This window comes from Streptomyces reniochalinae (genome assembly GCF_003323735.1).
Classification (GTDB): Bacteria; Actinomycetota; Actinomycetes; order Streptomycetales; family Streptomycetaceae; genus Streptomyces; species Streptomyces reniochalinae.
Window position 1 is genome coordinate 57,672 of record NZ_QOIM01000023.1, and the last position, 57,209, is coordinate 114,880.

Sequence of the window (57,209 nt, forward strand, 5' to 3'; positions counted from 1 at the left end):
CAGCTTGGCGGCAACCGTGTACTTCCCGTGAGCGCCGGAGGCCAGCTCGACGGGCAACTCGATTCGCGCCTTCTCGCCCGGGTCGACAGTGCCGCGCCACTGCTGGCGCTCCCACTCCGGGGCCAGGATACCGTGCGAGGTGCCCACCTCGAAGAGCGGGTCCCTGGCACGGTCGGAGCCCAGGTTGCCGACCGTCAGCACGAGCGTCCGTTCCTGCGGGGCGCCGAACCAGTTGAGCAGCCCGCCTTCCCCCTCCAGCCGCGCCGCGAGAACGGCCAGCCGCCCGCCGGTACGCCGTTCCGGGAGCGGTTCGACGGGATGCCCCGCGACCTCGAAGGCCGCGTCCGCCGCCGCGTACTCGCCCGTCACCGTCGCCGCCCGTACGACGCACGGACACGGTTTCGGCGGTTCCGCGACGGGGAGCTCCTCGCTGAAGCGGCCACTGCCGTCGGTCGTGACGGCCTGCCCCTCCGCGTTGGCGCAGGCGTTCGTGCCGCCGATCGCGTTCTGGCCGCACAGCAGGAGCGTGAGCAGGGTGTCGGGCCGCCAGCCGCTCCCCCGCACCGTGACGGTCGCCCCGGCGCCGGCCTCGTCCCTGGAGAGGGCGATCTCCGGCTCGTCCTTGTCGGCGGTCGCGTCCCCGGAAGAGGCCGTGACGTGAGCCGGGGCCTTGGCTCGGACCTGGGTCTTGGCCTGGGTCTGGGTCTGGGCCTGGACTGCTGGGGCAGGCGTGAGGGAGGGGAGGGCGAGGCACGCCAGGACCGCCGCCAGAAGTGCGGCTCTCTTGGCGCGGGTCGGCGTGCCGTTGCGGATGCCGGTCGTCCTCACGTCACCGCTCCCGTCAACTCGTGCTGCCCACCGCTGCCTTCACCCTCGGAACCGCCCCCGCGCACCCCGCCGGCTCCCCTCTGCGGAGTCCCGCCCCCCTGTGCTGTGGTGGTCACCGCCCGTCCGGGACCGTTCCCGCGCCGCCTGCCACGCAGGTACCAGCCCACGCCCCCCGCCACGGCCACCAGCAGCACTCCGCCGCCCCAGCCCCACGGAACGGCGGTGTAGGAGGCCGTGGACTGATCGCGGGCACCGCCGCCCGCCGTGACGGTGAGCCGCACGTGCGCCAGGTCGGCAACGGGCGGGTCCGACCACCGTTCGTGCCGGGTGACCCGCTGTCCCGGCAGCAGTTCGAGAGGCAGCCGACGCGCCCCCCGGTGCGTCAACTGCCCGAACAGTCCGTCGGCGCGGAACGCCAGACGCGGGCGCAACGCGGTGCTCCCGCGGTTGACCAGCGTGTAGGTGATCCCCGCCGCACCGTCGGCCCGCTCGTGGACGGAGACGTCCTCCACACTCAGCGCGGCCAGGGAAGGGCCGCTCACCCGCAGGTGCAGGCGGACCCCCGCGCTGCGCTCGCCGTCGCTGACGACGACAGCGGCGGGATGGTCCCCGGGCACGGCACTGTCGGGCACGGTCACGCGCAACGGGACTTCCGCCCGGGTGCGCGGCGGCACCTCGACGGTCTCCTGCGCGAGGTCGAGCCACTTCCCCGCTCCCTCGCCGCGCCCCTCGCCGCGTACGGCGGAGCCGCCGTCACGGGTGTTGTACGCGTCGGCGGCGCGCAGCCGGAAAGTGCGCGGCTCGCCGCTCTCGTTGGTCAGCGCGAGCGTGTCCTTCAGTACGGTGCCTGGCGGCCCCTCCAGGTAGAAGAACGGCCTGGCCTCGTCGGTGGCCGCGCCCTCGGGCGGCACCGGAGAAGCGGACCAGGACGGACCGTCGGCCGCCGGCGCGGCCACGGCCGCCCCGCCTCCGAGCAGACAACTCACGGCCAGCACGAGCCCCGACCCCGCCCGCACCCCCCACACGAGCGGACTTCCGCGTGAGCGGCCACGCGCCACACCCCCACCGCGCCCGCAGAACTCGGCCCCCGCCGGACCCTCGGCGCTCTCCCGCGGCACAGCACGCTCCACCCTCCCCCGACCCTCGCTCCAGCCGATCCACCCCGCCCTCCGCCCCGACCCGGCCCTCTTCCCCGTCCGGCCACGCCCGTCCTCCGAGACCTCACCGGACGACCGCGCTCCGGCACCCACAGGCACCTCGCGGGCGGATCCCGTCAGCGACCCGGTACCCGTCCCCCCGACGGTCCCGTGCCATACGCGGTCACGGACGCGGTCACGCACACGGACAGGCAGACGCAGACGGTCACTTACACGGAGACGAACGCGGTCACGCACACGCACACGGGCACGGGCACGAAAACGGTCACCGACACGGGCACGGGCAGGTCCACGGCCACGGCCGATGGCGGCGGCGTCGCCGGCTCGCCCGCCGGGGACCGGGGCGGACGACTCGCGGACGGACAGCACCGGGGCGACGGACTCCGGGGTGCACGGCTCCGGACCGCACGGCACCGGGCCGACCGGCCCCTCCCGTGCGGGGTCGACACGGCCCCGCACGGTCAGTGCCGAACCGCGGCCTTGCGCCGCGTGATCCACAGCGTGCCACCGATGCCGGCGAGCAGGACGGTGCCGCCGAGGGTGCCCAGGGCGACGGCGGAGTCGGCGGGTCCGGTCTTGGGCAGTTCTCCGCCACCGGAGGCGGACTGGCTGCCGCCGCTCGCCGCGCCGCCGGTCGCCGCGTCGCCCCCGCCGGAGGCCGCGCCGCCGGATGCGTCACCGCCACCCGAACCACCGTCGGAACCGCCGTCGGAGCCGCCACCCGAGGCGGTCACGTCCAGGGTGAGGGAGGGCTTGGGGTTGTTCTTGGGTTCGCAGGTGGTGGTGGTGCCCAGCGCCTTGATGGTGAGGGTTCCGGCGGTGAAGGTGACCTTCCCGCTCTTCTTGGGCGTGTAGGTGCCGGAGAGGTCGGGGATCTTGATTGGCGAGTTGGCGGGGATGGCCTTGTCGTTGGGCGGGCCCTTCACCGCGACGTCTCCGGTCTCGGCACCGCCCAGCTTGATCTTGGCGCTGGGGTTCATCGCCCCCTTGCCGAGCTCGACGGGGCTGGAGGAGACGCCCTTCTCGAACGACATGGTGAGCTTGTAACCGCTGCCGCTCTTGGCCGACTTGATGTCGATGGGCGAGACGGCGCCCTTGTTTCCGATGGGCGTCTTGCACTGGTAGTCGACGTCCACGGTGGTGGCGCTCGCGGCCGGTGCGCTCAGCAGTACGGCTGATCCGGCCAGGAGGGTGGCCACAGCCGTGGCGGCGGCTGTTCGGGCGGGGCGTTGCTTGCTGTGGGACACGGGGGTTCCCCCTTCATCCGGACTCGCAAGTTACTGACGACACATCAGATTTGGCGCCGACAGTAACCCCGCCCCCTTGACGATGGAAGAGCGTCGGCACGGGCGGGGCGAAAAGCGGACCGGGCGCACGGCGGCCGCGGCAGCCGGGGAAAGCGCGGAGGGCCCGGTGGCCGCCGTGGCCACCGGGCCCTCCGCGCGCGAGAACGCGGACGGCCCGCCCCAAGGGGCGGGCCGAGGGTTCCGGCCGGTCAGTTGGGAGCTGCCAGCTCCGCCCACACCGTCTTGCCCGGCCCCTCCGAGTTGCGCACCACGCCCCAGTCGAGGCACAGCCGCTGGACGATGAACATGCCGTGGCCGCCGGGGCGCCCCGCGCGGTGCGGGGTCCGCGGCGAGGGGGCCCCGCTGCCGAGGTCGACGATCTCCAGCCGCAGCACCTTCGCGGTGGCGCCGACCCGCAGTTCCTCGGGGCCGCTGGCGTGCAGGCAGGCGTTGGTGACCAGCTCGGAGACGACCAGCAGGACGTCCTCGGCGGCGGCGCGCTGATCGGCTGTGGCGGCGGGGAGCCAACCCCAGTCCTGGAGCGCCTGACGGGTGAAGTCCCGCGCCCTGGGTACGGCGCCGCTGGCGCCGACGAGCCGCAGCCTGCGTACCTGCCGCATCGGCCGCCCTGCCTGGCGTGTGGCCCCTGCGGCGGCCGAGCCCGCACTCTCCGCAGCGGTCTCCATGGCGCCACTCCCCCCTTCGGGTTCGGGTGCGGACGTGGAAGCAGCCGCGGAATCAGAAGTTCCGGATGTCGGCCCACGCCCAGTATCCGTTCCGGCCCGCACCTGCGCGTCGGCGCCCCCCGCCTGACCGGGCCCCGGCCGAGCGGCGCCCGGCCAGGAAGAGCCCGGCTGTGCGGCACCCCTCCCCCCGGAGTCCGGCCCCGCCGGATCCGGCTCCGCGCTCCCGGCCGCGCGGCATCCGGGGGCCGCGGTCGCCGGTGGGCCCTCGGGCTCCGGACCGCGGTCGCCCGCCGGTTGCGGCCGGGTGGTGCTCATCAGTGGTTCACCTCACCGATCACCGGTTACCGATTCGCCGTACTCCACACACCACACACCGCACACGGCGGGCTGACGCGCTGTACACGAATGTCTGACAGATTCCTGGAACTCCTGCCCGGACGCACCGCGAGAACACTTACGGATTCGGCCGGACCTGTGTGATGCGTGTAACGCCGTGGTCACGCATCGGGCTGCTGTGACGCGCCCGAGGGACGCCGCAGGGCCGAGGCGAGGTCGTCGTGCACGGTGAAGACCGCGTTGGCCCCCGTGATCTCGAACACCCGCGCCACCACGGGAAGCATCCCCGCCAGGTGGACGGCGCCGCCCTCGGCCTCCGCCTTCAGCCGGGCTCCGAGCAGCACGTTCAGCCCGGTCGAGTCGCAGAACTCCAGCCGGGAGCAGTCCACGACCAGGCGGCTGTACCCCTCGTCGACACTCCGCTCCAGCGGCTCGCGCAAGAGCTCCGCGGTGTGGTGATCGAGCTCACCCTCCGGGGTCACCACGGCACTGCCTTCCTCGTGCCGTAGGTCGACCGTCAGCCGGCCCTGGCTCGTGCTGCCAGGCATCCCGCGGTCCATGCACACCCCTTCTGATCGTGTGAGGGCCTTCACTGCTTCCCCCGTCAAGCGGTTCGAACCCTACGCCTTCGACCGCTCTACCGGTACCCGAACATTGGACAGAACACACCAAAACCAGACACAACGAACTTGCTCTGGCTGTGGGGAAACAGGTAGGTCTAGTAGGGATACCGAACCGACGTCGGCCCTGGAGGCGCCGCACCCCGTAGTGCACGTCACGGCTTCGGCAGCCATATGCCGAGAAAACCATGGAGGACAGCCATGTCACCCCGGCTCGACAACGGGATATCCGACCCCGCTGATATGCAGGTCGCGACAGCTCCCGCCGTTCCGGAGCAGCACAGCCCGGACCGGCTGCCGGATACCCACCCCCTGCCTACCGACGCCCTCACAGGCGACCAGGCGAGCCCGGAAGCAATCGCCGAGGCGGTCGAAGCCGACCTCTTCGAGCAGTTCCAGCTCCCTGAGATCCCACCCTATGACGAGGTCGGTCCGCTGGACGCGCGGGCCCTGTCCAAGACGCTCTTCCGGCGTCTGGAGACCCTCGAAGAGGGCACTCACGAATACGCGTACGTACGCAACACGCTGGTCGAACTCAACCTCGCCCTGGTGAAGTTCGCGGCCTCCAGGTTCCGCTCCCGCAGCGAGCCCATGGAGGACATCGTCCAGGTCGGCACCATCGGCCTCATCAAGGCGATCGACCGCTTCGAACTCGACCGCGGCGTGGAGTTCCCCACCTTCGCCATGCCGACCATCGTCGGCGAGATCAAGCGCTTCTTCCGCGACACGTCCTGGTCGGTACGCGTACCCCGCCGCCTCCAGGAGCTCCGGCTCGACCTGGCCAAGGCGGGCGACGAACTCGCCCAGAAGCTGGACCGGGCACCGACGGTCGAGGAGCTGGCCCAGCGGCTCAACATCTCCACCGAGGACGTCGTCGAGGGCATGGCGGCGAGCAACGCCTACACCGCCAGCTCGCTGGACGCGCAGCCCGAGGAGGACGACACCGAGGGCGCTCTGGCCGACCGCATCGGCTACGAGGACCACGGCCTCGAAGGCATCGAGTACGTCGAGTCACTCAAGCCGCTGATCGCCGAGCTCCCGGCCCGCGACCGCAAGATCCTCTCGCTGCGGTTCGTGGCGAACATGACCCAGTCGGAGATCGGTGAGGAACTCGGCATCTCGCAGATGCACGTCTCCCGTCTCCTCTCCCGCACCCTGGGCAAGCTCCGCAAGGGGCTGATGATCGAGGAGTGACGCGGGGCGCCCCACGCGGCGACGCGTGTGCGGCTCACTCCGTGTGCCGAGGGCCCGGCCGGACGGTGACCACACCAGTCCGGCCGGGCCCTCGGCCGTGCCGGGGCAGCACGGAGTCACTCCGTGCGCAGCGCGCTGTCCAGGATGCGTTCGAGCGTCGTCAGGTCCGCCTGCGAGAGGCCGCGCAGAGCGGGGGGCGGTGTGTCGGAGACCCGTGCCATCACAGCCGCGGCCCGTGCCCCCTGCTCGGTGACCTCGACCAGCTTGGACCGCCGGTCGGCCGGGTTCGGCTCGCGCGTGACGTGGCCGCGCTGCACCAGGTACTCGACCGTGAGCGTGGTGTGCGGCGCGTCCGCGAACAGGCCCGCCGCCAGCGCGCTCAGCGTCAGTGGACCCTCGGTGGCGATGTGGCGGAGCGCCTTGGCCCGGAAGTAGCTCATGCCCAACTCCTCGGTCACCCGCGTGCGGACGTCGGCCACTTCGAGCACGAGAGTGCGCAGGTCGCGCCAGACGCGCACGGCGGACGGCCCGGCGCCGGGGCCGGCCACCGGGCCGGACGGCGGGTCGGCCACCGGGCCGGACGGCGGGCCGCCCTGCGGCGCGGCCACCGGGCCGGCCTCCGGTGAGGTGGTCGGTCCGGGCGGTGGGGGGCGGTGGTTGAGCCGGTCGCCGGAGGGTGTCGCGGTCATGTCGCTGTGCCCTTTCCGCCCGTTCGGGTCGAGTGGGGTGCCGGGCGGGGGGCGGGGGCCGGCGGGGCTCCCGTCGGTTCCTCCAGCAGGTGGGCGGCGCGCCGTGCCGTCCCGCGGGCCCAGCGGCCCGTGGTCGCCGCGCCGAGGGCGAAGACCGCCACACCGCAGCCCGTGATGATCCACCAGGCGGTGCGCTGTGCGTCCTGGAACCCGGCCGCGTCCCGCAGGCCGCCGCCCGCTCCACCACCCGCCGTCGCACCGGCCATCACGGCACCGATCACGGCGACCCCCAGGGAGGAGCCGACCTGGCGGCTCGTCGAGGCGACCGCCGCCGCCACCCCCGCCTGGGCCCGCGGCATACCGGAGACAGCGGAGTTGGTGATGGGCGCGTTGACCAGGCCGAAGCCCACGCCGAAGAGGACGAAGCCCGCGAAGAGCACCCCGAGCGGCAGGTCGGCGGAGGCGGTCCGGGCGAGCAGCACCCCGCAGGCCGCCAGGCCCACCCCCGCCGCGAGCAGCGGCACTCTGGGACCCCGGTTGCCCACCAGGCGGCCGGAGAGCGGCGCGAACAGGAGCGTCATGACGGCCATCGGCAGCAGGCACAGGCCGGCATGCAGCGCGCTCATGCCGCGTACTTCCTGCAAGTACAGGGAGGTCAGGAACAGGAAGCCGCCCAGCGCGGCGAACGCGCACACCGCGGTGGCCGTGGCCCCGGCGAACGGGACACTGCGGAAGAAGCGCGGGTCGATCAGGGGTTCACTGCGGCGCGCCTCGTAAAGCGGCAGCGCCACCAGGGCGAGGAGGGCGACGGCGGCGCAGCCCAGCACCAGTGGGGAGAGCAGCCCCCGGTGCGGGCTCTCGATGATGCCGAAGGTCAGTCCGGCCAGCAGGACGACCATGAGTGCCTGCCCGCCCGGATCCGCCCTGCGGGCCCGCGGGGCGCGGGACTCGGGGATGTACCGCGTCGTCAGCAGCATGGCGGCCAGCCCCACCGGGACGTTGACCCAGAAGATCGCCTGCCATCCGCTCACCTGGACGAGCAGTCCGCCCAGCAGGGGGCCCGCCGCCATGCTGATGCCGACGACGCCGCCCCACACGCCTATCGCGCGGGCGCGTTCGCGCGGCTCGGTGAAGGTGTTGGTGATGATCGACATCGCGACGGGGTTGAGCATCGAACCGCCCACCGCCTGCAACGCTCTGGCCGCCACCAGCCACCCGAGCCCCGGCGCGAGACTGCACAGCAGCGAGCCCAGTACGAACAGCGCGAGTCCCCAGCGGAAGACCCGGCGGCGGCCGAGTCTGTCCGCCGTCGAGCCGGCGAGCATCAGCAGACCCGCGAGCACGAGGGTGTAGGCGTCCACCACCCACTGAAGCCCGGAGACGGACGCGTCCAGATCCGCTCTGATGTCGGGGAGCGCCACGTTGAGCGCCGTCGTGTCGACGCTGACGATCAGCAGCGACATGCAGCAGATCGCCAGGACGAGATACCGGCGGCGCGAGGCGAGTTCGGCGTCCGTCCCCGAGCCGGTGTGCGGCCGCGCGCCCGCGCCTGTGTCCGCGTCCGTCAAGTGACCCCCCTGTGTTGCTTGTACGGCTACAACGATTGTGACTCTACAACCAGTCGCCGACAACGCCCCGGGGGCCAGGACGGGATGTGCCGCGGCCTGCGGTTTCCTACCGTCGGTGGGACGACGAGGACGGCTCGGACCGACCGGGGGCGACACGTGCACACCTGCCGGAGGGACCACACGGAAACCAGCGGCGCCGGGGAAGCGGCCGCCTGCCGCCGTGCGCTCTTCGCCCGGACCTTCCGCGCGGCCTACGGCGTCGCCCCGCAGGACTTCCGCGCCGGTGCGCTCCGGGTCTCCTGAGCGGGGTCAGGAGACCCGAAGACCCGGGGAACCGTGGGCCGGTGCGGCTGGGGCTTTCCCTGCGGAGCGTGCTCCGGTCAGGGGGTGCCACTGGCCGTGGCGTGCGGTCCGCGGGTGGGTTGTGGCTTGGCGCGCAGTTCCCCGCGCCCCTTTCAGGGCGCCTAGGGAGTGTCTTCAAAGTAGCGGCGTCCGCCCGGAGGGCGGGCCTGGCGGTGTCTGGTGCGTGCGCTCGCAAGGCGGAGGAGGGAGCCCCTGCGTGGGGGCACCTCCCGGGGCGAGCGAAGCCGAGCCCTGGGGGAAGCGGCGACCGACGACAACGCCGCGAGCGTGCGTGCCAGACACCGCCAGGCAGGCGGGACTTTGAAGACACGACCTAGGCGACGCGGATTCCTCGGCGCCAGACCTCGGACACCAGCGGTACGCCCGGCCGGTAGGAGAGGTGGACGTGGGAGGGGGCGTCCAAGAGGGCCACGTCCGCCCGGCAGCCCGGCGTGAGGCGGCCGACGTCCGTGCGCCGCAGCGCCCGCGCGCCGCCGGCCGTCGCCGCCCAGAGGGCCTCGTCGGGCGTCATGTTCATCTCCCGTACGGCGATGGCGAGACAGAACGGCATCGACGAGGTGTACGAGGAACCCGGGTTGCAGTCGGTCGACAGGGCCACCGTGACGCCCGCGTCGAGGAGGCGGCGGGCGTCCGGGTAGACCGCGCGGGTGGAGAACTCGCAGCCGGGCAGCAGCGTGGCGACGGTGCCGCTGTGGGCGAGCGCGTCGACGTCCTCGTCCGTGAGGTGGGTGCAGTGGTCCGCCGAGGCGGCGTCCAGTTCGACGGCGAGCCGGATGCCGGGCCCGTAGGAGAGCTGGTTGGCGTGCACGCGCGGGATGAGACCCGCTTCCCTGCCCGCGGTGAGGATGGTGCGGCACTGGTCCTCGTCGAAGGCGCCCTCCTCGCAGAACACGTCCACCCAACGGGCGTGCGGGGCGCACTCGCGGAGCATCGGGCCGGCCACCAGCGCGGTGTAGGCGTCCGCGTCGTGTGCGTACTCGGGCGGTACGACGTGGGCCCCGAGGTAGGTGACCTCGTCCACGCCCGAGAGGGCCGCCACCCGCAGGGCGCGGGCCTCGTGCTCGGGGCTGAGCCCGTAGCCGGACTTCGTCTCCACCGTGGTCGTGCCCTGGGCGTACATCTCCCGCAGATGCGCGTCCAGGGTCGCCGCCAGCGCCTCGTCGCTCGCCTCGCGGGTCGCCTGGACGGTGGTGCGGATGCCGCCCGCCGTGTAGGGGCGGCCCGACATGCGGGCGTTGAACTCCTGGGTGCGGTCGCCCGCGTAGAGGAGGTGGGAGTGGCTGTCGACGAAACCGGGAACGGCGGCCCTGCCGCCCGCGTCGTGGGCCGTGTCGGCGGGCGGGGCCTTCTCGGTGGGGCCCACCCACGCGACCTGGTCGCCCTCGACGACGAGGGCGGCGTTCTCGATGATGCCGAGGGGGCTCCCGTCGCCCTGGGCGGGGTCGTTGGTGACCAGAGCGGCGATGTTGGTCAGGGCGGTTGTCTGGGGCATGGGGTTCCTTGGCGGTGCTGCGGTGTCGGGGCGGGGGCCCGGACCGGGCACCCGCCTGACGGGTGGTCAGGGGCGGAGGGCGCCGATCGCCTCGGTCAGCGCGTGGGGGACGGAGTCCACCAGCGTGTGGGCGCCGTCGCGCACCACGTGGCGGCCTGCCACCACGGTGTGCCGGACGTCGGCGGCGGTGGCGGCGAACACGGCCGTCTCCTCGGCGAGGCGGGCGACGGGGCCCGCGGTGCGTACGGAGTCGAGGGCGACGGTGGTGAAGTCGGCGAGGGCGCCGGTCTCCAGCCGGCTCGCCTCGGGCCAGCCGAGTGCCGCCTGTCCGCCTTCGGTGGCGGCGCGCAGCAGCTGCCCCGCGGTCCAGTGGCCGCGGGTGCGGCTGGCGAGCCGCTCGTCGAGCTCCAGGGCGCGGGCTTCCTCGAACATGTCGATGACGGCGTGGCTGTCGCTGCCCAGCGACAGTGCGGCTCCCGCGCGGTCGAGCGCGGGGGCCGGGCCGATGCCGTCGGCGAGGTCGCGTTCGGTGGTGGGGCACATGCACACGCCCGTGCCCGTGCGGCCCACCTGGCGGATGTCGTCGTCCGTCAGGTGGGTGGCGTGGACGGCGACGGTGCGCGGCGTGAGGACGCCGTGCTCGGCGAGCAGGGCGGTCGGCGTCATGCCGTGCACGCTCTCGCACGCCTCGTTCTCTGCGGTCTGTTCGGACAGGTGGACGTGCAGGGGGGCGCCGCGTTCCTCGGCCCACTGCGCGACGGTGCCCAGCTCCCGTGCGGGCACCGCGCGCACGGAGTGCACGGCGGCGCCCACCCGCGCGTGTGCGCCCTCGGGCCTGAAGGCCGTGGCGCGCTCGGCCCAGGTCTCGGCGCTGCCGTCGCTGAAGCGCAGCTGCTGCCGGTTCGGCGGCTCGCCGCGGCCCTTGGGGCCGATGCCGGAGGAGAGGTAGGCGGTGTCCAGCAGGGTGATGCGGATGCCGGCGTCGGCGGCGGCGGCCACCAGCGCGTGGCTCATCGCGTTGGGGTCGTCGTAGCGTGCGCCGCCGGGCGCGTGGTGCAGGTAGTGGAATTCACCCACGCAGGTGATGCCCGCCAGCGCCATCTCGGCGTACACCGCGCGGGCCAGCGTGTAGTAGGTGTCGGGGGTGAGCCGGGAGGCGGTCTGGTACATGGCGTCCCGCCAGGTCCAGAAGGTGCCCGAGCCGACCTGGACGGTGGAGCGCAGGGCCCGGTGGAACGCGTGCGAGTGCGCGTTCGCCAGGCCCGGCAGGGTGAGCCCGCGCAGCACGGCGGCGCCGGTCGGTGGCGCCTCGACGTCCCTGCGGACGGCGCCGAGCCGCCCCTGTGCGGTCACCTCCAGGGCGACGTGCGGCTCGACGGTGCCGTTGAGCCAGGCGAGCTCGCACCAGTAGACCTTCTCGGCAGGCGCCGCGCCGGTGTCCGGTGCGGCGCCGTCGCCCGTCGGGTTGTTTCGCGTGGTCGTCACACCAGGCCTTCCAGTACGTCGGCGAGCGCGGTGACGCCCGCCGCACAGTCGTCCTCCTCGGCGGACTCGGCGGGTGCGTGCGAGACGCCGGTCGGGTTGCGGACGTACAGCATCGCCGTGGGCACCGAAGCGGACAAAATACCCGCGTCGTGTCCGGCCCCCGTGGGCAGGACGGGGATGTCCTTCCCCAGCAGCGCGGCCATCCGATCGCGCAGCGCGTGGTCGAACTCGACCAGCGGTGTCGCCGACTCGCGTGTCACCCGTACGTCCACGCCGTCGCGGCCCCCGCGTTCGCCCGCCGCGCGTTCGATCTCGGCGACGAGGGAGGCCAGCGTCCCCTCGTCCGGCGCACGCGAGTCCAGCCAGCCCCTGACCAGGGAGGGGACGGCGTTGACGCCGTTGGGCTCCACCGCCACCTTGCCGAAGGTGGCCAGCGCGCCGGCCAGCCGTGCCTTCTTGCGGGCCGCGAGCACCGTGTTGGCGTAGGTGAGCATGGGGTCGCGGCGGTCCTCCAGGCGGGTGGTGCCCGCGTGGTTGGCCTCGCCGTGGAAGTCGAACCGCCAGCGGCCGTGCGGCCAGATCGCCGACGCGACCGCGAGCGGGTGGTCGGTCTCCGCCAGCGCGCGGCCCTGTTCGATGTGCAGTTCGACGAACGCGCCGATGCGGGCGAGCCGCTCGGGGTCGGGGCCGAGCGCGGCGGGGTCGTGCCCCGCCGCCTCCATCGCCCTGGGCAGGGTGGTCCCGTCCGCGTCGCGGAGGGCGTGGGCGCCCTCCGCCGTGAGGGACCCGGTCATCAGCCGCGAGCCCACGCAGGACAGGCCGAAGCGGGCGCCCTCCTCGTCGCAGAAGTTGACGATCGCGAAGGGGCGCGTGAAGGCGGTGCCGCGGCTGTGGAGTTCGTCGTAGGCGGCGAAGGCGGAGAGGACGCCCAGCGGTCCGTCGAAGGCGCCGCCGTCGGGCACGGAGTCGAGGTGCGAGCCCGTCACGACGGCGTTCTCGGCGCTCTTGTCGCCGAACCACGCCCACTGGTTCCCGTTGCCGTCGACCTCGTAGGCGAGGCCCCGGGACGCGGCCTGGGCGCGGAACCACTGACGGCACTCCTGGTCGGGCCCCGTCCACGCGAAGCGGCGGTACCCGCCCGATTCCGCCCTGCCGAGGGGCAGCAGTTCCTTCCACATCTGCTGGAAGGACGGCTGCGGTCCCGGCGGGTGAGGGCATCCCGGGTCGGAGGAGGCGGGGTCCATCAGGCGTCTCCCTCGCGCATCGGGACGCGGACGCCGCGCTCGGCGGCGACCGCCTCGGCCTCGGGGTACCCCGCGTCGACGTGGCGGATCACTCCGGTACCGGGGTCGTTGGTGAGGACCCGGCGCAGTTTCTCGCCGGCGAGGGCGGTGCCGTCGGCGACCGTGACCTGCCCCGCGTGCAGGGAGCGGCCCATGCCGACGCCGCCGCCGTGGTGGAGGGAGACCCAGGAGGCGCCGGAGGCCACGTTGAGCATGGCGTTGAGCATGGGCCAGTCCGCGATGGCGTCGGAGCCGTCGCGCATGGCCTCGGTCTCCCGGTAGGGGGAGGCGACGGAGCCGCAGTCGAGGTGGTCACGGCCCAGGACGAGGGGGGCCTGGAGCGCTCCGGAGGCGACCATGTCGTTGAAGCGTTCGCCGGCGGCGGCGCGCTCCCCGTAGCCGAGCCAGCAGATGCGCGCCGGCAGGCCCTGGTAGTGGACGCGCTCGCCGGCCAGGCGCAGCCAGCGGGCCAGCGACTCGTTCTCGGGGAAGAGGTCGAGCAGGGCACGGTCGGTGGCGGCGATGTCGGCCGGGTCGCCGGAGAGGGCCGCCCAGCGGAAGGGGCCCTTGCCCTCGCAGAAGAGGGGGCGGATGTAGGCGGGGACGAAGCCGGGGAAGTCGAACGCGCGGGTGTATCCGGCCAGCTGTGCCTCGCCGCGCAGCGAGTTGCCGTAGTCGAAGACCTCGGCTCCGGCGTCCTGGAACCCGACCATGGCCTCGACGTGGGCCGCCATGGACTCGCGCGCCCTGCGGGTGAAGTCGGCGGGCTTCTCGGCGGCGTAGGCGGCCATGTCGGCGAAGTCGACGCCGGTCGGCAGGTAGGAGAGCGGGTCGTGGGCGGAGGTCTGGTCGGTGACGATGTCGATGGGGGCGCCGTCGGCGAGCAGCTGCGGCAGCACCTCGGCGGCGTTGCCGAGCAGGCCGATGGACAGCGGGCGGCGGGCATCGCGGGCCTCGACGGCGAGGCGGAGCGCCTCGGCGGTGGTCTCGGCGGACACGTCCAGATACCCGTGTTCGATGCGGCGTTCGATGCGGGAGGGATCGCACTCGATGACGAGGGCGACGCCGCCGTTCATGGTGACGGCGAGCGGCTGGGCGCCGCCCATCCCGCCGAGCCCCGCGGTCAGCGTGATCGTCCCGGCCAGCGAGCCGCCGAACCGCTTCTGGGCGACGGCCGCGAACGTCTCGTAGGTGCCCTGGAGGATGCCCTGGGTGCCGATGTAGATCCAGGACCCCGCGGTCATCTGGCCGTACATGGTCAGGCCGAGCTGTTCCAGGCGGCGGAACTCCTCCCAGTTGGCCCAGTCGCCGACCAGGTTGGAGTTGGCGATCAGTACGCGCGGGGCCCACTCGTGGGTGGTCATCACGCCGACGGGGCGTCCCGACTGGACGAGCATCGTCTCGTCGCCGCGCAGGGTGCGCAGGGTGCGGACGATGGCGTCGTAGGAGGCCCAGTCGCGGGCGGCCTTGCCGGTGCCGCCGTAGACGACGAGCTTGTCGGGGTGCTCGGCGACCTCGGGGTCGAGGTTGTTCTGCAGCATCCGCAGTGCGGCCTCCTGCTGCCATCCGAGCGTGCTCAGCTCGCTGCCGCGCGACGCCCTGACCGGGCGTGGTCCTGCGGTGCTGGTCATGTGGCCCTGCCTCCTCGACTCCAGCCGAATCAGGTCTATTCACTAACCATACGCAGTGAATAGATCTAGTCAACGGGTGGTCGGGTACGAACCCGCTGGCGGACCGGACACGGCGGCCCCGGACCTCCGCCGAACACCCCGCGCCGCACCCCGTGCGGCCCGGCCGCAGTGAACCAGCGGTGGGACAGCCGGAGGGACACGCGGCGGGTAGGGCCGCGCAGGACGCCGCCCGGCGCGGGAGCGGCCTACCGTCGTCCAAGAGCACCCCGGCGGTCCGCATACGGAAGCCACGCTCCGGGTACGGCACGTCAGCGCGCTCCGCACAGTCCGCACCACCCGCCTCCCTGGCCCCACGCTCACCCCCACGCAGCCCCGGAGAACGACATGTCGCAGATCCTTTTCGTGCTGACCGGCGCTCAGCACTGGACCCTCGCCGACGGCACCCAGCACCCCACCGGCTTCTGGGCCGACGAGGCGGTCGCCCCCTACGAGGCCTTCAAGGCGTCGGGCCACCAGGTCGTCGTCGCCACCCCCGGCGGAGTGGTCCCCAGCGTCGACCAGACCAGCCTGTCCCCCGACGCGAACGGCGGACAGGACAACGCCGACCGGGTGGCCGCGGGACTCGAGACCTTCACCGAACTGGGACAGCCGCTGAGCATCGAGGACGTACGGATCGACAGCGGGGGCGGCCCGGCCGGCTTCGACGCGGTCTTCTACCCGGGCGGCCACGGCCCCATGGAGGACCTGGCCACGGACAGCGACTCCGGAACCCTGCTGGTGCGGACACTGGCGTCGGGCCGGCCGCTGGGCGTGGTCTGCCACGGCCCGGCGGCGCTGCTGGCCGCCCACACCCAGGAGGGTGCCAGCGCGGTGTACGGCTTCCGGCTGACCGGCTTCAGCAACGCCGAGGAGCAGCAGGCGGGCTTCGCGAACAAGGCGAAGTGGCTGCTCCAGGACCGGCTGGTCGAGGCGGGCGCCCACTTCGACGAGGGCGAGCCGTGGGCACCGCACGTGGTGGTGGACCGCAACCTGGTCAGCGGCCAGAACCCCGCCTCCGCGGGCCCCGTGGCGGCGGAGATCATCAAGATGCTGGGCTGAGCTGCCGTCAGCCGGCCGCCCGGAGGGCCGGATAGATGGGACCTCTGCCTCCGTACCGGAAGCTCAAAGCCGGTCGCCGCGCGCGCTCTTGACACTCCCGCACCTCTCTCGGACGCTTTCATCGGATGTCCGTGTCCGAGAGGGGGAGGGCCCGTGAGGTCTGGGCGCCGACGGACGCGGCACCGTCACCGCCGCGGACGTGGAGACCGGGCACAGCTACGCGGACGAGGGCTCCTACCGCTCGCAGCGGCGCACCACCGTCCGCGGCACCGCCTACGTCACCACGGCCCGAGGCGGCCGCACGGGCCTCAGCTTCACCGGTGAGGCCGATCCCGGCACCTCCTACCGGCTCACGGTCGGCTCGCGCTCGCGGACCGTGACCGGACGCGCGCTGATGTCGGGCGAGCCGCTGTCGTTCTCGCTGCCCCGCGGCCGTGTCGTACCGGTCACCCTCACCCGGGCCCATCCGGCCCATCCGGGTGAGGACCTAAAGGCGCGGGTGCGGCGCCTCACCCTGACGCCGTAGCCGGCGGGCCGTCCGCCCGGGCGCAGGCGGCGGAGGTCAGGGGGTCTCCGCGGCGCACGTCGCGGGGTCAGGACGCCTGCGGGGCGCGGCCGTGCCAGTCGACGCACATCAGGACGGCGTCGTCCTGGAGCGGCGCCTCGCCCCGGTAGGCGGCGAGTTCGCGCAGCAGGGCGACGGGTACCTGGGCCGCGGGCAGGAGCTTGTGCGCGGCCAGGGCGCGGGCCAGTGAGCGGTCGCCGTACTTCTCGCCGCCGCGTCCTGGGGTGTCGTAGACGCCGTCGCTGCCGAACAGCAGCCGGTCACCGGGCAGCGCCGTGAAGTGCTCCTCGGTGTAGACGGTGTCCTCGAACATGCCGAGCGGCAGCTGGCTGTCGAAGGAGAGGGTGTCCACCGTGCGGCCGCCGCGCAGCCGCCAGGTGCGCGGCGAGCCCGCGTCCACCACCGCGACGACTCCGGTGGCCAGCTCGACACGCAGCAGGAGCACCGAGACGTAGGCGGAGCCCTGGTACTGCGCGTAGACGGCCTGGTCCGCGAGCGTCGCCTGCCCTGCCAGGTCCAGTCCGGCGCGGCGCGCGTTGCGCAGCGCGTTGGTGGCGAGGTTGGTCAGCAGCGCGGCCTCCATGCCCTCGCCCATGCCGTTGGTGAGGGCGAGCGTCAGATAGCGCTCCGAGGCCTCCCAGTCGAACCCGTCACCGAAGATCGCGTACGCCGGCTCCAGGTGTGCGCCGACCTCGAACTCGGGGCGGACGCAGGCGCGCCCGGGCAGCAGCTGCCACTGCATCTCCGCCGCGAGTGTGAGCCGGGTGGCGCGGCGGGCCAGCAGGAACAGGTCGGTGTCCCGTCCGGCGACGAGGACCTCGTGCCCGAGGACCTCGCACAGCTCGCGCAGCTCCGGCAGCAGGTCGCGGGGGTCCTTCGAGCCGGGCAGCCCCACGGACAGCGTGCCGAGCCGGTCGCCGCGCGCCGTCAGGGGGAGGTGGACGACGATTCCGTCACCGGTCTGACTGGTGACGTACGGTTCCTGGGCACCGAACGCGCGCCCCTGCGGACTGTCGTGCACGGACACCGCGTCCTCGTCGGCCGGACATCCGTTCACTCGCCGCAGCGACGTCATGCTGTAGTCGATCATGCGGAGCTCGACGGAGTCGGCGCCGTACCCGGCCCGCAGCTCGTCGGCGAGGGCGGCGGCCAGGTCCTGCGGGGGCGCGGTGCGCAGCCTTTGCTGCACAGCGGCGAATCGGTCCACGACGGTCCTGATCTGTGCGGGGCTGGCGAGGACCCCGACGGGGATCGCGACCGCTCAGCCGAACTTCCGTGCCACGTTCCGTGAAGCCGTCACCGTATCGCAGTCAGGTGCCCGGCAGCCCGGCGTCCGCTCCGGCGTCGTGCCACCCCGCGCCGCCCGCCACCCCTACGGACAGCCACCCCTGCGGATGGCGTCGCGGAAGAGTGCCGCGCCGTCCGCGATGAGTTTTCCGCCTCCCTCCGGTCCCTCTTTCCGGCACCGGTGCACTGGGCCCGGCGGCCTGGGACGTGCGGGAGGCAGCACACCATGAGCGAGACGACGGAACCGGGCAGCCCCCGGGTGGGCGGGACCGTGCTGGGCAGCACCGACCCGAGGAGGCTGTGGGAGTGGTACCGGGACGTGTTCGCCCCCGGCCTGACACGGGACGGCGCCGAGGACGGGGGCCCGGTGCGGCATCTGCGACTGGGCGGCACATACGTCGTTTTCGAGGCCCGTGACGACGTGGGCCGCAAGTCCGTCGAACCGGGCCGCGTGCTGGTCAACTTCGAGGTCACCGACATCCGGGAGATGGAGCGGCGGCTCGACGCCCAGCTCAACCCGCGCTGGATCCGCCCGGTCGAGACGGTCGACGAGCACGTACTGCTGGGCACCCTGGAAGACCCGGACGGCAACTACGTCCAGCTCTGCGACACCACCGCCGACGGCACACCCGCCTAGCACCGCCGTGTTCCGTCAGGAGGAGGACGGCGGACCCGCAACGGATGCCGGGCGCCGCGGGGACGCCGCCGAACAGGCGGCCGAACTGCTGCGCCGCGCGGTCGGATACGCGCTGGCGACCGCCCAGTGCGTGACCCCCGCACTGCTGGGGCACCCCACCCCCTGCGCCGCCTGGGACCTGGGCGCCCTGCTGACCCATGCGGACGACTCCCTGGCGGCACTGCACGAAGGCATCACCGAGGGCGCCGTCACGCTCCATCCGCACGCCCATGGGCCGGGCCCGGCGACGGTCACGGCCCCGGACCCGGACCCCGCGGCCGCGTTCCGGCAGCGCGCGGCGCGCATGCTGGGCGCCTGGGCCGCCGCACGTCCCGGCGTCAGGATCGTCGCGGTGGCCGACGCGCCCCTGACGGCGACGGCCCTCGCGCTGACCGGCGCTCTCGAACTCGCCGTGCACGGCTGGGACATCGCCTGGTCCACCGGGTACCCCGAACGCGCCGTGCCGGGGCCCCTGGCGTCCCGCCTGCTGCCGGTGGCCCGCCACCTGGTCCCGCACGACGGCGCCCGCCACCCCCTGTTCGGACCGCGCCTGCCCCTGCCCGTCGACGCGCCGGCCGCCGACCGGCTGCTGGCCTTCCTGGGCCGAGCACCCCACGCGCGCGCCCCCGCCCCCGTTCCCGACGGCGGATAGCCGGACGGGTCAGGGCACGTGGGCGCACTCCGTCAGGATGCGGCGCACCCGCCGGCCCAGCGCCTCGTACAGCGCCCACCCCCGCGGGGTGGCGCCCAGCCTCGCCTGTTCCCCCCTCGGCGCTCACTCCGCGAAGAGGCCCCGTTCGCTCGCCCGCGCGTCGAACTCCTCCAGGCGGGCCTGCGCCTCAGGGAGGCCGTCGCACATCGCTTCGAGCAGGACGCGGCCCAACAGCATGGGGGCGCAGGCCGTGTCGAAGGCGAGGCCGGTGCCGACGGCCGCGGGCAGCAGCAGGTCGCCGGGGCCGGCGACGGGCGCGAAGGCGCTGTCCGCGACGGTGATCACGGCCAGCCCCGCCTCCCTGGCCCGCTCCAGCGCCTCGACCGTCTCGCGAGGGTGGCGGGGCAGCGCGAAGCACATCAGCACGCTCGCGCCGGCGCGCACGCAGCCGTCGATCCTGTCGACGAGCATCGAGCCGCCCTCGGTGAGCAGCCGCACGTCGGGGTGGACCTTGGCGGCGAAGTAGGCGAAGCCGCCGGCCTGGGCCGCCGCGGCCCGCAGCCCGAGGACGGGCAGCGGGCGGGAGGCGGCCAGCAGCCTGCCCGCGCGTTCGACGGGTGCCGGGTCCTCCAGCAGCGCGGCCAGGTGCCGCAGGTTCTCGATCTCGGCGTGGACCGCCTGCTGGTACTCGTTGAGCCCGCCGGGATCCTCGCCTCCCGCGGTGGACTCCGTCCCCTCCTGCGGTGCGCTCTCGCGCAGGTGACGGCGGAGTGCCGGGTAGCCGTCGAACCCGAGCGCCACGGCGAACCGGGTGACGGACGGCTGGCTGACCCCGGCCAGCTCGGCCAGCTCGACGCTGGAGAGGAAGGGCGCGTCCCCCGCCCTGCGGACCATGCAGTGGGCGATGCGGCGCTGGGTCGGGGTCAGCCGGTGTCCGTCGAACAGTTTCAGCAACCGCGCGCTCGCGCCGCCCATCCCGCACCTCGCATTCAGCCCGCTCCTCCCGTGCATAATCCTATGCAGCCAGAAGGTACCGCGGCAAGGCGGACGCCGGGGCCTGGTGAGGGCGTGAGGTCGCAGGTCGGGGGTCGGGGTCGGGAAGGCGTCAGCCCTGCCCGTCCGCGAACCACCGCGCCAGCTCGGGGGCGAGGCGGGAGACCGTCACCGGCGTGCCGCCGTCCCGCAGCGACTCGGTGGCCGCTACCCCGGCCGCCACGGCCTCGCGCGCCGCGACGGGGCTGGTGTCGGTGGCACCGCCCTCGCGGACGAACCGCAGGAACTCCGCCACCAGCAGCGGATCGGAGCCACCGTGCCCGCCCTCCTCGTCACTGCGGGAGGGCATGGGGACCACGAGGTCGGCCTCGGCGCGGTAGCCCTCACGGCTGCGCCGGTTCCACACCCGCACCTCGGCGCTCTCCCCGTGGTCGCCGAAGTTCTCCAGCCGGCCCTCGGTACCGATGACGGTGTAGTTGCGCCAGTAGTCGGGCGTGTAGTGGCACTGCTGGTAGCTGGCGTGGACGCCGCCCTCCAGCCGCATCACCACCATCGACAGGTCCTCCACGTCCACGACCGGGTTGAGCCCCGTGTTCGCCAGCGGCGGCCAGTTGTTCTCCGGGTCGTACCAGTCGGGCATCACCGCGCCCGGTGCCTGGCCCGAGCGGTCGTCGATGTCGCCGTAGACGGTCAGACCTCCCAGCGCCGTGACCCGCTCGGTGTAGGCGCCCGCCAGCCAGTGGATGACGTCCAGGTCGTGCGCGCCCTTTTGGAGAAGCAGGCCCGTGGTGTTGCGGCGGTCGGCGTGCCAGTCCTTGAAGTAGAAGTCGCCGCCGTGTCCCACGAAGTGACGGCACCAGACGGCCTTGACCTCGCCGATCTCCCCCCGCCGGATCAGCTCGCGCATGGTGCGCACCACGGGCATGTGCCGCATGTTGTGGCCCACGTACAGCCGGGCGCCGCCTTCCCTGGCCGCCTCCAGCACCCGGTCGCAGCCCTCGGTGGTGATGGCCAGCGGCTTCTCCACGAAGACGGCGACCCCCGCCCGCAGCAGCTCGGTCGCGAGCTGCTCGTGCGTGTGGTCGGGGGTGATGACGAAGACCGCGTCCAGTTCCTCGGCCTCCAGCAGCTCGCGGTGGTCGCCGTAGAGCCGTACGCCGTCGCCGAACCACTCGCGGGCCCGCGCGAACATCGCCGGAGCCGTGTCGACGGCGGCCACCACGCGGGAGCCCTGGCCGGGCCGGTGCGCCTCACGGGCGAGGGTGGCGCGCAGCCCGAGCCCGATGACGGCCAGGCGCAGGTCCCGGGTGCGGGGCCCCTCGGCGCCTCCGGGCGCCGGGGCGAGGGTGGTGTCGGTCATGTGGTCTCCAGCCGTTGCGGTCACGTCATATCCAGCCGTTGCGGTCACGTGGTTCTCAGCCCTTCATCCCGGAGAAGGCGATGCCCTGGATGAAGTGCCGCTGCATCGCCACGAAGACGACGATCACCGGCAGTGTGGCCAGGACGGAGCCGGCCATCAGCACGGGGTACTCCGTCAGGTGCGCGCCCTGGAGGGTGGCGAGACCGGCCGACAGCGGCATCTGGGACGGGTCGGTGTTGACGACCAGCGGCCACATCAGATCGTTCCACGACCACAGGAAGGTGAGGATGCCCAGGGCCAGCAGCCCGGGGCGGGCCAGCGGCAGGGCGATCCGCCAGAAGACGGTGAACGGGTTGGCCCCGTCCAGCCTGGCCGCCTCCTCCAGCTCGGTGGGCAGCCCGAGGAAGAACTGGCGCAGCAGGAACGTCCCGAAGGCGCTGAACATGCCGGGGACCACCAGCGCCTGCAAGGAGTTGAGCCAGCCGAGGTCCTGCATGATCTGGTACTGCGGCAGCAGGAACAGCTGGCTGGGCACCATCAGCACCGCCAGGAACCCCAGGAAGAGCGCTCCGCGCCCGGGGAAGGCGATGCGCGCGAACGCGTACGCCGCCATCGAGCACAGCAGCAGCTGCGCGACGGTGCGCAGCAGCGTCATCAGCACGGTGTTCAGCAGCTGGTCGGTGAACGGTATCGAGGAGAAGACCGTCGCGTAGTTCGACCAGTCCCAGTGCTCCGGCAGGAACGTCGGCGGCACCCTGGTGGACTCGCCGAACGACTTGAAGGAGGTCAGGACCTGCCACAGCAGCGGGAAGACCGTCACGACCGCGCCCAGGGACAGCAGCACGTGCGCGGGCCACAGCCGCCCCTCGCGGTTCCGCCGGGCCGCGCGGCGGGCCGCGGCGGGCGGGCGGGCGCCCTCGGGGCGGGTGCGGCGCGGGGCTGTCGCGCTCGTCTCAGTCATAGTGGACCCACCTCTTCTGCAACCGGAACTGGAGGGCGGTCAGCGCCATGATCAGGACGAACAGCACACAGACGATGGCTGCTCCGTACGCGCGCTGGTTGTCGTAGAAGGACTTCTGGAAGAACAGCATCACGATGGTCTGGCCCTCGCTGTAGGCCGGGTTCGTGACGCCGACGGACGTGTTGGCGCCCAGGATCATGTAGATCAGGTCGAACACCTGGAGGGACTGGATCACCGACAGCACGGTGGTGAAGAACAGCGTCGGGCTCAGCAGCGGCATCGTGACGGAGAAGAACTGGCGCACGCGGCCCGCCCCGTCCAAAGAGGCGGCCTCGTAGTAGTCCTGCGGGATGCCCTGGAGGCCCGCCAGCAGCAGGATCATGTTGTATCCGACGGTCATCCACACGCCGACGGCGGCGACGGCGAACCGCACCACGTCCGGGTCGGAGACCCAGTAGGTGCCGTCGATACCGATCGCGTCGAGGGCCTGGTTGAGGATGCCGACGTCGCCGTTGTAGAGCCAGCGCCACACCACCGCCACCGCGGCCGGCATCGTGACGACCGGCAGGAAGTACAGCGTCCGGTAGAACCCGGTGCCGCGCATGCCCTTCAGGTTCAGCAGCACGGCCAGCACCATCGAGACGGGGATGCCCAGCAGCACCAGCACGGTGTAGATCAGGCTGTTGCCCAGCGACTGCCACACTTCGGGGTCGTGCAGCATCGTGCGGTAGTTCTCCAGCCCGATCCACGAGGTGCCGCCGAAGGGGCCCCACTCGGTGAAGCTGAAGTACAGGGTTTGCAGCACGGGCCACAGATAGAACACCGCAAGACCGAGCCCCGCGGGCGCGATCATCGCGTAGCCCCACCACTTGTCGCGGTGCAGGAAACGGCGCTCCCGCTTGCGCAGCGCACGCTGGCTGGATGCGGAGCCGCCTGACCCGCCGGACGGAGGCGGTGGCGCCGCCTTCGCCGCCGCGGTGGCCTCGACGTCGACGCTCATGCCTTCCCCTCCCGGGCGAGCAACTGGTTCATCGCCTTGGTGAGGGAACGCGACACGTCGGCCAGGCTCTCGTTCCCGCTCCACGCCCGGGACAGCAGTTGCAGTTCCTTGTGCGACCAGGCGGCGGTGTTGGTGGAGATCGGATACGGCACCGCGTAGTCCACGGCGTCCAGGTGGACCTTCAGGTCGAACTTCGGCATGGAGTCGATCCACGGCTGCTGGGTGCCGTTCCGTGCCGGGATGGCCGTGCCCTTGGCCTGGAGGAGCGAGCCGCGCCTGGACGAGAGGAAGCGCACGAAGTCCCGGGCGAGCCGGGGGTGCGGCGTCCTGGCGTAGACGACGTTGGCCAGGCCGTGGATGACGCTGGCCCGGTGCTTGCCGCGCGGCAGCGGAGCCACGTCGACCTTGTCGCGCAGCGCCGGGTCGGCCCAGAAGACGGCCGCGTTGTACGAGCACTCGTACGTCATGGCGAGCTTGCCCGCCTGGAACATCTGCGTGGCGTCGGTGTCGGTGAGCTGCTGGAGGGTGGGTGAGGCGCGGTAGCGGTGGATCATGTCGATCCACAGCTGGAGCCCGTCGAGGGTCTGCGGGTCCGCGTACCCCGACTCCGTGCGGTCCTTCGAGAGCACCCAGCCGCCGGCCTGCGGTATGGAGTTGTAGTAGTTCTCCTGAGCGCGCACCGGGGCGCCCACGCCGTAGACCCCGCGGCGCCTGTCCGTCAGCCGCTGGGCGGCTGTGATCAGGTCCTGCCACGTCCACGAGTCGTCCGGGTGGTCCACGCCCGCCCGGTCGAACAGCTTCTTGTTGAACCAGAGCGCGACCGTGTCGAAGTCCTTCGGCGCACCGTACTGGGTGCCCTTCCAGCGGTAGAGGTCCGCCAGGTCGGGCGGGAAGTCGGCCGGGTCGAGGACCGCCTCGGGGCCCTCGGTCTCCAGCGGCAGCAGCTGCCCGTTGTCGGCGTACAGGCCGAAGTTGGGCCCGTTCATCCAGAACACGTCGGGTGCCGAGCCGCCCGAGCAGGCCGTGCGCAGCTTCGTCCAGTACGTGGCGTTCGGGGTGAGCTGCACGTCCACGCTCACGCCCGGCCTGGTTCGCTCGAACTCCCTGGCGGCCTTCTCCATGGCCGGCATCTGGTACACGTCCCAGACGCCGTAGGTGATCCGACCGCGTTCGGCGCCGCCCTTGGACGAGGCGGTGGTCGGTTTCGGGGGACTGCCGCAGCCTGCCGCGAACGCCGTCGTACCGAGCGTCGTCGCGGCGGCAGTGAAGAGGGAACGTCTGCGCACGCCGGAGGGCCTTCCTGGGAGCCTGATGCCCGGAAAGCTATGTGCTCGAAGTTGACGCGTCAAGACTCGTTTCGATCAACTTTACGCAATGTGGTGCGGCCGGGTCCCGCCGCGGAGTAGTGCTAGCACCACTCCGCTCCACCCCGCGCGCCCGTACTGTGACAGGCATGAGCACACCCGATCCCGAGCTGAAGAAGGAACTCGACGCGACCCTGCACACCCGCAGGGAGCTGGGTCCCGAGTACGAGGGCGAGCTGATCGACGCCTTCCTGGAGAAGGTGGAGCAGCGGCTCGACAACGTCGTCGACAAGCGGATGCGCCGGCAGCTGGCGGAACAGCAGATGGTGGCCGCGCGCGGCGCTGCGACGGGCAGGCCCCCTCAGGGACCGCCGGTCTACTCCGACGGCCTCGGCGCACGGCTCGGCCTGGCGGTCGCCTCCCTGGTGCTGGCGATCCCCCTCTCGGCGATCGCCGTCGTCAACGCCGGCATGACGGGCCTGTTCACCTGCTGGGCCGGCATCGTCGCCGTCAACGCCCTCCAGGCCAGCCGCTCCTGGTTCTCCCCGGGGCGGCGTGACAGGGACGAGTAGCCGAGCTCAGCGGGCCGGCACTGCCGAGTGCCCCACGGGGCCGCACGGTACGAGCGCACGGGGTCCGACGCGACACGAGTACCCCCCCCGGGTGCCAGGACGGCGCGCATGGCCGCGCCCGGGACCGGCACGGCACGGCACGCGTGACCCCGGCCCCCGGGGGGCGGCACGGCACGAGTAGCCCGCCCGGGGGCCGCGCGGAGTGGCCGCGCCCAGGGGGCCGACGAGAACGGCGGCAAGGCGCACGGGCGGGAAAAGCCCGGGCCCGGGGGGCCTGTCCCGGGCCCCTCCTCACCGTGCCAGATACGCCAACAGGTCCTGGCGGCTGACGACCCCGCTCGGCTTGCCGTCCGCCAGTACCACCGCCGCGTCGGCCCCCTCCAGCACGGCCATCAGGTCGGCGACGGCCTCGCCCGCGCCGACGTGCGGCAGCGGCGCGCTCATGTGCTTGTCGAGCGCGTCCCCCAGGGAGGCCCGCTGCGCGAACAGCCCGTCCAGCAACTCCCGTTCGACGACCGACCCGATCACCTCGGCGGCCATCACGTCGGGGTGCCCCGCCCCCCGCTTGACGACGGGCATCTGCGAGACCCCGTACTCGCGCAGCACCTCGATGGCCTCGCCGACGGTCTCCTCAGGGTGCATGTGCACCAGCGAGGGCATGGGGCCCTCCTTGTGCCGCAGGACGTCACCGACCCGCGCCCCCGCGGTGCCGCCCTCCTCCAGGAAGCCGTAGTCGTTCATCCACTCGTCGTTGAAGATCTTGCTGAGATAGCCGCGCCCGCTGTCGGGCAGCAGGACGACCACCACTGCGTCCTTGCCGTCCGGACCCAGCCGCCGTGCCACCTCCAGCGCCCCGACGACCGCCATCCCGCAGGAGCCGCCCACCAGCAGGCCCTCCTCCTTGGCGAGCCGGCGCGTCATCTGGAAGGAGTCCTTGTCGGAGACGCCGATGATCTCGTCGGTGATGTTCCGGTCGTAGGCGTCGGGCCAGAAGTCCTCACCGACGCCTTCGACCAGGTAGGGCCGCCCGCTGCCGCCGGAGTAGACCGAGCCCTCGGGGTCGGCGCCCACGATCCGCACCCGGTCGCCGCTTACCTCTTTCAGGTACCGCCCGGTGCCGCTGATGGTGCCTCCGGTGCCGATACCCGCGACGAAATGGGTGATCCGCCCGTCCGTCTGCTCCCACAGCTCGGGCCCGGTCGTCTCGTAGTGCGAGCGGGGGTTGTCGGGGTTGCTGTACTGGTCGGGCTTCCAGGCCCCGGGGGTCTCCCGCACCAGCCGGTCGGAGACGTTGTAGTACGAGTCGGGGTGCTCCGGGTCGACGGCCGTGGGGCAGACCACGACCTCGGCCCCGTAGGCACGCAGCACGTTGATCTTGTCGGTGGAGACCTTGTCGGGGCACACGAACAGGCAGCGGTAGCCCTTCTGCTGCGCCACGATGGCCAGACCGACCCCGGTGTTGCCCGAGGTGGGCTCGACGATCACCCCGCCAGGACGCAGCGCGCCCGACTCCTCGGCCGCCTCGATCATGCGCAGCGCGATCCGGTCCTTCACGGAGCCGCCCGGATTGAAGTACTCCACCTTGGCCAGGACGGTGGCCTGGATGCCTTCCGTGACACTGGTGAGCTTGAGCAGCGGGGTGTTGCCGACAAGCTCGATCATCGACTCGTGATACTGCACCGTGGTCTCCGCGCGTAGTCGTGGTCGCGGGCCGCGGGTCGCGGGCCCGTGCCGACACCATATGGGGCAACACGCGCACGCAGGGGGCGCGTTGCAGCACGCTCCGGGGCGGGCAACACAGTCTTGAGGGGTACGAGCCCCGGCGCGCGGCCGGACGGTCACCACGTACTGGGCGACCACCCGGACCAGGGCCCTTCGGGAGGCTTCCCGAACCGGCCTGGAGGACATCGTCCGACAAAGCGGCGCGCCACCGAGGAACGGCGCGCACTCCATGCTGCGAACCAGACGGAAAGAACCCGTCAGGTTGAGCAGAAGAACCGGACGAACCATCAGCACGGCAACGCGGGAGGCGGAAGAGCACAATGCCGATGTCGAAGGCGTCGAGCGCGAGAGTGGCCCGGCGAATCGCGACCGCAGCCGCCTACGGAGGCGGCGGAATCGGCCTGGTCGGCGGGGCGGCGGTCGGGCTGCTGTTCACCGAACTCCAACTGGCGAAACGTCAAATCGGCGGCTCGGACGACGAGCCACCCCAGGCCGACGGGCTCTACGGCGACGCCTTCGGCAGGCTCTACACCGGGCGTCCCCTGCGCATGGCCTTCCTCGGCGACTCGACGGCGGCGGGACAGGGCGTGCACAGGTCGCGGCAGACGCCCGGAGCGCTGCTGGCCTCCGCGCTCGCGGCCGTGGCGGAGCGCCCCGTGGAACTGCGCAACGTCGCACTGTCCGGCGCCATGTCCGACGACCTGGAGCGGCAGATCACGCTGCTGCTGAGCGCACGGGAGCCGGCCACGGCACCGGACGTGTGCGTCATCATGATCGGCGCCAACGACGTCACCCACCGCATGTCCCCGGCCCGCTCGGTCCGCTACCTGTCGGACGCGGTGGCACGGCTGCGGACGGCCGGCTGCGAGGTGGTGGTCGGCACCTGCCCCGACCTGGGCAGTGTCGAGCCCGTCGGGCAGCCGCTGCGCTGGATCGCGCGGCGGCTGTCACGTCAGCTGGCGGCGGCACAGACCATCGCCGTCGTCGAGGAGGGCGGACGGACGGTCTCGCTGGGCGACCTGCTGGGCCCGGAGTTCTCCGCCAACCCGCGCGAACTGTTCGGCCCGGACAACTACCACCCGTCCGCCGAGGGCTACGCCACCGCCGCCATGGCGGTCCTGCCCACCCTGTGCACGGCGCTGGGGCTGTGGCCGGACGAGCGTCCCGACAGCCGCCGCCGCGAGGGCGTGCTGCCGGTCGCCCGGGCCGCGGCGGAGGCGGCGGCCGAGGGCGGCACCGAGGTCGCCGGCATGCGGGGCCCCTGGGCCCTGCTCAAGCACCGCCGCCGGCGCAGGCTGCCGCCCGCGGAGGAGACCACCTGGCAGCGCGAGGAGGAACCCGAACACCGCTGACCGGTCGGCGCGCCCCCGACGAGAGCGTGCCGGCCACCGAGCGGGCAGAACCCGGGCGGCAGGAGGGGTGCGGCGAGCGGCGCGCTCCTCGGCGAGAGCGTCTTTCGGCGAGAGCCTCTTTCGGCGGGAGTGTCTTGACGCCTCCCCGGGACAAAGCAAACGCTTAGAAGAGGCCCGCATCACACCGTTCAGACCGTGACCGGCACCCTACGGGCGGGTAGCTTCCGCTCCGTACCGCCGATCCGCCGACTCCCCCAGGAGCCCCTGATGCCCGAAGCAGTGATCGTCTCCGCCGCCCGCTCCCCCATCGGCCGCGCCTTCAAGGGCTCCCTCAAGGACGTACGCCCGGACGACCTGACGGCCGAGATCGTCAAGGCGGCGCTGGCCAAGGTGCCCGAGCTGGACCCGCGGGACGTCGACGACCTGATGCTCGGCTGCGGTCTCCCCGGCGGCGAGCAGGGCCACAACCTCGGCCGCGTCGTGGCCGTCCAGATGGGGATGGACCACCTGCCGGGCTGCACCATCACCCGCTACTGCTCCTCGTCCCTCCAGACGACCCGCATGGCACTGCACGCGATCAAGGCGGGCGAGGGCGACGTGTTCGTCTCCGCGGGCGTCGAGACGGTCTCCCGCTCGGTCAAGGGCACCTCCGACGGGATGCCCGACACCCACAACCCGCTCTTCGCCGACGCCGAGGCCCGCACGGCGGCCCGCGCCGAGCAGGGAGGAGAGGGGTGGACCGACCCGCGCGAGAGCGAGCAGGTGCCCGACGTCTACATCGCGATGGGCCAGACCGCGGAGAACCTCGCGCGGCACAAGGGCGTCACCCGCCGGGAGATGGACGAGTTCGGCGTCCGTTCCCAGAACCTGGCGGAGAAGGCGATCGCCGACGGCTTCTGGGAGCGGGAGATCACGCCGGTCACCACCCCCGACGGCACGGTCGTCGGCAAGGACGACGGGCCCCGCTCCGGGGTGACCCTGGAGGGCGTCGAGGGCCTCAAGCCCGTCTTCCGTCCGGACGGCCTGGTCACCGCGGGTAACTGCTGCGCCCTCAACGACGGCGCCGCCGCGCTGGTGATCATGTCCGACACCAAGGCCCGCGAGCTGGGGCTGACCCCGCTGGCCCGCATCGTGTCGACCGGCGTCTCCGCGCTCTCCCCCGAGATCATGGGTTACGGCCCGGTCGAGGCCAGCAACCAGGCGCTCGCCCGCGCGGGCATGTCGATCGGCGACATCGACCTGGTCGAGATCAACGAGGCCTTCGCCGCGCAGGTCATCCCCTCCTACCAGGACCTCGGCATCGACCTCGACAAGCTCAACGTCAACGGCGGCGCCATCGCCGTCGGTCACCCCTTCGGGATGACCGGCGCGCGCATCACCACCACGCTGCTCAACTCGCTCCAGTGGCACGACAAGCAGTTCGGCCTGGAGACGATGTGCGTGGGTGGCGGCCAGGGCATGGCGATGGTGCTGGAGCGCCTGAGCTGACCTCGGACCGCGGTGGGCCCCCGGCGCCCACCCGCTGAGACGCCGCCGAGACAAAAGCGCCCCCAGGATGTGATATACACCCTGGGGGCGCGGCATTTCCGCAGGTCACAGCGGTACACCGGGGATGAAGCCGCTCTCCCACCTGTCCAGTTCGCCAGGATTTGCACTACGGTCGAAGAGCCTTGGACGACCTCATCGACACCGTGTACCGACACCGCTGTTGTAGGAATTCAGGGTGAACGACCGGGGGGACCGCGTCAGGGGGAACGAACCGGAACCGGGAGTCAAGTCAGTGAGCGCCATATCCCTCATCCTGCTGTGTGCGGCGGCCGTGGCCACCGCCCTGGGCGGTGCGGCACTGCACACGGCGCGCGGCCTGCGCCGCCAGCTGACGGCGCTGCGCACCGAACTGGAGGCGGGGCGGCACGACGTCCCGGCCACGGCCGCCGTCAGCGCTGCGGCCTGCGGGACCACCGCGGTCCCGCACGCCCGTACGGCGTCGGCCGACGAAGCCCGCGCGGCAGCGGCCGCCGAGGCGCCCACGGCATCGGAAGAGGAGAGCGACGCGGAGACGGCAGGCCCCTTCTCCCGGCAGATCCGCGCCGCGGTCGCCGCCGCGCTGGCGGACGAGCGGGAGCGGGAACTCGCCGAGGCGCGGGCCTTCTGGGCCGCCCAGGAGGCCCGCGGCGACGCGGGTGCGGAGTCGGGCGCCCTGCTGGCGGGGCACGGCACCGAGTACGAGATCGCCCCCGGCGACCCCGCCGACGGCTTCACCGACCCCGTCCGGTCCACGGACGGCGACTCGGGGGACGCCGGCCTCACCGCCCTCGCGGACTTCGCGGATCCGACCGGTTCCAGCGGTTCCGCCGACTTCACGGCCGCCGATTTCCTCGGTGCCGCCGACTTCACCGGCCCCACCGGAGAGACGCCGGCGCCGCACGGCTCGGAGACCGGTCAGATGTTCATCCCGCGCCAGCCGGGTCCCGAGGACGCGGATATGGACGTGGACCTGGCCTCGTTCGACGCGTGGGACACGGCGGACACGCACCCGGGTGAGAACGAGGAGGAGCCGGACGGTGCCCCCGCCCGCCCCTCGCCCCACGCCCCGGACGTGAGCGCGGAGACCGACGCGGAGTCGCCCGATCTGGCGGCCGCCCGGCGCCGCCATCCGTCCCAGCCGGACTACACGCTCAGCGGCGAGCCGGTCGCCCCGCACGCGTCCTCGTCCCCCGCGCCGACGGTCACCTACCACGAGCGCACCATCGAACGCCTCGCCGGCCTCGCCGAGGCCCGTACGCCACTGAGCGACGTACGCCCGGGTCCGCTCGGCACGCTGGACGTCTACCTCTTCGAGGACGGGACGACCGTGTGCCTGTCGCCGGGCCACCGCGCCACGAGCGAGGCGCTGGCCGACGCGGTACGCCGCGGGGAGGCACCCGTGCTGATGGGCGGCTCCGGCATCTCCGGCTCCTACACGCTCACCTTCGGCTACCCGGACGGCAGCACGGCCTACCTGCTGGCCGACCGCGTCATCACCCCGCTGTAGACGCGGCGGGCCGGCCACCTACAGACGCACCGTCTCCACCGCGCGCAGGGCTTCCTCCAGCACTGGCTCGGCGTCCTCGCCGGGGGCCGCGCGCAGGGCCGCGACCAGGTCGTGTCCGGCGACGGCGAGTTGGTCGCCGACGGCGAAGACGCCCGCGTCGGGCAGCGTACGGCGCGCGGCGGTCTCCGCCCCGAACTCCAGGCGCTGCGCCAGCGTGGCCAGTTCCCGCGCGAGAGCGAGGCCGTCTGCCGCGGCGCCGCGGGTCAGGGCGGACTGCGGCGCGGCCCGCAGCCGGTCGGCGAGTCGCTCCACGGCGTCGGTCAGCGAACGGGTGTCAACACGGGGCACGGCCTCACCCTATCCAGCCCTCTCCCGGTGCGGGCCGACCACACTGTTGCCAACGCCCGCGCACTCAGGCAACGTGTGGCCAAGGACTCATTGCACAAGCGTCCGGAGGCGCCGATGTCCCAAGTCTTCTCCGAAGAGACCCACCGGAACATGCTCTCCCGCATCCCCCAGTGCACCGGCCGTGAAGTCTCCGACTGGCTGCGCACAGTGGACGAAGGCCCCGCCCTCCTCCGCTTCGAGGAGAAGGTGAGCTGGCTCCGTGGCGCACACGACCTCGCCTACGGGCACGCCAAAGCGATCATCCACGAACACGACCTGCGGCGCGCCGCGCGCCACCTCTAGGCCCGGCCGTATGCCGGGGCAGGCGCGAGCGACCCGAAGACCCTAGGACACCAGCACGAGGACTGGCCGCGCCGGCCGCGCCCCGAAAGACAGGGCGCGGCCGAAGTGGCCGGAACAACACCGCGAGGGCCCGGGAGGTGAGACCTCCCGGGCCCTCGCGGTGTGCGGCGCACACGGTGCCGGGCACGGGCGCCCGGCACCGGCCGACGCTAGTTGTCGCCTTGCAGAATGGCGATCAGACGCAGGAACTCCATGTAGATCCACACGAGAGTCAGCGTCAGACCGAAGGCGGACAGCCACGCCTCCTCCTTCGGCGCGCCGTAGGCGATGCCGTCCTCGACCTGCTTGAAGTCCAGGGCGAGGAACAGCGCGCCGAGCACGATGCCGATGACGCCGAAGAGGATGCCGAGACCGCCGCTGCGGAAGCCGAGCCCGTCACCGCCGCCGAAGGCGGCGAAGAGCAGGTTGACGGCCATCAGGAGAACGAACCCGATCGCCGCGGCCATCACGAAGCGGTAGAACCGCTGGGTGACACGGATGATGCGGGTCTTGTACATCACCAGTACGGCGGTGAAGACCGCCATCGTGCCGAGCACCGCCTGCATCGCGGCGCCGTTGACCCACTGGTTGACGTAGTTGCTCAGTGCGCCGAGGAAGAGTCCCTCGAAGGCGGCGTACGCCAGGATCAGCGCGGGCGAGGCCTTGCGCTTGAACGCCTGGACAAAGCCGAGCACCATCGCCACCAGCCCTGCGCCCAGCGCGAGGCCGAGCGAGAGACCGGTGAGCCAGGCCACCGCGGCGGTGACGACGACGAGGCCGAGGGTCATACCCGTACGGGCGACCACGTCGTCCATCGTCATCCGCCCGGCGGACGGCGGAGCCTGCGGCGCCGTGTACGGCTGACCGGGGGTCTGCGTCTGCTGGGCCGCGTACGGGTTGGGCTGGGCGTACGGATTGCCCGCCTGGGGGTTGGCGGCGTAGGGGTTGGACGCGTACGGGTTCCCGGCCTGCGGCTGCTGCTGCGCATCGAAGCCGGCGTAGCCGCCCGCGCGGCTGAACCCCCGTCGCGAGAAGACCGGGTTGCTGCTCCTCATCTCACTCCTCCATGGCCACACTGCGCGGCCTCGCAGTCCAGCGTAATGCGTTAGTAAAAACAGCACGCTAGTGCAGAGTCAACAACGAAGAGAAGACACTCGTTGTTCCCTGTGCCACACAGCCATCACGTCCTCACCCGTGCGGGTGACCGCTTTCGGGCGGAACACTCCGATCGGTCCCGGCCCGCCCCTTCGGATACGCCCACTCCAGGAGCGCATCGGACACGCCCCCTTCGGGAGCCGCGAGGCACGCCGCTCTCAGGAGCGCACGAGGAGGAGGACGCCCGCGACCACCGCTCCGAGGACGAGCGCGGCGGCACCGTGGCTGAGCCGGTGCCGCCACGGCGCCGGGAGCGGCAGCGCGGAGTCCGCCGCCAGCCGGCCTGGCCCCGCGAGGGTGAGCGCGGCGGCGGCCAGGGTCAGCAGCAGTTCGTACTCGACGCCTTCGGGGGCGAAGAAGCCCCCGCCCCACTTCACCGCGAGCGCGTTGAGCAGCGTCCCGAAGACCGCGGCGCCCGCCAGCGGGGTGAGGAGGCCGAGCGCGAGTCCGAGCCCGCCGAGCGTCTCGGTCAGCCCCGCGACGACGGCCATGACCCCGGCCGCCGGATAGCCGGCCGACTGGAAGAACTGCTCGGTCCCCGCGAGCCCGCCGCCGTCGAACCAGCCGAAGAGTTTCTGGGAGCCGTGGGCCGCCATGGTCAGGCCGAGCGCGAGGCGCAGCAGGAGCAGTCCGGCGTCGTGGGCGGACCGCGCGGCAGGGGCGGACTGCGCGGTGGCGGCGTCGGCCGGCCCGGGGGCGCCGGGGAACCGGGCCGCGGGGCCGGTGGCGGGCGGACTGTCCGGGGTGGTCCGAGCGTCCTGTGCGGCGTGGGGGGACGGCATGAGCGGAGCCTCCTGCGTCAGCGGGGGAACCGGGTGACGGGACGATGCCACCGGTTGTTCAAATTCGAAACGTACCGTCCGACGGTAACAAGGCGGTTTGAATTTGAACAACACGTAGGATGGTGTTCATGGCAGGGACCAGGTGGCTCGATGAACGTCAGATGGCGGCCTGGCAGGGCTTCCTCGAAGCGACCAGCCGGGTCTCCCGCCACGTGGAGCAGCAGCTGAAGGAGGACGCGGGGCTCTCCCATCCGCAGTACGAGGTACTCGTCCGCCTCGCCGGAGCACCCGGCGGCGAACTGCGGATGACCGATCTGGCCGAGGGGCTGTTCACCTCCAAAAGCAACCTGACCTACCAGGTGGGCCAGTTGGAGAAGCACGGCCTCGTGCGGCGCCGCTCGTGCCCCACGGACGTGCGCGGAGTCCTCGCCGTCCTCACCGAGGAGGGCCGCGACACCCTGCGTGCCGCGGCCCCCGGTCACGTGGCGGCCGTCCGCGCCGCCCTGATCGACGTCCTGGAGCCCGACGAGATCGACACCATCGCCCGTGCGCTCGGCCGGGTCGGAGCCCGGCTGCGTCCCCCAGGCCGCGACACGGAGGAAACCGAGGCTGCTGAAAGGGCTGCGGAAACGGAGGCTCAGGGCGCCGGAAGCTCGGACAGCGGCGGGATGAGCACCTCTTCCTCGTAGTCCAGGTGGGCCTCCAGCTCACTGGTCATCCGGGCGAGCTCGGCGCGGAAGCGGCCGGGTTCCGCGGTCGTCAGGTCGGCCAGCAGGCGCTCCAGCTCCACGCGGAGGCGGTCCACCGTCTGGTGCTCGGCGCGCAGGCGTGCCAGCGCGGGCGCCAGGTGGGGGTACTTCTCGGCCAGCACGGGAAACGCCCCCTGGTCCTCAAAGGCGTGGTGCGTGTGCATCGACTCGCAGAAGGCCAGGCAGTGCTGACGCAGCTGGGGTCCGAGCGGGACCCGCGGCGCCTCGGTGCCGCCGGTCCGCTGCGCCCTGGCGGCGAAGTAGGCGTCCGCCTCCGTGGAGACACGGCGCAGCTGGTCACGCAGCCAGGTGTGGACCTCCAAGAGCTTGTCGACGAGCCCTGTGAACGGCGCGCCCCGATAGGAGCGTTCGAGCCGGACGACGGGCAGCACACGGGAGACGCGCGCCTGGTAGTCGGCGTATCCGGGCGCCTGCCGCACGACGTGCGCGAACAGCCGGTCCCGCTCGGCGCCCTCGGTGGGCACCGCGACGGCCCCGAACGACTCCTCCCCCACCTCGACCCTCGTCATGGGGTGCGCGAGCAGGTTGCGGTACCAGGCCGGATGGCGGGGTGCGCCGCCCGCCGAGGCGACGACGAGGAGGTGGCCGTCCTCGTCACGGACGTACCCGAGGGGGGAGGTCTGCTGTAGGCCCGAACGGGCTCCGGTGGTGGTCAGCAGCAGCAGATCCCCACCCTCGAACGGGCCGCCGACGCGGCCGGAGTTGGCGCGGAACTCCTCGACGACCGCACGGTTGAAGTCACTGACGCGGGGCGGAGTGGGGGAAAGGGGCGAAGGGGTCAAGAAAACAGCTCCCAGCAGAAGAGACGTCCCGGCCCGCGGCCGCGTCCGAGCGCCCGTGCGGGCACACGTGGGCCCACCGCACGCCCACGAGCGCGCGTGTGAGCCGCGCCCGTGCGCACGCGTGTGAGCGCACGTCGAGGCGCACGCGTCAGCACCCGGCAGGCAGGGACGGGAAAGCGGAAAAAGAAGAAGCGGAACCCGGCGCGCGGCCGAAGGGACGGCGGCGGCGCGGAACGGCTGCGCTGTGCGTCAGCCGCGTCTCAGATACGTGTCAGACGAGCCTGGCGGTGTGTGTACCCACGATGCACTCTCCTCACGTCAAGGTGCCTCCATGCCACTGCCGTACGAGCGGCAGCGTCACACGACACAGCCCCCATTCAACGTGCTTCTTCCGCCCGGGGCAAGGGACGTCGGGACGCACACCCGCACGCCCGGCCCCCGCACAGGGCCTGCCGCAGGCCGCTCAGCGCGCCAGGGCGGCTTGGAGCGCCGTACGGACCGTGTGCCGTGCGCTCACGGCTCCCGTCGTGCCCAGCAGCACGTGGTAGGCGAGGCCCTCCGCCTGCGCCACCAGCGCGACAGCCGCGGCCTCGTGGCCTGCCTCCGGCGCGTTCGCGCCCGCGCGGTCCAGGCACTTCGCCCCCGCGCGGGCCAGGCACGCGGCCAGACTCCCGTGGAGGCCGGCGTAGAGGCCGCGGACGCGCTCGGCGATGGCGTCGTCGGCCAGCGCGCCGGCGTTGAACGCGTGCCGCACCCTCATGTGCGCCCGTGACTCCGCGTCGTGGGGGATCAGCTCGTCCAGGACGACGGCGAGCACCTCGGCGGGCGGTGCGTCGCCAGGGGCGGCACCCAGACGCGCCCTGATGCGTCCCTCGCTGCGCTCGTTGCCACGGTCGAAAGCGGCCTCCAGCAGCTTCTGTTTCGTCGGGAAGTAGTGCTGGACCCGGCCCGGTGAGACGCCGGCCTGAGCGGCGACCTCCGTCAGGGAGACCGCGGGCAGTCCCCTCCCGGCGACGACCGCGAGCACCGCGTCGGCGATCTCCGTGCGCCGGCGGTCGTGGTGCAGCCCCGGCCCGCGGCCGCGGGTGGATGCGCTGGACGGCATGTTCCCGGCCCTCCTCGCCCACTGTTCGCCCGTTCCGTCTGTCGTCATCTCGATGTTGCCACATTGAAAAGCACACCAGGAGGGCTTTACGATGTGGCCACATTGAAAAGCCCTCCCGTGCGGTCCGCGCCACCGGCGCGGTCCGGGCGCGAAAGCACACCCGAGGGAGGAGCCGTGCCCTTCACCACACCCGCGACCACCTCCACGACGCCGACGACGACCGAAGCCGCCGCCGTCCTGGCGCTGGCCTGTGCGGCGCAGTTCATGGTCGTCCTGGACGTCTCGGTGGTGAACGTCGCACTGCCCGCCGTTCGGGAAGCGCTCGGTTTCACCACGAGCTCCGGCCTCTCCTGGGTCGCCACCGCCTACGCGCTGGCGTTCGCCGGTCTGCTGCTGCCGGGCGCGCGCCTGGCCGACCTGCGCGGCCACCGCCACGTGTTCACCGCGGGGCTGGCACTGTTCACCCTCGCGAGCCTGGCCGGCGGGCTCGCCACCTCCCCTGGCACGCTCATCGCGGCGCGCGCCGCCCAGGGGCTCGGAGCCGCCGTGCTGGCCCCCGCCACGCTCACCGTCCTGACGACCACGTTCACGGAAGGGCCGCGCCGCACCCGCGCGCTCGCCGTCTGGACGGCCGTCTCCTCCGTCGGCGGCGCCGCGGGCAACCTGCTGGGAGGAGTGCTCACTCAGGCGTTCTCCTGGCGGGCCGTCCTGCTCGTCAACGTCCCCCTCGGCTGCGCCGCACTGCTGCTCGTACGGGTACTGCCGCAAAGCGGCCTCCCCCGGGGCCGGGCACGCCCCCGGCTGGACCTGCCCGGTGCCCTCGCCGCGACCGTCGGCATGACGGCCCTCACCTACGGCGTCAGCCGCACCCAGGACGGTTCCTGGTCGGACCCCGCCACGCTCTGGGCGCTGACGGGCGGAGCCGCGGCCCTGCTCCTCCTCGTCGCCGTGGAGACCCGTTGGGCATCCCGGCCGCTGATCCCGCCGTCACTGCTGCGGCGGCGCACGGTGGCGGTCGGCAACACGATCGTGCTGCTGGCAGGGGCCTGCCTCCAGATCCCCGTCTGGTACTTCCTGACGTTCTTCATGCAGGACACACTCGGCTACTCGGCGCTCGGCACAGGACTGGGCTTCCTGCCGCACACACTGATCGGCGCGGCGGCCGGGGTGTGGGTGACGCCCCGTCTGATGCGCCGCTTCGCACACCGGACGCTCATCCTGACCGGAGCCGTGCTGTGCGGTGCCGGTTTCTGGTGGCAGAGCACCGCGTCCGCCGGCAGTGGCTATCTCTTCGGCGTGCTGGGGCCCGCGGTGGTCTTCTCCCTGGGGGCCGCCGTGTTCGTCACGCCCGCGACGGCGGTGGTCACCTCCGGCGTTCCCACCGGTGACGCCGGGGCCGCCTCCGGTCTGATGAACACCGCCAAACAGTTCGGCGGCGCCCTCGGGCTCGCCGCGCTCTCCGCCGTCGCGGGACCCGACGGGACCGCCCACGGCCGCGTGTTCGCCACCATGACCGGCGTCCTGGCCGGCATCGTGCTCCTCGCTCTGGCGCTGCCCCGCGAGCGGACGAGCGGGCACACCACCGCGCGGGGAGAGAGCGCCCCGGGCGCGGACAGCGGCGACGCCGGAGGGGTGCGGGCGGCGACGGAGGGCTGAGGACGGCGCGCTGAGCCGCCGGGCGGGGCGGACTCGTCGTGCCCCCGCCGGCCGGACCCTCCGTCCGGCGGGCCCGACCCTCCACCCACCCCGCAAACGGCCCCTCCCGCCGCCCGGCGAACCGGCTCCTCCGCCCATCCGGAAAAACGGCCCCTCCACCCGCCCGGCGAACCCGCCGCTCACTCGTGCGTCGGCTACCCCGCCGCCGTCCGCAGGGCCGGCCCGAGCCGGTTCAGGCCCTCGCTGATCTCCGCCGGGGTGTGGGTGGTGAACGACAGGCGCAGTGCCGCGTGATCGGGCGGGCCGGCGAAGAAGGGGGCGCCGGGGACGTAGGCGACGTCGTGCGCGACGGCCTCGCGCAGCAGCGAGGTCGCGTCGTATCCCTCGGGCAGCCGGGCCCAGACGAACATGCCGCCCTCGGGACGGTTCCACGTGCTGCCGTCCGGCAGCGCCGCGGCGAGACCGTCCACCAGGGCGTCACGGCGTCGCCTGTAGGACTCCCGGACCCGCGTCAGGTGGGCGTCCAGGTCGCTGTCCGCCAGATATCTGGCGGCCGCGGCCTGGTCGACGGTGGAGCAGTGCAGGTCGAGGGACTGCTTGGCGACCACACAGGCGCCCAGCAGCGCGGTGGGCGCCCGCAGCCAGCCGAGCCGCACGCCGGGGGCCATCACCTTCGAGAAGCTGCCCAGCAGCACCGTCCGGTCGGCGGCCCGGGGCAGCGACGCGAGCCACGGCACGGACGCGCCCTCGAAGCGCAGTTCCCCGTACGGGTCGTCCTCGAGGAGCCACAGGCCGTCCCGTGCGGCGATCTCGGCGACCTCCTGCCGCCGCGCGAGCGGAAGGGTGCGGCCGGTCGGGTTCTGGAAGGTGGGCACCAGGTAGAGCAGTTTGGGCCGCTCGCGCTCCACCGCTTCCGCCAGCGCCCCGGGATCCACACCGTCCTCGTCGCAGCGGACGGGCACCACCCGGGCCCCCGCGAAACCGAAGCACTGGAGTGCCGCCAGGTAGGTGGGGTCCTCCACCAGTACGGTGTCGCCTGGCTCCAGCAGCGCGGTCGCCAGCAGGGTGAGGGCCTGCTGGGAACCGGTCGTCACCAGCAGCGCCCGGGGATCCGTCGGCAGGCCGCGGTCCGCCAGCCGCCCGGCCACCGCGGCCCGCAGCGCCGGGTCCCCCTCCGTGGTGGAGTACTGCAACACCCGCCGCGGCTCCTCGGTGAGCACCCGGTCGTAGGCGGCGCGTATGCCGCCGGAGTCGAACAGTTCGGGTGCGGGGAGGCCACCGGCGAAGGAGATGACCTCGGGACGCTCGGTCAGCGCCAGGATCTCCCGTACGGGCGACGAGCCCACCGAGGCGGCGCGGGCGGCGAGCGGGGGCACGGGAGCGGTGGCCGGCGCGGAGCCGGTGAGCGTACCGGGAGTCATCGCCGCAGCTTAGGAGCGCATCCCGCGCGGGCCCATCGCCATCCGGCATGTGGTCACAGGGCCGCCGGCTGCCCGGCTCACCGGTCCCCCGGCGAATCGCCGGTTGGGATCCCGCCGGACGGGTACCTGCGGGCCGATATTGGGGCCTGGAGCGTATGCGCGAGCCTTGGCCCGCGTAAGAAGCGCCCGCGGAGAAGGCGAGCCAGCCAGTAGGCGAGAGAGGGAGGCCCAGGACGTGACGGCCGAGATGTCCGAAGGCGAGTGGGAAGTGTCCGTGGAGCTCAGCGACTGCGCCCGTGAGGACGCCGAAGCGGTGTTCCGGGTACTGGGCGGACTCTTCCGCTCCGACTGGAGCGAGTTGCAGCCGGAGGGCCGCGAGGCCAACGTGTGGCTGTCGAGGTTCGACGCCTCCGGCGACGGGGGCAGGCCGGACGCGGTGACACTCCGTTCCCCTGTGACGGCCGAATTGCAGGGCTCTCCGCACGCGGTGGAGCGGATGCACGGCGTGCTGACGGAGGCATTCGGCGTGGTGGAGGTGCTGGAGGTTGCGGGAGACCAGGAGAAGCAACTGCGGCTCCGGCTGGAGACCCGCTGACGCGCGGCCCCGCCCGTGCGGGGGCACGGCGACCTCGTGCCCCCGCACCTCGACCTCGCGTCCCGTACGTCGACCCCATCGCCCCAGGTCGCCCCAGGTCGGCCCGGGCCGTCGCCCGCGCACCATCGTCCTCGGTGACCGCGTCTTCGAACGGCTGGAGAGGTGGTGGGGAGCGCCCACACCCCGGGCCGCCCCGCCTGCCCGGCCCCTCTCAGGACGGACGTCCTACAGCCCCGCGCCGCTCAGTCGCCGGACAGGGTGGGCGACGAGATACGCCCGGCCAGGTGACGCAACCTCTCCTCCAACAACCTCGGGGCGTCCTGCCGAGCACAGATCTCGTGCCGGTGCTGTAACCACGTCAACTCCCCCGGGCAGGAAGATCTACGCGAACTGAGAATTCGCAACCACCCTGGTTTGCCCGGTCTGTCGATACCGGGGCCGCGGTGGTGGGGACTTTGGTCGTGCCCCAGGAGACCAAAGGCTGATCCGTGCGCCGAGGCAGCGTGTCTACGGTCGTGGTGAGTTCCGGGAGCGGCTGCGGGGAGGCGGCGCCCCGGCTCGTTTCTCGCGCTGTTCACCAAGGGGTCCGCATGGAAACATTGAGTTCTGTCCCACTCGGGCGACCACCGCTATTCCGCCGGCTGTCGGCGGTGCTGGCGCTCCTCGTGCTGTCTCCGGTCTGTGCCGAATACCTCATCGGCTATGACAGCATCATCGGCCGCCCGTGGGAGCTCGTTTCCGGGTTGCTGTTTCTCGCCCCACTCTATGGAACGGTAGCGGTGCTCATCAGAGAGGTCGTTCGCCGGTCCGGCCGAGGATGGCCGAGCATTCTTCTGCTGAGCGGGGCGTTCGGACTGATCCAGGCCGGGGTGATCGACCAGAGCCTGTTCAACCCGCACTTCGTCAGCGATCCCTTCTGGTCCCAGGAGCGTCTTCCCACCCTCGTTCCCGTCGCCGGGATCAGTGTTCACCATCTGCTCGGATTCGTCGTCGGTCACGTGATCTGGAGCTTCGCGGCACCAATCGTCGTGGTCGAGTCCTGTGTTCCACGACTGGCTGACCGCCCGTGGCTGGGACGTGGGGGCGTCACGGCATTGCTGGTGTTGTACGTCCTGGCGTTCGTGGTGTTCTTTCACGAGCACACCAGAGAATTCCTGGCGAGCACGGCACAACTGGGCACCACCGCAGTGGTCGCTGCCGCGCTTGCCGCTGCCGCGCTCGCCTTGCCGCGCCGGCATGAGGTCTCCTCGGGCTGGGTGCCGCCGCCGTGGCTTGCCGGCGGTGGAGCGGTGGGGGTGATGGCCACCCACCAACTGGCACCCCCCGGCTGGTCGGGCGTCCTCGCCGATCTGACGGTGCTCTCGCTGGGCGGCGGTCTGCTCCTGCTCTGGTCGGGCCGAGCAGGCTGGGACCGACGCCACGCACTCGTGGTTGGTGGCGCCGCCCTTGTGGTGAACTCCGTTCTCTCGTTCGCAGTCGAGCCGCTGGGTGGACACACCTCTTATGCCGCGAAGTACGCGGCCAACGCCACGCTGTTGGCGGCCGTGATCGCTCTGCTGGCCTCGGCCTACAGGCGGGTTCCCCGCCCCGGGCCATCGACCGCGACAGCTTCCACGGCCCTTCGGCCGAGCCCTGCTCCTGGTCCTGGCCCTGCTCCTGGTCCTTCGATTGCCAAGATGCCGCCTTCGGCCACCGACTCGGACGACTACTGATCTTTTCGCGAGTTCAGTAGGTGTGGTGGCAAATCCCGCGCACCCACTCATCCCGGAAGCGGCTCCGCTGCTGCGTCACCAGGACGACACACGCCACACACCCAGGCTGCCTGGACACGTCGGCGGCTGGGCGGAGCCGGACAGTGCGCCGGCGACTTTTGTGCCGTCGGCGCGTCCACCGTCGAGTCCGGCCTCCCAGAGCCACACGCGGGCGGGCACGGAGGTGCGCACGGCGTTCGTTCCGCCCGGCTGATACGTCGGGGTGCTCCCACCGTGCGCCCGCAGCGCCGTCACGGGGCGCCCTTACAGGTGGTTTTCAGCAGGTCGGGGCCACCAGGGGTGTTGGTGCCCGGAGCCGGACTTGAACCGGCACGGCCCTGAGGGCCAACGAGGTTTAAGCTCGTCGTGTCTGCATTCCACCATCCGGGCACCGGTCTCCGGGACCGCTCCGTGCACCGCCGGGCGCACACGGCCCACCCCAGGACGCGGGACGAGCCTATCCAGGGTCATCCCCCGAACAGCGGATCGACAGACCGATGTTGTCTTATTTTATTGGCAACTGACGGGGCATCAGTACCACATGGACCACTTCGCAGCGGTCTTCTTCCTACGTTCACCTCTACAGAAATGACGGAAAGTCGCCGTTCGGTCACGCACTTCCGTGTCACACACCTCCCTCTGGCATATGCCAGCGGTCTCTGCCCAGCTCAGCCGGGCGGCGCGAGCCGCCTTCTCGCCGTCTCAGGGTCGGCCGTCATCCCCAAGGAGGACGAGGGTGGCGCGGGCTACCTCCGAAGACTCCCCCGCAAACAAGAGCCGGGGCTGATCCCAGAGGGGAGAAGGGGCGGAACGATGGAGGTCATTCGGAAGTTCCCAACCGGCTTCCTCCACCGACGACCCGACAGGAGCCCCGCTGTGACGACCAGCACCCGTCCGCACGACTACGCGGGTGGCCCGTACCCCGGAGCCCCCGCAGCCCACACCAGCACCGGCGTCGCCGCGGCGCGGGCCACCGACCTGTCCAAGGTCTACGGCCAGGGCGAGACCCAGGTGGTCGCCCTCGACCGGATAACGGTGGAGTTCCGGCGGGCCGAGTTCACCGCGATCATGGGCCCCTCGGGCTCCGGCAAGTCCACGCTGATGCACTGCATGGCGGGCCTGGACGCCATCTCCAGCGGCAGCGCCCGCATCGGTGAGACGGAACTGACCGGTCTGAAGGACAAGAAGCTGACCCAGCTGCGCCGCGACCGCGTGGGCTTCATCTTCCAGGCGTTCAACCTGCTGCCCACTCTCAGCGCGCTGGAGAACATCACGCTGCCGATGGACATCGCGGGCCGCAAGCCCGACAAGGCGTGGCTGGACCGCGTCATCCAGACGGTCGGGCTCGCCGACCGTCTCAAGCACCGCCCCAACCAGCTCTCCGGCGGTCAGCAGCAGCGCGTCGCGGTGGCCCGCGCCCTCGCCTCCCAGCCGGAGATCATCTTCGGGGACGAGCCGACCGGCAACCTCGACTCGCGGGCGGGCGCCGAGGTACTGGGCTTCCTCCGCAACTCCGTGCGGGAGCTGGGCCAGACCGTCGTCATGGTCACCCACGACCCGGTGGCGGCCGCCTACGCGGACCGCGTGGTCTTCCTCGCCGACGGGCGCATCGTCGACGACATGGCAGGACCGACGGCCGACAGCGTGCTGGAGCGGATGAAATCCTTCGACGCCAAGGCGCGCAGGAGCTGAGCCTCCCCCCGACACCCGAGCCGACCGGCCGACCGACGTCGGCCACATCCCAGAAGGACCCCCGAGGACTTCCTCATGCTCCGAACAGCCTTGCGCAACGTTTTCGCGCACAAGGCCCGGCTGCTGATGACCATGCTCGCCGTGTTGCTCGGCGTCGCCTTCGTCTCCGGCACCCTGGTCTTCACCTCCACGATCTCCGACGCGTTCCAAAAGAGCTCCCAGAAGGGCTACGCGGACGTCGACGTCTCCATACGCCAGGACGGCAGCGACGCTCCCCAGGGGCGTGAGACCGTCTCGCCGCTGAGCCAGCGCGCCCTCGACAAGGCCGCGAACCTGCCAGGGGCCGCCTCGGCCACCGGCGTCGTCTCCGGTTTCGCGGCGCTGTCCGACAAGGACGGCAAGCTCGTCGGCGACGGCTTCTCCACCCAGGGCGCCAACTACTACGCGGGCCGCGACGGGAAGGGCACCGACGCGCGCTACCCGATGAAGGACGGCCAGGCGCCCCGCGCCGAGGGCCAGATCGCGCTGGACGCCAAGACGGCCGAGCGCACCGGCTACCAGGTCGGTGACACCGTGCGCACGTCGGTGAACGGCCCGGTGCGCGAGGAGAAGGTCACCGGCATCTTCACCACCGACGACGGGAACGTCGCCGCGGGCGGCACGCTGGTCCTCTACGACAACGCCACGGCCCAGAAGCTGTTCGCCAAGCCCGGCGAGTACACCGAGATCGCCCTCAAGGCCGGCCCGGGCGTCTCCCAGACCGCGCTCAAGGAGCAGGCCCAGAAGGTACTGCCCGCCGACACCGAGGCCGTCACCGGCAAGAAGCTCGCCGACGACGAGTCCAAGGCCATCGAGAACAGCATGTCCGGCATGAAGACGAGCCTGCTGGCGTTCGCCGGGATCGCGCTGTTCGTGGGCATCTTCATCATCGCCAACACCTTCACGATGCTCGTCGCCCAGCGCACCAAGGAGCTGGCGCTGCTGCGCGCGGTCGGTGCCAGCCGCCGTCAGGTGACCCGTTCGGTGCTGATCGAGGCGCTGGTCGTGGGGGCCGTCGCGGGACTGGCCGGCATGGCCGCGGGTGTCGGCATCGCGGCCGGGCTGCGCGCAGTGGTCGGCAACATGGGAAACATGCCCGACGGGCCGCTGGTCATCGAGCCGAACACGGTCGTCGTCTCGCTGATCGTGGGCGTCCTCGTCACCCTTCTGGCGGCCTGGCTGCCGGCGCGGCGCGCCGCCAAGATCCCGCCGGTCGCGGCCATGGGCGCACTCCACGCCCCGGCCAGCACGCGCTCCCTCATCCTCCGCAACACCATCGGCGCCCTGTTCTCCGCGGCCGGTGCCGCGCTGGTGCTGATGGCGACGAAGGCGGACGACGGCAAGGCCCCCATGGGCCTGGGCGCCGCGCTCCTGGTGATCGGCGTCTTCATCCTGACCCCGCTGCTGTCCCGCCCGCTCATCGCGGCGGCCGCACCGGTACTGCGGCTCTTCAACGTGAGCGGCAAGCTGGCCCGCCAGAACGCGGTCCGCAACCCGCGCCGCACGGCGGCCACGGCCTCCGCGCTGATGGTCGGCCTGACCCTGATCACCGGCCTGACGGTCATCGCCAGCGGCGTCCAGCAGGCCGTCAACAAGATGGCGTCGGACTCGCTGAAGGCCGACTACACCATCTCGATGGCCAACTTCACCCAGCTCTCGCCCGAGGTGGAGAAGAAGCTCGTCCAGTCGGACCAGGTCACCGCGACCTCCCCGCTGCGCAACGCGTACGCCGACATCGGCGACGAGTCCGAGTACCTCACGGGCGTCAACGGCTCCTCCATCGGCAAGCTGACCAACATCGACTTCACCGCGGGCGGTTGGCCGGGGCTCTCCAGCGGCAAGAAGGTCGTGGTCGACAACGCCACCGCGAAGGAGAAGGGCTGGAAGCTCGGCTCCGACTTCACCGTCACCTACGAGGACGGCCGGAAGGCCACGCTGACGGTCGGCGGACTGTACGAGGGCAACCAGATGATCAAGGGCATCCTCGTCGACAACAAGGCCGTCACCCCGCACATGAGCGAGGTCGCCGACATGCAGGTCCTCGCCAAGACCAAGGACGGGGCCGGCGACGAGGTCAAGGAAGCCCTCACCAAGCAGCTCGGGGACAACCCGGCGATCCTCGTCGAGGACAAGAAGGACATCTCCGAGGGCATCGCACAGATGATCAACATCCTGTTGAACATGCTGTACGGGCTGCTCGCGATGGCCGTCATCGTCGCCGTCCTCGGCGTGATCAACACCCTGGCCATGTCGGTGTTCGAACGCGGTCAGGAGATCGGCATGCTGCGCGCCATCGGGCTCGACCGGCGCGGCATCAAGCGGATGGTGCGGCTGGAGTCGCTGGTCATCTCCCTCTTCGGCGGGGTGCTCGGCATCGCTCTCGGCGTCTTCTTCGGCTGGGCAGCAGGCGAGCTGATCGCCGGGGCCGGGCTCGACACCTACACGCTGGTGCTGCCGTGGGGCCGGCTGGGCATCTTCCTCGCCCTCGCCGCCGTCGTCGGTGTCCTCGCCGCGCTGTGGCCCGCTCGCAGGGCGGCCAGGCTCAACATGCTGGCCGCCATCAAGACGGAGTGAGCCGGGGGGCCTTCGGCCCCGGCTCCCCCGCCTGACACCGCCTCGCCCCCGCCCCTCGACCAGGGGCGGGGGCGAGGCGCCGTACCGGGGGCGTCAGCCGCGTTCGGCGTCCGCCGCGGCGGGGCCGGCCGCTGCGCGGTCGGCGGAGTCGCGGCCGACCGCGCCGGCGTCCGCCGTCCAGGAGCGGGTTCTCAGCGGCAGCCCGGAGGTACCGGAGTCCGGCGTTCTGACGGCCAGCACCTGGTTGACGCCGATCCTGTTGCGCTCGAAAGCCAGCGCCGAAGCCGCCATGTACAGCCGCCACACGCGGGCCCGTCCCGGAGTGGTGAGGCGGGCCGCCCGCGCGAAGTCGGACTCCAGGTTGCGCACCCAGGCCCGCAGCGTCAGCGCGTAGTGTTCGCGCAGCGCCTCCACGTCCCGCACCTCGAACCCGGCGTCCTCCAGCAGCCCGACGGTGCGTCCGACGGGCGCGAGTTCCCCGTCGGGGAAGACGTAGGCGTCGATGAACTCGTCGACGGAGTACGCCTCCTCGTCGGCCAGCGGCCGACGCCCGATCTGGTGGTTGAGCAGCCGGCCCCCCGGCGCCAGGAGGGCGTACAGGTCGTCGGCGTACTCCCGGTAGCGCGCCGCGCCCACGTGCTCGGCCATACCCACGGAAGAGATCGCCTCGTAGGGGCCGTCGTTCACCTCGCGGTAGTCCTGCACCCGGATCTCCACGCGGTCCGTCAGCCCCTCCTCGGCGATCCGCTTGCGGCCGTAGGCGGCCTGTTCACGGGAGAGCGTGACGGCGACGGCTCGTACGCCGTACTCGCGCGCCGCGTGCAGCACCAGGGAGCCCCAGCCGCCGCCGACGTCCAGCAGCCGCTGCCCCTCCCGCAGGGCGAGTTTGCGGCAGATGAGGTCCAGCTTGTCGCGCTGGGCCTCCTCCAGGGTGCCGCCCGGCTGCCAGTAGGCGCAGGAGTAGACCATGCTCGGGCCCAGCACCAGCTCGTAGAAGTCGTTGCCGACGTCGTAGTGGTGGCTGATGGCCTTGCGGTCGCGGCTGAGGGTGTGGCGCAGACCCGTGCGACGCCGGGCCTCTTCGGGCGGCGGCGGGGGCGGCAGGCCCGGACCCGCCAGCTTCAGCAGCTCGGCGACGGCCTCACGGGCTTCCGGTTCGCGGGCGAGGGTGAGCGCGCCGCGCAGCCAGCCGGGTCCTGACGCGGCGGAGCCGCCGAACGCGGGGGCGCCGCCGTCCGGGTCGGTCTCCCAGATCAGTCCCGCGAGCACGTCGAGCGCCTCGTACAGGTCGCCCTCCACGTCGAGGTCCCCCGCGACCCAGGCCCGCGCCAGACCCAGCTCGCCCGGCCGCCACAGGATGCGGCGCAGTCCCCTCCGGCTGCGGATCACCAGCAGGGGGGCACCGGGTGGGCCCGCTTCGCTGTGGTCCCACGCGCGAACCCGGACCGGGAGCGGACCCCCCAGAACCCGTTCTCCGAGCGCGACGATCCGGCTGGCGGCACCGGCCATTGAGCACACCTCCGTGACAGACAGGGGTGGATTCCCTCTACACGTAACACTGTCGCGGGGTGATGTATGCCCACTGGGCACGCAAATCCGGCCGTTGCCGTAAGGGTTCTACAGCCGTCCGGGTAGGCCGCAGCGTCTTCCCGCCGCCGCCGAGGGGCGCGGGCCTGGCGAGGGGGCGCGGGTCCGCCCGAAGGGGCGCGGGCACGACGAAGGGGCGTGAGCCCCACGGATGGCTCACGCCCCTTCTCAGGCGCGGTGCGGCGGCGGACCGCCGCCGAGGGTCAGGAGGAGGCCGCCGCCTTCTCCTGCTTGCCGTCGACCGGGGAGTCGGCCCGGCTGTCGGCGGTCGCCTTCGTCTTGTCGGCCGCCGCCTCGGACTTGGCGAGAGCCGCGGCCGTCACCGGCGCCGCCGCCTCGTAGAACTCGCCGCGCGGGTGCTCCATGGCACCCAGCGAGACGACCTCGCGCTTGAGGAACATGCCCAGCGTCCAGTCGGCGAAGACCCGGATCTTGCGGTTCCAGGTGGGGACCGCCATGCCGTGGTAGGCGCGGTGGAAGTACCAGGCCAGCCGGCCGCGCAGCTTGATCTTCGTCTTGCCGAAGACGATCATCGCGACGCCCTTGTGCAGGCCGAGACCGGCCACGGCGCCCTTGTTGGCATGCTTGTACTTGCCCTGCGGGAAGCCCCGCATACCGGAGATGACGTTGTCACCCAGCGCCTTGGCCTGCCGCAGCGCGTGCTGCGCGTTGGGCGGGCAGAACGCGTTCTCCTTGTCGGAGGTCAGGTCGGGCACCTGCGCGTTGTCGCCGGCGGCCCAGGCGTAGTCCAGGCCCTTGACCTGCATGCTGGCGTCGACGTCGACGTGGCCCTTGGGGCCGAGCGGCAGGCCGAAGCGGGAGAGGACCGGGTTGGGCTTGACGCCGGCGGTCCACACGATGGTGTTGGAGTCGACCTCCAGGCCGTTCTTGAGCACCACGTGACCGTCGACGCAGGACTCCATGGAGGTGCTGAGGTACACCTCGACGCCGCGCTTCTTGAGGTGCTCCAGGCCCCACTCGCCGAGCTTCGGGCCGACCTCGGGGAGGATCCCGGGGGCCGCGTCGACGAGGACGAAGCGCATGTCCTCACGGCTGATGGAGGGGTAGTACTTGGCGGCGTCGCGCGCCAGGTCCTCGACCTCGCCGATGGTTTCGGCACCGGCGAAGCCACCGCCGATGAAGACGAAGGTGAGGGCCTTGCGACGGGCCTCCTCGTCCTGCGTGGAGTCCGCCTTGTCGAACTGCTCGAGGACGTGGTTGCGCAGGCCGATGGCCTCCTCGACGCCCTTCATGCCAATGCCGTTCTCGGCCAGCCCCGGCACCGGGAAGGTGCGCGAGACGGCACCCATCGCGATGACCAGGTAGTCGAAGGGCAGTTCGTACGCGTCACCGGCCAAGGGGGTGACCGAGGCGACCTTGCGGTCCTGGTCGACCGAGGTGACGCGGCCGGTGAGAACCTCCGCCTTGGGGAGCACGCGTCGCAGGGGGACCACGACGTGGCGGGGGGAGATGCTGCCGGCAGCAGCTTCTGGGAGGAAGGGCTGGTACGTCATGTACGAGCGCGGGTCGACGACCGTGACGGTCGCCTCGCCGTACCGCATCTTCTTGAGGATGCGGCGCGCGGTGTACAGACCGACGTACCCGCCACCCACTACGAGGATTCGGGGACGCTCCGTGGTGCTCATGAAATCGAGTATCCACCCGTGCCGGGGGGTCACTTCGTGAGGGCCTTCACAAGCATGGGGCGACCCTCTGCTACACTGCGCCGCCCCGTGATCGACCCCACAGGCGGACGAGGGAACCACCGGACCCTCCGGACCGTTGGTGCACCTTTTGAGCTGCGAAGATCGACCGCGCTCCGGGTGGACCACCCGCCCCGCCACTCCCCTCACAAGGGAACACCCGCGGAGGCCCACCGTCGTTTCATGGCCTCATCGCCCCGGAACCCTTCATTCCACGGCAAAAACCGGGCCTCACCGGGCACTTTTCCATGTGAAACAATTCACGAAAGTTCTTGAGTGGGACCTCGGAAGCCCCCCGCCGAAGGCCCTCCATGCCTATCAGGAGAGTGATCCACCGCTCAAGTGAGGACCTGCGGGAGCCCCATACGACACCCCGGACCTACACCAGACTCCAGGCGATCCCGTCGAGGATGTCGTGCTCGCTCACCACGACCTCCTCGGCGCCGGTCCGCTCCATGAGGGCGAGCAGCACCAGGGCACCGGCGTTGATGACGTCCACGCGGCCCGGATGCATCACCGGAATGGCGGCGCGTTCGTCGTGGGTGGCGGCCAGCAGGTGCGAGGTGAGCTCGCGGACTCGGGCGCGCGTCAGCCGGCTGTGGTGGATGCGGGCGGAGTCGTAGGCGTCCAGGCCGAGCGCGATGCCGCCGAGCGTGGTGACCGTGCCGGCCAGCCCGACCAGCGTGCGGGAGCGCTCCAGCGGCACCGTACGGGCCACCTCGTCCAGGGCGGCCGTCACGTCGGCACGGATCGCCGCGACCTGCTCCTCGGTCGGGGTCTCGCTCAGCGAGCCGTCGGCGTGGGTGAGGTGACGCTCGGTCAGCCTCACGCAGCCCACGTCCACGCTGCGGGCCGCCTCGACCGCCTCGTCGCCCAGCACGAACTCCGTGGAGCCGCCGCCGATGTCGACCACCAGGTAGGGCGGCGCGAAGGTGCCGCGGGACAGTTCCTTGGTGGCGCCCGTAAAGGAGAACTCGGCCTCCTGGTCGCCGGTGATCACCTCGGGCTCGACGCCGAGGATGCCCACGACCCCGGCCACGAACTCGTCCCGGTTCTCCGCGTCCCGCGACGCGGAGGTGGCCACGAAGCGCGTGCGCCGCGGCGGTACGCCGAAGCCCGCGATGGCCTCCGCGTAGCGGCGGCACGCGGCGAACGTCCGCTCCAGCGCCTCCGGCGCCAGCCGCCCCGTACGGTCCACGCCCTGCCCCAGCCGGACGATCTCCATGCGCCGGTCCAGGTCGACCAGCGCACCCGTCTCCGGGTCGAGGTCGGCCACCAGCAGGCGGATCGAGTTGGTGCCGCAGTCGATCGCGGCCACGCGCTGCACGGTCATGACGTCCCGCCCTCCGCCGTCTTCTCGCCGTCCCCCGAGGCGGCCTCGGGGCCGCTGTCCGGCACGCTCACGCACGGGCCCTTGCGCCACCACTCGGGCAGCATCGCCAGCGCCTCGTCCCCCAGCGGGTTGACGCCCGGCCCCGCCACGAGCGCGTGCGCCACCAGCACGTGCAGGCACTTGACCCGGTCGGGCATGCCGCCCGCGCTGGGGAAGCCGACCAGCTCCTCGATGGCGTCCCTGCGCGCCAGGTAGTCCTGGTGGGCGGCGCGGTAGGCGTCGGCCAGTTCGGCGTCCTCGCGGAGCCGTTCGGTCATCTGACGCATCACGCCGTCCGCCTCCAGCGTGCCGATGGCGGAGGCCGCACGCGGGCACGTCAGGTAGTACGTGGTGGGGAACGGCGTGCCGTCCTCCAGCCGGGGCGCGGTCTCCACGACGTCCGGCAGTCCGCAGGGGCAGCGGTGCGCGATGGCGCGCAGTCCGCGCGGCGGGCGGCCCAACTGCTCGCGGAAAGCGGCCACGTCCGCGTCCGTGGGCGGCGTCGGCCGGGTCAGGGGCGGTGGGGTGTCCATGGGTGTAAGGGTGCTCGTCGCTTCGTCTCGGGTGGCCCGGTGCCTGGGCGGGGGGCGCGCGGCGTCAGCCGGCGTCGTCCGCACTGTCCAGTCCGTCCCACAGGTTGTCGTACCACGGCCGGTCGGCAGGCCCGCGGTCGCGGGGGCGGCGCGCGTCGGCTGTGCCGTCCCGCATGGTGTAGCCGGTCTCGTCGGGCCGTACGAAGTGCAGGTGCTCGCGCGCCTGCCGCTCCACGTAGGCGGGGTCCTTCCAGCGGGCCCGCTCCATGCGCAGCTCCTCGACCGCGTTCCGCGTCCGCTCGGCCCGCGCGCGCTGTTCGGCGATCTCGGAACGCTGGCTGACGTACTGCCGTGTGGGGTACGCGAGCGCGACGACGAGGGAGCACAGGACGAGGGCGAGCAGCGCGGCCCTGCCGGTCAGCCGCCCCTTGCGCGGAGTACGCGGCTTCGCCGGGCCCTGCGCCCGGTAGACCCGCTCCGCGGCCTGCGCGCCGAGGGCGCGCAGGCGTGTCGCGGTGGAGAAACGGTCCCGGTCCGCTCCCATGCCTCTCCCTGCCTCGCCTCTCCCTGCCGCCCCGGCCCCGCCCGGGAAACCGGGCGGGCCCGGGGCCTCGCGGCGCTCGCGTCAGCGCTTGTAGCGCGGGAACGCCGAGCGGCCGGCGTAGACCGCGGCGTCGTCCAGGATCTCCTCGATGCGCAGCAGCTGGTTGTACTTGGCGACGCGCTCCGAGCGGGCGGGCGCGCCCGACTTGATCTGACCGCAGTTGACGGCGACGGCCAGGTCGGCGATCGTCACGTCCTCCGTCTCGCCGGAGCGGTGCGACATCATGCACTTGAAGCCGTTGCGCTGGGCCAGCTCGACGGCGTCCAGCGTCTCGGTGAGCGAACCGATCTGGTTGACCTTCACCAGCAGGGCGTTGGCGCAGCCCTCCTCGATACCGCGGGCCAGGCGCTCGGGGTTGGTGACGAACAGGTCGTCGCCCACCAGCTGCACCTTCTCGCCGAGCTTGTCGGTGATGGTCTTCCAGCCTGCCCAGTCGTCCTCGAACAGCGGGTCCTCGATGGAGACCAGCGGGTAGTCCGCGACGAGCTGCTCGTAGTACTCGGTCATCTCGGCGGCCGAGCGCTTCTGGCCCTCGAACGCGTAGACGCCGTCCTCGTAGAACTCGGAGGCGGCCACGTCCAGCGCCAGCGCGATGTCCTGACCGGCGTTGTAACCGGCCTTCTGGATGGCCTCGATGATCAGGTCGAGCGCCTCGCGGTTGGAGCCGAGGCTGGGCGCGAAGCCGCCCTCGTCGCCCAGGCCCGTGGCCAGGCCGCGCTCCTTGAGGACGCTCTTGAGCGCGTGGTAGACCTCGGCACCCCAGCGCAGCGCCTCGGAGAACGACTCGGCGCCGATCGGCGCGATCATGAACTCCTGGATGTCCACGTTCGAGTCGGCGTGCGAGCCGCCGTTGAGGATGTTCATCATCGGCACCGGCAGCTGGTGCGCGTTGGGGCCGCCCAGGTAGCGGAAGAGCGGCAGGTCGGACGCCTCGGAGGCGGCGTGCGCGACGGCCAGCGAGACGCCGAGGATGGCGTTGGCGCCCAGCGAGGACTTGTCGGCGGTCGCGTCCAGGTCGAACATCGCCTGGTCGATCAGGCGCTGCTCGGTGGCGTCGTAGCCGACCAGCTCGGGGCCGACCTGCTCGATGACGGCGAGGACGGCCTTCTCGACGCCCTTGCCGCTGTAGCGCGCGGCGTCCCCGTCGCGCAGTTCGAGCGCCTCGAAGGCGCCGGTCGAGGCACCGGACGGCACGGCAGCACGGCCGGTGCTGCCGTCGTCGAGGCCGACCTCGACCTCGACGGTGGGGTTGCCTCGCGAGTCGAGGATCTCGCGGGCTACGACGACGTCGATGGACGGCACGAGGTTTCTCCTTCGTGTGGGACGGACGGCTTTCTCCGCCCCGAGCCTAACCGTCCCGCCCACCCGGCCCCCGCCCCGCCGCACGATGAGGGCCACGTGCGGGTTCTCGGGGGCCTCCTCGCGGCTCACCTGTCGGCCGGGCGGCTCAGACGCGCAGCCGCTGGCCCGGCCTGATCAGGTCGGGGTCGTCGCCGATCACGTCGCGGTTGTGCGCGTACAACTCCGTCCAGCCGCCCGGAACGTCCCGCTCCGCGGCGATTCGGGAGAGGGAGTCGCCGGGCCGGACGGTGACGCGGTGCTTGCCGCTCCCCTCGCCCCTGTCCTCACGGTCGCGGCCCCGCGAGGCGCGGTCGCTCCCGTCGCCGGGCTTGCCCCGGTGCTTGCCCGTCCCCGGGGAGAGGACGTGGTCCTCCTCGGACGAGCCCTTGAGCCGCTCCGGGCTGGAGGGGCCCTGGTTCGACCAGCCGAAGCCGCCGTCGGACGGGTCGGATGCGCCGGAGTCGCCGGAGGGACGCTCGTCGTCCGCCGTACCGGTGTCGGCGTCCTGCGCGTCGCCCGAAGGGCTGGACGGCGACGGGGTGGCGGACGGCCGCTCGGAGGCGGACTCGTCGGAGCCTCCCTCGCCGCCGGAACCACCGTCCTTCCCGGCGGCCCCCTCCTCTCCCGGAGACGTCTCGCCCGAGGACTTCTCTCCTGTGGACTTCTCGTCCGCCGTCTTCCCGTCGGAGGGCTCCCCTTCGGACGGCTTCCCGTCCGGCGCCCCGGCCTCGGGCGACTCCCGACCGGAAGGGTCACCGCTCGTGCCGTCCTCGGCGCGGTCGCTCCCGCCCGGGCCCGTGCCCTCGTCGGTGCCCGGGTCCGTGCCGTCGGGCGTGCCCAGATCGACGTCCGGACCGACCTCGCTCGCGAGGACGGAGCCGCAGTGCGGGAAGGAACGCGGGCCCTCCGCCTCCAGGATCTTCTCCCCGATGGCGATCTGCTGGCTGCGGCTGGCCAGGTCGGGCCGGTCGGCGTACACCGTGCCGCCGTAGTACGTCCAGGTGTCCAGGTCCAATTGGAGCCCGCCGTAGTACCCGTGTCCGTTGTTCGCGCTCCACACGCCGCCGCTCTCGCAGTCCGCGACCCGGTCCCAGGGCGAGGCGTCGGCAGCATGCGCGGCGGTCGCGCCCAGCAGCGGCAGCGCGATGCCCGCGCCGGTGACCCCGGCCGTGACGAACAGGGCGGGTGCCTGGCGGGGGCGGCGGTGCCGACCGTTCCCGGAGCGCATGGAGGACCTCTCGTAAGGGACAAGCGGGACGACGACGGAGGACACCGGAAAGGGCAACCGAAGTCGGCGACCGAACGTAACCGCGAACGCCGGGCGTCACAAGCGAATGTCGCGGACATCACGCCATGGTCACGCGGGTGACGGCCCCTCACACGAGCGTCACCCGCGGGCGGTGAACTCCACCGGCAGCGTCCGCAGACCCCTCATGATCAGCCCGCCGCGCCACCTCAACTCCTCGGGCTGCGCGGCCAGTCGCAGGTCGGGCAGCCTGTGCAGCAGCGCCGCCAGCGCGGTGCGCCCCTCCAGTCGGGCCAGCGGAGCACCCAGGCAGTAGTGGATGCCGTGCCCGTATCCGAGGTGCTGGTTGTCGCTGCGGGTCAGGTCCAGGGTGTCGGGTGCGTCGAACTTGTCCGGGTCACGGTCCGCGGCCGCGAGGACGATCAGCACCGGGTCCCCCTCCCGCACCCGCTGCCCGCCCAGCGTCAGCTCGCGGGTGGCGAAGCGCCAGGTCGCCAGTTCCACCGGCCCGTCGTACCGCAGCAACTCCTCGACCGCGGTGGCCAGCAGACCGGTGTCCCCGTCCGCGACCGCCCGCTGGAGGACGGCCCGCTGGCCAGGGTGGCGCAGCAGCGCGTACGTGCCGTTGCCGATCAGATTGACGGTCGTCTCGAAGCCGGCGAACAGCAGGATGAACGCCATCGCCGCCGCCTCGTTCTCCGTCAGGTGCTCGCCGTGGTCCGAGGCGCGGATGAGACCGGAGATCAGGTCGTCGGCCCCCTCGCCCCTGCGGTCGAGCTCCGCTCTCTTGCGGTGGATGAGTTCGGCCAGGTAGCCGCGCATCCTCTTCACCGCGCGGCCCACGCCGCCGCGCGGACTGCCGGGCTGATGGATCATCATTCCGGCCCAGGAGCGGAAGTCCTCCTGGTCCTGGCGCGGGACGCCGAGCATGTCGCAAATGGCGTAGATCGGCAGCGGAAACGCGTACTCGTGGATCAGATCCGCCTCACCGCGCCCCGCGAAACCGTCGATGAGCGTGTCGGCCAGCTCCCGTACACGGGGCGCGAAGGCGGCGACGCGGCGCGGCGTGAAGGCCGTGGAGACCAGGCGGCGCAGCCGGGTGTGGTCGGGCGGGTCGATGTTGAGCAGATGCGTCATCAGGTTGGCGCTGCGCTCCCCTGGGATGCCGACCTTGCCCTTGCCGTGCGCGCCCTGCTCGCCGTGGTGGTGCGGGCTCTTGCTCAGCCTCGGGTCGGCGAGCGCCTGCCGGGCGTCCGCGTACCGGGTGACCAGCCATGCCTCCACCCCACTGGGCACGCGCGTCTTGCGTACGGGCGCGTGCTCGCGCAGCCACGCGTACGCGGGGTAGGGGTCGGCGGCGAACCGCCAGTCGAAGAGCGGCGGCATCAAGGGCGCGGACGCGTCGGTGGAGGGCGAGGCGGGGCAGGAGGGGTTCTGGTCGTGCACCCACACGACCGTAGACGCACCCGCCGACCGGCGCACCGGCGGCCACCGCCGCCTCTCCGCCGTCGGCCGTCCCACCCGCGAGACGCCACGGCGCGGCACGCCGCCTACCGCGTGGGACAACGCACCTGGGCGGGCTGCCGCTCCAGCCAGCCCGTGGTGAGCAGGTACTGGCCCAGCAGATAGCCCGCCATGATCAGCGTCTCCTGCGAGGGGAAGGAACGCCCCGCCTGCTGGAGCCCGATCAGCGCGTCGGAGGCGACGAAGGCCGCCGCCCCCGCGGCCACCTTGCCGCCCACCCCGAGCGCGACGGCGCGCATCGTGGCGAGCGCCAGGCTGTAGCCGGCCACCGGGAGGCGCAGACGGCGCTCGAGTCCGGGCGCGAGCGCCGCGTTGACGGCCGCCCACCCGGCGAACGCGGCCACCGCCCGCAGGGGCCTGGCCCGCAGACCGCGTACGCCGCCGAGCCGGCCCGCCATCCCCGCCGTGTAGCTGACCTGGGTCCCCAGGAAGGCGGCCATCCCGGCGAGCAGCGCACGCTCGTGGCGGTCCCACAGCAGCGCGGTGTCGCCCGCGGTGGCGCAGGCCAGACCGGCGAGGAGGGCCCTGTCGGGGCGCCTTGCCACCGGGCTTCCGTAGCGGGCGTGGGCGGCGAGGGCGGGCATGAGGAGGGGCTTGCCCGCGCGCGCCGGGCCCCGGGGGGCCTTGACGGTGGCGTACAGATCGGCGGCGGACAGGGCGACGAACGCCGCGAGCGGCCCACCCGAGCGGCGCCCCGGCCCGAACCGCCGTGCCGCCGCGGCCTTGGTGGTCTCCATCAGGCGAGTGTTACCGGCCGGTACAACAGCGTCAACCCGTCGCCAGCTCTCCACCCGTCGTACCCGCCGGCCCGTCGTACCGTCGGCTCTCCACCCCGTCGTGCCCCTCGGCCCGGCGCGCTCTCAGCCGCGCTGCTCCGCGGCGCGGATGGTGTCGCGGTAGGTGCGGGCGGCGGCCCGCAGGGCCGCCTCCGGGTCGACGCCCCGCTGCTCGGCCTCCACGGCCAGCGCGAGGAGCGCGTAGCCCACGTCCCCGCGCTCCCCCTCGACGGGGACGTCGAGCCCGGCCGCACGGGCCCGGCCCGCCAGCTTCGCGG

General features: G+C 72.4%; 50 protein-coding genes and 1 tRNA gene (2 of these 51 cut by a window edge). 16 read left to right on the plus strand and 35 right to left on the minus strand.

Going from position 1 to position 57,209, the window contains the following annotated elements; genetic code table 11:
• The 5 genes from DQ392_RS04695 to DQ392_RS04715 all read right to left on the minus strand — a co-directional run.
• Nucleotides 1–828 carry the 5' portion of a neocarzinostatin apoprotein domain-containing protein gene (locus DQ392_RS04695; RefSeq protein WP_245981183.1) on the minus strand. 609 nt of this gene lie to the left of the window's left edge, so 828 of the gene's 1,437 nt are visible here — the first part of the coding sequence; it begins with the start codon at nt 826–828; the stop codon falls past the left edge of the window.
• Complete coding sequence (locus DQ392_RS04700; protein WP_181856277.1) at nt 825–1,784, minus strand: COG1470 family protein; 960 nt, start codon at nt 1,782–1,784, stop codon at nt 825–827. The genes DQ392_RS04695 and DQ392_RS04700 overlap by 4 nt, the downstream gene beginning before the upstream one ends.
• A 662-nt stretch (nt 1,785–2,446) precedes the next feature.
• Nucleotides 2,447–3,232, minus strand: coding sequence for an LPXTG cell wall anchor domain-containing protein (locus tag DQ392_RS04705; protein ID WP_114014194.1), 786 nt, complete (start codon nt 3,230–3,232; stop codon nt 2,447–2,449).
• A gap of 248 nt (nt 3,233–3,480) precedes the next feature.
• Nucleotides 3,481–3,957, minus strand: coding sequence for an ATP-binding protein (locus tag DQ392_RS04710; protein ID WP_114014195.1), 477 nt, complete (start codon nt 3,955–3,957; stop codon nt 3,481–3,483).
• A 497-nt stretch (nt 3,958–4,454) separates the two neighbouring features.
• Nucleotides 4,455–4,853, minus strand: coding sequence for an STAS domain-containing protein (locus tag DQ392_RS04715; RefSeq protein ID WP_114014196.1), 399 nt, complete (start codon nt 4,851–4,853; stop codon nt 4,455–4,457).
• Between the two features lie 261 nt (nt 4,854–5,114).
• Between DQ392_RS04715 and DQ392_RS04720 the strand changes: the two genes are divergently transcribed.
• Nucleotides 5,115–6,107, plus strand: coding sequence for an RNA polymerase sigma factor SigF (locus tag DQ392_RS04720; protein WP_114014197.1), 993 nt, complete (start codon nt 5,115–5,117; stop codon nt 6,105–6,107).
• A gap of 116 nt (nt 6,108–6,223) precedes the next feature.
• Here the strand turns inward: DQ392_RS04720 and DQ392_RS04725 are convergent, their stop codons facing one another.
• From DQ392_RS04725 to hutU, 6 genes are all read right to left on the minus strand, one after another.
• On the minus strand, nt 6,224–6,796 hold the full coding sequence (locus DQ392_RS04725) for a MarR family winged helix-turn-helix transcriptional regulator (protein ID WP_114014198.1): 573 nt from the start codon (nt 6,794–6,796) through the stop codon (nt 6,224–6,226).
• A complete protein-coding gene (locus DQ392_RS04730) occupies nt 6,793–8,259 on the minus strand; it encodes an MFS transporter (protein WP_114014318.1) in 1,467 nt (488 codons plus the stop codon). The genes DQ392_RS04725 and DQ392_RS04730 overlap by 4 nt, the downstream gene beginning before the upstream one ends.
• Before the next feature lie 781 nt (nt 8,260–9,040).
• Nucleotides 9,041–10,219, minus strand: a complete 1,179-nt coding sequence (gene hutI, locus DQ392_RS04735) for an imidazolonepropionase (protein ID WP_114014199.1) — start codon at nt 10,217–10,219, stop codon at nt 9,041–9,043.
• Between the two features lie 66 nt (nt 10,220–10,285).
• Entirely contained in the window at nt 10,286–11,578 is a 1,293-nt protein-coding gene (locus DQ392_RS04740; protein WP_245981194.1) for a formimidoylglutamate deiminase, read from the minus strand.
• 122 nt (nt 11,579–11,700) lie between these two features.
• Nucleotides 11,701–12,882 carry an allantoate amidohydrolase gene (locus tag DQ392_RS04745; RefSeq protein WP_114014319.1) on the minus strand — a complete coding sequence of 394 codons (1,182 nt, stop codon included), beginning with the start codon at nt 12,880–12,882 and terminating at the stop codon, nt 11,701–11,703.
• 65 nt (nt 12,883–12,947) lie between these two features.
• Nucleotides 12,948–14,618 carry a urocanate hydratase gene (gene hutU, locus DQ392_RS04750; protein WP_114014201.1) on the minus strand — a complete coding sequence of 557 codons (1,671 nt, stop codon included), beginning with the start codon at nt 14,616–14,618 and terminating at the stop codon, nt 12,948–12,950.
• A 384-nt stretch (nt 14,619–15,002) separates the two neighbouring features.
• Between hutU and DQ392_RS04755 the strand changes: the two genes are divergently transcribed.
• Together DQ392_RS04755 and DQ392_RS04760 are read left to right on the plus strand one after the other, a co-directional pair.
• Nucleotides 15,003–15,716, plus strand: a complete 714-nt coding sequence (locus DQ392_RS04755) for a type 1 glutamine amidotransferase domain-containing protein (RefSeq protein WP_114014202.1) — start codon at nt 15,003–15,005, stop codon at nt 15,714–15,716.
• Nucleotides 15,717–15,915: 199 nt separating this feature from the next.
• Nucleotides 15,916–16,242, plus strand: a complete 327-nt coding sequence (locus DQ392_RS04760; RefSeq protein WP_114014203.1) for a hypothetical protein — start codon at nt 15,916–15,918, stop codon at nt 16,240–16,242.
• Nucleotides 16,243–16,309: 67 nt separating this feature from the next.
• On the opposite strand, the gene DQ392_RS04765 is transcribed toward DQ392_RS04760, so the two are convergent.
• Complete coding sequence (locus DQ392_RS04765) at nt 16,310–17,488, minus strand: PP2C family protein-serine/threonine phosphatase (protein ID WP_114014204.1); 1,179 nt, start codon at nt 17,486–17,488, stop codon at nt 16,310–16,312.
• A gap of 306 nt (nt 17,489–17,794) precedes the next feature.
• On the opposite strand from DQ392_RS04765, the gene DQ392_RS04770 reads away from it, so the two are divergent.
• Together DQ392_RS04770 and DQ392_RS04775 are read left to right on the plus strand one after the other, a co-directional pair.
• Complete coding sequence (locus DQ392_RS04770) at nt 17,795–18,205, plus strand: VOC family protein (RefSeq protein WP_114014205.1); 411 nt, start codon at nt 17,795–17,797, stop codon at nt 18,203–18,205.
• 7 nt (nt 18,206–18,212) lie between these two features.
• Nucleotides 18,213–18,896 carry a TIGR03086 family metal-binding protein gene (locus tag DQ392_RS04775; RefSeq protein WP_114014206.1) on the plus strand — a complete coding sequence of 228 codons (684 nt, stop codon included), beginning with the start codon at nt 18,213–18,215 and terminating at the stop codon, nt 18,894–18,896.
• A gap of 123 nt (nt 18,897–19,019) precedes the next feature.
• Here DQ392_RS04775 and DQ392_RS04780 read toward each other — a convergent pair whose 3' ends face one another.
• The 5 genes from DQ392_RS04780 to DQ392_RS04800 all read right to left on the minus strand — a co-directional run bounded on the left by DQ392_RS04780 (nt 19,020) and on the right by DQ392_RS04800 (nt 24,496).
• Entirely contained in the window at nt 19,020–19,871 is an 852-nt protein-coding gene (locus DQ392_RS04780; RefSeq protein WP_114014207.1) for a MurR/RpiR family transcriptional regulator, read from the minus strand.
• Between the two features lie 130 nt (nt 19,872–20,001).
• A complete protein-coding gene (locus DQ392_RS04785; RefSeq protein WP_114014208.1) occupies nt 20,002–21,249 on the minus strand; it encodes a Gfo/Idh/MocA family protein in 1,248 nt (415 codons plus the stop codon).
• Nucleotides 21,250–21,304: 55 nt separating this feature from the next.
• Nucleotides 21,305–22,210, minus strand: coding sequence for a carbohydrate ABC transporter permease (locus DQ392_RS04790; protein ID WP_245981185.1), 906 nt, complete (start codon nt 22,208–22,210; stop codon nt 21,305–21,307).
• On the minus strand, nt 22,203–23,210 hold the full coding sequence (locus tag DQ392_RS04795) for a carbohydrate ABC transporter permease (protein WP_181856278.1): 1,008 nt from the start codon (nt 23,208–23,210) through the stop codon (nt 22,203–22,205). The genes DQ392_RS04790 and DQ392_RS04795 overlap by 8 nt, the downstream gene beginning before the upstream one ends.
• Nucleotides 23,207–24,496, minus strand: a complete 1,290-nt coding sequence (locus tag DQ392_RS04800) for an ABC transporter substrate-binding protein (RefSeq protein WP_114014209.1) — start codon at nt 24,494–24,496, stop codon at nt 23,207–23,209. Before DQ392_RS04800 ends, DQ392_RS04795 begins: the two co-directional genes overlap by 4 nt.
• Nucleotides 24,497–24,663: 167 nt before the next feature.
• Here DQ392_RS04800 and DQ392_RS04805 point away from each other — a divergent pair, with 167 nt between their 5' ends.
• Nucleotides 24,664–25,086: a hypothetical protein gene (locus tag DQ392_RS04805; RefSeq protein ID WP_114014210.1), complete on the plus strand. Its 423-nt coding sequence runs from the start codon at nt 24,664–24,666 to the stop codon at nt 25,084–25,086.
• A 291-nt stretch (nt 25,087–25,377) separates the two neighbouring features.
• Here the strand turns inward: DQ392_RS04805 and DQ392_RS04810 are convergent, their stop codons facing one another.
• A complete protein-coding gene (locus tag DQ392_RS04810; protein WP_114014211.1) occupies nt 25,378–26,766 on the minus strand; it encodes a cystathionine beta-synthase in 1,389 nt (462 codons plus the stop codon).
• 362 nt (nt 26,767–27,128) lie between these two features.
• On the opposite strand from DQ392_RS04810, the gene DQ392_RS04815 reads away from it, so the two are divergent.
• From DQ392_RS04815 to DQ392_RS04825, 3 genes are all read left to right on the plus strand, one after another.
• Nucleotides 27,129–28,160, plus strand: coding sequence for an SGNH/GDSL hydrolase family protein (locus DQ392_RS04815; protein WP_114014212.1), 1,032 nt, complete (start codon nt 27,129–27,131; stop codon nt 28,158–28,160).
• Between the two features lie 267 nt (nt 28,161–28,427).
• Nucleotides 28,428–29,648, plus strand: coding sequence for an acetyl-CoA C-acetyltransferase (locus DQ392_RS04820; protein WP_114014213.1), 1,221 nt, complete (start codon nt 28,428–28,430; stop codon nt 29,646–29,648).
• 292 nt (nt 29,649–29,940) lie between these two features.
• Entirely contained in the window at nt 29,941–31,194 is a 1,254-nt protein-coding gene (locus tag DQ392_RS04825; RefSeq protein ID WP_181856279.1) for a hypothetical protein, read from the plus strand.
• An 18-nt stretch (nt 31,195–31,212) separates the two neighbouring features.
• Here DQ392_RS04825 and DQ392_RS04830 read toward each other — a convergent pair whose 3' ends face one another.
• Nucleotides 31,213–31,542, minus strand: coding sequence for a hypothetical protein (locus tag DQ392_RS04830; RefSeq protein ID WP_114014214.1), 330 nt, complete (start codon nt 31,540–31,542; stop codon nt 31,213–31,215).
• Between the two features lie 114 nt (nt 31,543–31,656).
• On the opposite strand from DQ392_RS04830, the gene DQ392_RS04835 reads away from it, so the two are divergent.
• Nucleotides 31,657–31,884, plus strand: coding sequence for a DUF4287 domain-containing protein (locus DQ392_RS04835; RefSeq protein WP_114014215.1), 228 nt, complete (start codon nt 31,657–31,659; stop codon nt 31,882–31,884).
• Nucleotides 31,885–32,093: 209 nt separating this feature from the next.
• Here the strand turns inward: DQ392_RS04835 and DQ392_RS04840 are convergent, their stop codons facing one another.
• Together DQ392_RS04840 and DQ392_RS04845 are read right to left on the minus strand one after the other, a co-directional pair.
• Nucleotides 32,094–32,978 carry a Bax inhibitor-1/YccA family protein gene (locus tag DQ392_RS04840; protein WP_114014216.1) on the minus strand — a complete coding sequence of 295 codons (885 nt, stop codon included), beginning with the start codon at nt 32,976–32,978 and terminating at the stop codon, nt 32,094–32,096.
• A gap of 258 nt (nt 32,979–33,236) precedes the next feature.
• The gene (locus DQ392_RS04845) at nt 33,237–33,860 is read right to left on the minus strand and encodes a DoxX family protein (RefSeq protein ID WP_114014217.1); all 624 of its coding nucleotides are present in this window, start codon (nt 33,858–33,860) and stop codon (nt 33,237–33,239) included.
• Nucleotides 33,861–33,988: 128 nt separating this feature from the next.
• On the opposite strand from DQ392_RS04845, the gene DQ392_RS04850 reads away from it, so the two are divergent.
• The gene (locus DQ392_RS04850; protein WP_114014323.1) at nt 33,989–34,549 is read left to right on the plus strand and encodes a MarR family winged helix-turn-helix transcriptional regulator; all 561 of its coding nucleotides are present in this window, start codon (nt 33,989–33,991) and stop codon (nt 34,547–34,549) included.
• Here the strand turns inward: DQ392_RS04850 and DQ392_RS04855 are convergent.
• A complete protein-coding gene (locus DQ392_RS04855) occupies nt 34,498–35,412 on the minus strand; it encodes a nitroreductase/quinone reductase family protein (RefSeq protein WP_114014218.1) in 915 nt (304 codons plus the stop codon). The genes DQ392_RS04850 and DQ392_RS04855 overlap by 52 nt on opposite strands.
• Nucleotides 35,413–35,875: 463 nt before the next feature.
• The gene (locus DQ392_RS04860; RefSeq protein WP_114014219.1) at nt 35,876–36,517 is read right to left on the minus strand and encodes a TetR/AcrR family transcriptional regulator; all 642 of its coding nucleotides are present in this window, start codon (nt 36,515–36,517) and stop codon (nt 35,876–35,878) included.
• 264 nt (nt 36,518–36,781) lie between these two features.
• On the opposite strand from DQ392_RS04860, the gene DQ392_RS04865 reads away from it, so the two are divergent.
• Nucleotides 36,782–38,173, plus strand: a complete 1,392-nt coding sequence (locus DQ392_RS04865; RefSeq protein ID WP_114014324.1) for an MFS transporter — start codon at nt 36,782–36,784, stop codon at nt 38,171–38,173.
• A gap of 194 nt (nt 38,174–38,367) precedes the next feature.
• Here the strand turns inward: DQ392_RS04865 and DQ392_RS04870 are convergent, their stop codons facing one another.
• Complete coding sequence (locus DQ392_RS04870; protein ID WP_114014220.1) at nt 38,368–39,594, minus strand: aminotransferase-like domain-containing protein; 1,227 nt, start codon at nt 39,592–39,594, stop codon at nt 38,368–38,370.
• A 235-nt stretch (nt 39,595–39,829) separates the two neighbouring features.
• On the opposite strand from DQ392_RS04870, the gene DQ392_RS04875 reads away from it, so the two are divergent.
• Nucleotides 39,830–40,189: a hypothetical protein gene (locus DQ392_RS04875; protein WP_114014221.1), complete on the plus strand. Its 360-nt coding sequence runs from the start codon at nt 39,830–39,832 to the stop codon at nt 40,187–40,189.
• 590 nt (nt 40,190–40,779) lie between these two features.
• Nucleotides 40,780–41,901: a hypothetical protein gene (locus DQ392_RS04880; protein WP_245981187.1), complete on the plus strand. Its 1,122-nt coding sequence runs from the start codon at nt 40,780–40,782 to the stop codon at nt 41,899–41,901.
• A 343-nt stretch (nt 41,902–42,244) separates the two neighbouring features.
• Here the strand turns inward: DQ392_RS04880 and DQ392_RS04885 are convergent.
• Nucleotides 42,245–42,330: transfer RNA gene (locus DQ392_RS04885), tRNA-Leu, on the minus strand.
• A 486-nt stretch (nt 42,331–42,816) separates the two neighbouring features.
• Here DQ392_RS04885 and DQ392_RS04890 point away from each other — a divergent pair.
• The gene (locus DQ392_RS04890) at nt 42,817–43,632 is read left to right on the plus strand and encodes an ABC transporter ATP-binding protein (protein WP_114014222.1); all 816 of its coding nucleotides are present in this window, start codon (nt 42,817–42,819) and stop codon (nt 43,630–43,632) included.
• Between the two features lie 75 nt (nt 43,633–43,707).
• Nucleotides 43,708–46,245: an ABC transporter permease gene (locus DQ392_RS04895; protein ID WP_114014223.1), complete on the plus strand. Its 2,538-nt coding sequence runs from the start codon at nt 43,708–43,710 to the stop codon at nt 46,243–46,245.
• A gap of 93 nt (nt 46,246–46,338) precedes the next feature.
• On the opposite strand, the gene DQ392_RS04900 is transcribed toward DQ392_RS04895, so the two are convergent.
• The 10 genes from DQ392_RS04900 to DQ392_RS04945 form a co-directional block, all read right to left on the minus strand.
• Nucleotides 46,339–47,754 carry an SAM-dependent methyltransferase gene (locus tag DQ392_RS04900; RefSeq protein ID WP_114014224.1) on the minus strand — a complete coding sequence of 472 codons (1,416 nt, stop codon included), beginning with the start codon at nt 47,752–47,754 and terminating at the stop codon, nt 46,339–46,341.
• 281 nt (nt 47,755–48,035) lie between these two features.
• A complete protein-coding gene (locus tag DQ392_RS04905) occupies nt 48,036–49,478 on the minus strand; it encodes an NAD(P)/FAD-dependent oxidoreductase (RefSeq protein WP_114014225.1) in 1,443 nt (480 codons plus the stop codon).
• A gap of 436 nt (nt 49,479–49,914) precedes the next feature.
• A complete protein-coding gene (locus DQ392_RS04910; protein ID WP_114014325.1) occupies nt 49,915–50,862 on the minus strand; it encodes a Ppx/GppA phosphatase family protein in 948 nt (315 codons plus the stop codon).
• A 2-nt stretch (nt 50,863–50,864) separates the two neighbouring features.
• Nucleotides 50,865–51,440, minus strand: coding sequence for a DUF501 domain-containing protein (locus tag DQ392_RS04915; protein WP_114014226.1), 576 nt, complete (start codon nt 51,438–51,440; stop codon nt 50,865–50,867).
• Nucleotides 51,441–51,504: 64 nt separating this feature from the next.
• Entirely contained in the window at nt 51,505–51,984 is a 480-nt protein-coding gene (locus DQ392_RS04920; protein WP_114014227.1) for an FtsB family cell division protein, read from the minus strand.
• Between the two features lie 81 nt (nt 51,985–52,065).
• A complete protein-coding gene (gene eno, locus DQ392_RS04925; RefSeq protein WP_114014228.1) occupies nt 52,066–53,346 on the minus strand; it encodes a phosphopyruvate hydratase in 1,281 nt (426 codons plus the stop codon).
• A 145-nt stretch (nt 53,347–53,491) separates the two neighbouring features.
• Nucleotides 53,492–54,613: a transglycosylase family protein gene (locus DQ392_RS04930; protein WP_114014229.1), complete on the minus strand. Its 1,122-nt coding sequence runs from the start codon at nt 54,611–54,613 to the stop codon at nt 53,492–53,494.
• Between the two features lie 159 nt (nt 54,614–54,772).
• Nucleotides 54,773–56,017, minus strand: a complete 1,245-nt coding sequence (locus DQ392_RS04935; RefSeq protein ID WP_181856284.1) for a cytochrome P450 family protein — start codon at nt 56,015–56,017, stop codon at nt 54,773–54,775.
• Nucleotides 56,018–56,181: 164 nt separating this feature from the next.
• Nucleotides 56,182–56,892, minus strand: a complete 711-nt coding sequence (locus DQ392_RS04940; protein WP_114014230.1) for a lysoplasmalogenase — start codon at nt 56,890–56,892, stop codon at nt 56,182–56,184.
• Between the two features lie 123 nt (nt 56,893–57,015).
• Nucleotides 57,016–57,209, minus strand: the 3' end of a protein-coding gene (locus DQ392_RS04945; protein ID WP_114014231.1) for a nucleoside triphosphate pyrophosphohydrolase. The gene runs 787 nt beyond the window's last position; only the last 194 of its 981 coding nucleotides appear in the window; its start codon lies off the right edge, out of view; it ends in the stop codon at nt 57,016–57,018.

Coding starts and splice junctions, on each gene's coding strand:
- DQ392_RS04860 (WP_114014219.1), bottom strand. CDS start 36,517: ATGCCGTCCAGCGCATCCACCCGCGGCCGCGGGCCGGGGCTGCACCAC.
- DQ392_RS04850 (WP_114014323.1), top strand. CDS start 33,989: ATGGCAGGGACCAGGTGGCTCGATGAACGTCAGATGGCGGCCTGGCAG.
- DQ392_RS04710 (WP_114014195.1), bottom strand. CDS start 3,957: ATGGAGACCGCTGCGGAGAGTGCGGGCTCGGCCGCCGCAGGGGCCACA.
- DQ392_RS04745 (WP_114014319.1), bottom strand. CDS start 12,882: ATGTGGAAGGAACTGCTGCCCCTCGGCAGGGCGGAATCGGGCGGGTAC.
- DQ392_RS04725 (WP_114014198.1), bottom strand. CDS start 6,796: ATGACCGCGACACCCTCCGGCGACCGGCTCAACCACCGCCCCCCACCG.
- DQ392_RS04935 (WP_181856284.1), bottom strand. CDS start 56,017: ATGCCGCCGCTCTTCGACTGGCGGTTCGCCGCCGACCCCTACCCCGCG.
- DQ392_RS04870 (WP_114014220.1), bottom strand. CDS start 39,594: ATGACTCCCGGTACGCTCACCGGCTCCGCGCCGGCCACCGCTCCCGTG.
- DQ392_RS04790 (WP_245981185.1), bottom strand. CDS start 22,210: ATGACTGAGACGAGCGCGACAGCCCCGCGCCGCACCCGCCCCGAGGGC.
- DQ392_RS04770 (WP_114014205.1), top strand. CDS start 17,795: ATGAGCGAGACGACGGAACCGGGCAGCCCCCGGGTGGGCGGGACCGTG.
- DQ392_RS04880 (WP_245981187.1), top strand. CDS start 40,780: ATGGAAACATTGAGTTCTGTCCCACTCGGGCGACCACCGCTATTCCGC.
- hutU (WP_114014201.1), bottom strand. CDS start 14,618: ATGACCAGCACCGCAGGACCACGCCCGGTCAGGGCGTCGCGCGGCAGC.
- DQ392_RS04940 (WP_114014230.1), bottom strand. CDS start 56,892: ATGGAGACCACCAAGGCCGCGGCGGCACGGCGGTTCGGGCCGGGGCGC.
- DQ392_RS04845 (WP_114014217.1), bottom strand. CDS start 33,860: ATGCCGTCCCCCCACGCCGCACAGGACGCTCGGACCACCCCGGACAGT.
- DQ392_RS04865 (WP_114014324.1), top strand. CDS start 36,782: ATGGTCGTCCTGGACGTCTCGGTGGTGAACGTCGCACTGCCCGCCGTT.
- DQ392_RS04920 (WP_114014227.1), bottom strand. CDS start 51,984: ATGGGAGCGGACCGGGACCGTTTCTCCACCGCGACACGCCTGCGCGCC.
- DQ392_RS04785 (WP_114014208.1), bottom strand. CDS start 21,249: ATGACCGACACCACCCTCGCCCCGGCGCCCGGAGGCGCCGAGGGGCCC.
- DQ392_RS04895 (WP_114014223.1), top strand. CDS start 43,708: ATGCTCCGAACAGCCTTGCGCAACGTTTTCGCGCACAAGGCCCGGCTG.
- DQ392_RS04815 (WP_114014212.1), top strand. CDS start 27,129: ATGCCGATGTCGAAGGCGTCGAGCGCGAGAGTGGCCCGGCGAATCGCG.
- DQ392_RS04780 (WP_114014207.1), bottom strand. CDS start 19,871: ATGGGCGGCGCGAGCGCGCGGTTGCTGAAACTGTTCGACGGACACCGG.
- DQ392_RS04795 (WP_181856278.1), bottom strand. CDS start 23,210: ATGAGCGTCGACGTCGAGGCCACCGCGGCGGCGAAGGCGGCGCCACCG.
- DQ392_RS04905 (WP_114014225.1), bottom strand. CDS start 49,478: ATGAGCACCACGGAGCGTCCCCGAATCCTCGTAGTGGGTGGCGGGTAC.
- DQ392_RS04715 (WP_114014196.1), bottom strand. CDS start 4,853: ATGGACCGCGGGATGCCTGGCAGCACGAGCCAGGGCCGGCTGACGGTC.
- DQ392_RS04900 (WP_114014224.1), bottom strand. CDS start 47,754: ATGGCCGGTGCCGCCAGCCGGATCGTCGCGCTCGGAGAACGGGTTCTG.
- DQ392_RS04730 (WP_114014318.1), bottom strand. CDS start 8,259: ATGTCGCTGCTGATCGTCAGCGTCGACACGACGGCGCTCAACGTGGCG.
- DQ392_RS04930 (WP_114014229.1), bottom strand. CDS start 54,613: ATGCGCTCCGGGAACGGTCGGCACCGCCGCCCCCGCCAGGCACCCGCC.
- hutI (WP_114014199.1), bottom strand. CDS start 10,219: ATGCCCCAGACAACCGCCCTGACCAACATCGCCGCTCTGGTCACCAAC.
- DQ392_RS04755 (WP_114014202.1), top strand. CDS start 15,003: ATGTCGCAGATCCTTTTCGTGCTGACCGGCGCTCAGCACTGGACCCTC.
- DQ392_RS04820 (WP_114014213.1), top strand. CDS start 28,428: ATGCCCGAAGCAGTGATCGTCTCCGCCGCCCGCTCCCCCATCGGCCGC.
- DQ392_RS04805 (WP_114014210.1), top strand. CDS start 24,664: ATGAGCACACCCGATCCCGAGCTGAAGAAGGAACTCGACGCGACCCTG.
- DQ392_RS04840 (WP_114014216.1), bottom strand. CDS start 32,978: ATGAGGAGCAGCAACCCGGTCTTCTCGCGACGGGGGTTCAGCCGCGCG.
- DQ392_RS04720 (WP_114014197.1), top strand. CDS start 5,115: ATGTCACCCCGGCTCGACAACGGGATATCCGACCCCGCTGATATGCAG.
- DQ392_RS04915 (WP_114014226.1), bottom strand. CDS start 51,440: ATGGACACCCCACCGCCCCTGACCCGGCCGACGCCGCCCACGGACGCG.
- DQ392_RS04835 (WP_114014215.1), top strand. CDS start 31,657: ATGTCCCAAGTCTTCTCCGAAGAGACCCACCGGAACATGCTCTCCCGC.